Below are 57068 nucleotides of genomic sequence, written 5' to 3'. Positions count from 1 at the left end.
AAGTTAGGTCACCAAAGCATGATTATTGCGGGCACAGGCCTACTGGCAACCGCCTGTCTCACAGGTGCGCTCTGGCCCGAAAAACATACTGCCGTTGTAACCTCACTCTTCGTGCTCGGTGTGGGCTGGTCAGCAACTTTTGTGGCAGCCTCAGCCCTCTTTGCAACCTCTCTACCTGCCGACAGTCGCACCCGGGCAACCGGGGGCCTAGACTCGCTCGCAAACCTAGGAGCGGCCGTTGCCGCCCTGGGCTCAGGGCTCGTTATGGCAGAGACCTCCTTCTCTGCGCTCGCCCTGCTCTCGGCCCTGGCTCTACTCCCGGCCCTAGTAGTAGGACGCAGGGGCGGTTAGACGGTAGAGGGCGAGAGAAGCCCCAGCCCCTCGGGGTCCTTAACAATCACCGCAATCCCATCAGCAGGCAGACGCCGAACCTCTCTCAGCATTGCGGGTAGCTACATCGGTCAAATCATCAACACGGCTAATATCTAGCACTATCTTGTCTCCCACAGCTTCTCTGGGCAAAGAACTAGCTCCGCTCACCGCTCGTGAGGGCCTTGGCCAGTTCCCGGCCAATGGCCAGAGCTTGAATGGTGGTTACAAGACGCTGGAGCGGTTTGAGCACTAGCCCCAGTAATGGGCGTAAGGGCTTGAGGGCCGCCGGTGTTAGGGTATGTGGCGGGCGTAGCCAGCCGCTCGTGACGGTCACGTTGGTTCCTGAACGATCCGAGGTGAGCTGAACCTCAATGACCTGTGTATTGAGGTTGAGGTACGGCGCGTGACTGAGCGTATAGGTGACCGAGTGGTTTGTCTCATTGACAGCCTGCTCTATGGTGAGTTGCCGTTCACCAGGGCCTGTTCTGACTTTACTGCCAAAACGATGCCTCGGTTCTGGTGCTGTTGCCACACCTTGCCAGGAGTGTGGGTCAGGTGTTGGTGCAATAGCTTCGAGTGACGGAGCCCAGCGGGGGAGGTTCTCAGCTGCGGTGACGAAATCCCAGATATCCGCTAGCGGCTGGTTGATGTGCTGACTTTGCTGGGACGTGAGGTGCTTCGGCGCGCTCAATTCGGATGGTTGCGCGCCAACGGGCTCTGTGGTGGAGGAGCTGGTAGCGGGGGGCGTATCTGCCTGGAGCTGAGCTAGTGTAGTGGACACCTGCTGGGTACTACACCCTGCAATTTTTAAGATTTCTTGGATCGTTCCACTTGTTTCAGCCAGCAGTAGGGTAAGTAGGGATTCAGGGGTGGGAGTAGACCGAAGCAGCCTTCGCGCTCGTGGGGTCATGTCATATTTCTCGCTTGATGCTACTGGCAGATACGGCTGGGTTGTGACCCCCACGCTGGCAAGTAGGCTCGTGGTGGCAGACCTACTAGCTGCGGTGACGGCATCTGTAGTAAGCCCTAGTTCTCTGAGCGCTTGCCCGGCCAGCCCCGGGTCGTGAGTTAGAGCTATTAGTAGGTCAGGTAGGTCAATGGTTCCTACACCTCGCTGATTGGCTGCTAGCTGGGCATGATGCAAGAGTGATAGGTAGGAGGCAAAATCGGGCTGAGGTTTTTTCATCTCGTCCTCCTGGGGCGAGGGATAGAAGGGTCAATTTTCTTAGCATATTTTTTGTGTACAGCCTGCCTGCTGACTCCCAGGCAGTCGGCTATGGTTTGCCAACTCATGCCCTGTGCTAGGGCAGCTTCGACCTGTTGCAGTTCGAGGGCGTCGGTCAGGTCTCTCAGGGCTGCAATTGCCCTGAGTCCTCGTGCGGGGTCTGAGGTGTCTGCTGCACGCTGTGCTGCTGAATCCGGATTCATGATGTCAACTTTAGTTGCTTAAAGCTCACTGTGTCAATCACAGTTGACAAACTTTTCTGTCTACCGATCAACCCGCTAGCTTCGCTATAGACCCGGAGGAGGGGTATTTTAGGAGTATGAAACGATTTGCTCGCCTCATCACCAATACTTCAGCCTGCCCGCCCGGAACCCCTGTGGGCCTGTGGCTGACCGAGCCTAGAAGCCTCACCCGGTAGGAGGGGAAGCTATACACAGAGAGGAACTGGGCGTAAACCCGGGGTAAACCCACAGTGCGGAGCAACCATGATGACAGAGACCAACAGCCTTAACATTCCGGGGGTAGGTGCCCCCTTACGTAAGGCTCTTCAGCAGAAGGGCATCACCCGCCTCAACCAGCTCAACGGAGCCAATTACGGTGAAATTCTTGCACTTCACGGCGTAGGGGCCAAAGGCCTTAACCGTCTGCTGGGCGCACTCCGAAAAACAGGTGGCGATATGGAGCAAGCACCAACAGAGGCAGAAATCGCTAGCCAGGCTACATCTGTCACCGTCACACCGGGGCACACCGGGCACACCAGCGCCGACATCAAAACCCGGCCCACCAGCCTTGACCCCCAGGAATTTTGCCAAGCAGTTGAATGGCCCACCCGGCGGGCTGACGGCCTGGCCCTTCTCGATATGTTCAACCAGATTACCGGCGTCAGCCCGGTCATGTGGGGCCCAACCATGGTCGGCTACGGCCAAGTCCACTATGCGTCAACGAGCGGGCGCCACGGAGACTGGTTCAAAATTGGTTTCAGCCCCCGCAAGGCGTCTTTGACACTGTACGGAATACAAGGCGCACCACACTTTCAACATCACCTAGCCTCACTGGGCAAATACAAACTCGGTGCCGGGTGCCTCTATATCACGAACCTCAAATCCACTAACCTGCACACCCTTCGCACACTCATACAGGGTGCCTGGGAAGCGCCGCTCACAGGCGGCCCACAATAGCGCGCCGGGCTGAGGCCATCTAGCGTGAGAGAATAGGGGAGTGAAAACCCTCCCACCAACAGACACCCCTAATCCTATCGATCTCGGCGGCACAGCCCTGGACCGACTCATCATTCAGGACGCTACCGCACACCTCGTCACCGCCAGCCCCCAGGGGCAGGGGGACGTCCTCGTACTCGATGACCCCGCAGGCGCCCTCACCCGCTGGGCCCTTGAGCACACCCAAACCGGGCGCGTGTTCAGCCGCCAGCGCTCATACGCAGATGCCCAGAACATGCTAGCCCTCCGCGCGAGCCTAGGGGAGACCGGCGCTACCCGCCTGCTCATTGCGGGCCTGGACGGCTCCGGTGAAGTTGAGACCGCTACCTTTGGGCTCCACGATTTTCTAGCCCGCCACGAATTCTCAGGGGGGCTAGCTCTGGGGCATCTACCCAAAAGCCACGCAGCCCTTACCGATGTCGCCCACGGATTTGCCGCCTACCAGCAGGCACAGAGGGCTCAGGGGGCGCTGATTCTCGGTGGTAATACGAAGCACATGAATCGTAGCTTCAATACCACCCTAGCCCGCAGTTTCGCTCAGGTAACCGGCCTGCGAGGCCAAGGCAAGCACCGCTGCCTGCTAGCGTCAGATCCCGCACCAGCCCAGCAAGCTCCACGCCTTGCAGGGGAGCTACCGGCTGTCGGTGGCGTGTTCTCGGGCGGCAGACCAGACCGCGGAGGCAATCTTTTGGCCCAGGCAGCTCTTGCCGACCTGGAATCACTGCCGGCAACTGAGCCCCTAACCATGCTTGATTTAGGCTGCGGCAACGGCTCGGTTACCCAGGCCGTTCTACACGGCTTGCCCGCAGGACTTCAGGTGGCACAGGCCTTCGCCACTGACCTTGACCTCGACGCTGCCCGTTCTTCCCATCACCTCTTAGGTAAGGACGCCCGAGTGCAGGTGAGTTGGGACAATGCGGGAGCACGCATCCCCGCAGGCTCAGTTGATGTACTGCTACTCAACCCGCCGTTTCACAGAGGAACCGCAGTTGACCTGTCACTAGTAGGCCCACTCCTTGAGGCCGCCCACCGGCTCCTCGCCCCAGACGGCAGACTCTACTTGGTACACAACTCCCACGCCCGCTACCGCCCACAGGTTGAACAGTGGTGGAGTCAGGTGCGCCAGCTGGTACGCACCCCCGTTTTCACGGTGCTCACCGCCAGCAACCAGCACGAAGAACCAGAGAACCTCCACAGCGAGGAGCAAAAGTGACCATCAAAATTATCGCTATCGGTAAGAAACACGAAAAATGGGTTTCAGAAGGCATCGACCGCTACGAAAAACGCCTGCGTAAGCCCTGGGACACCTCTTGGGTTTACCTGCCTCACTCCTCACTGGCAGAAGAAGCCGCACGTTCCGAAGAATCCCAGCGCGTCCTAGCCAAAATTGAGAAAGATGACTACCTGGTGCTCCTCGATGAAAGAGGAAAAATGCTCTCATCACCCAAACTCGCACAGCTCCTAGACTCCCAGCTGGGATATAGGAGGCTTGTGCTGGTGATAGGCGGTGCCTACGGGGTCGATGATTCTGTACGCGCTCGCGCAAACACCATCTGGAGTCTCTCAGACCTGGTCTTTCCCCACCAGCTGGTTCGCCTCATCATCACCGAACAAATATATCGAGCCAGAGAAATCACAGCAGGCAGACCTTACCACCACCAGTAGGGCTCTAGTTTCACAGCTCTAACATAGGTTGGGTATACAGGCCCCTAACCCTTCCGTCGGGCCAACCATCACTCTGACCTCTCAAGGGGGCTACTTCAGACAGCTGAACCCATAGCACTCAACCTCATCGCCCTAGGTAAGGCCCACACCGTGGCCGCCGCCTGCCCCGTCCGCGCCTTGATGCTACTCTGACTTGCTCTGCTCGTATCTGTGCGGGGTCAGGAAAAAGTCACCCCACCCGCAACGTCATGCTGGGTCATATTGGTGAGATACAACCGCACCTCAACACGCCAATCCTTTACCTCGCTAAGGTAGAAGGTAGGTCACAAGACCACGGCAGGGCACAAGAGCCCCCTCGTTACCGCCTTATCAAGGAGAGATCGACCTATGAAAGCCGCACGCTACTACGACAACAAAGACATCCGCATCGAAAACGTTGAAGAACCCACCGTAGGAGCCGGAGAAGTGCTCATCAAGGTTGCCTGGTGCGGTATCTGCGGAACGGACTTGCACGAATACCTGGACGGGCCCATCTTCTGCCCTACCCATAACACACCGCACCCCATCTCTGGCGAAACAGCTCCCGTCACCATGGGCCACGAATTTTCTGGTGTTGTCGAAGCACTGGGGGAGGGTATCAGCGACCTCAAGGTGGGCGACCATGTGGTCGTTGAGCCCTACATTATCGCAGACGATGTGGATACCTCAGAGGGCAACAAAAACTATCACCTTTCTAAAAACATGAACTTTATCGGTCTGGCAGGCCGCGGTGGAGGCCTCGCTGAAAAAATCGCTGTCAAGCGCCGCTGGGTTCACAAAATTTCAAAAGAGGTGCCCCTTGACGAAGCCGCCCTCATCGAGCCTCTCACCGTTGGCTATCACGCCGTCGAACGCGCAGGCGATATCAAGGAAGGCGACGTAGCCCTCATTGGAGGGGCCGGCCCCATCGGGCTACTGACAGCAGCCGTGCTGAAAGCGAAGGGGGCGACAGTCGTCATGAGTGAGCTTTCCTCGCTACGCCGCCAAAAAGCCCTTGATTCAGGAGTCGCTGACTACGCTCTCTCGCCTGCAGATACTGATATCGTCGAAGAGGTCAACAGGCTCACCGGTGGGCGCGGTGCCGACGTTGCCTTTGAATGTACCTCGGTGCAACCCGTTCTCGACACCCTTTTCGCCGCTATCAAACCCCAGGGCGTCATCGTGATCGTCTCTATCTGGGGCAAACCTGCCCAGCTAGATATGCAAAAGCTAGTTCTTAAAGAGGTCGATGTACGCGGTACCATCGCTTACGTCAACAACCACCCTGACACCATCAAACTCGTTGAATCAGGCAAAATCAATCTCAAACCCTTCATCACCGGCAAAATCGCCCTGGAAAACCTCATCGACGAAGGCTTCGACACCCTCATCAACCGCAACGAAACAGCCGTCAAAATTCTAGTGACCGCCGATCCAGAACGACTGAGCGAGAGCTAATATCCTCACGAGTAGTTCCCCCTAGGGCCGCACCGCCCCTCACGATCCCCCACACCAGTACCACATGGTGCGGGGGATCTGCTATAGGCTTTTGGACCCATGCGTCCCACCGATACTACATGGAGCTTGGCAGAAAGATGTTACCGCCGAAGAACTCACCGCAGCGCGTGATCTTGAGCTACACCTTCCAGCCTTTGACGAATTCTTTATTGCCTACAAGGATCGCTCCTACCTCTTCGCGCAGAGAATAGACCCGCTTACGACTATGTCCAAAAACGGAATCAGCTGGCCCTTTTACGTGCGCGGTGGGCTAATCGCCGGGCGGGCGACCTAGGCCTAACGTCAATCAGACGGTGGCCCAGACTCAGCCAGCTACTCACCCGTAGCGCTGGTTTGACTACAAACTGTCAGAAACCAGCGCGTAGCATTACCTCAAGAGACTGTGAAGACGCTATATTTTTATGTATGGCAAAGAAAAAAGTTACCGTAGTATCCGCGCTTGCGGCGACCGCCCTGCTCGCAGGCTGCGCGCAAACCATCGTTCCTGGTATGAGCATCGAGAAGACTGACGGCTGGGGCGGCCGCGAAGACATCACCATCGAGGTAACTGCTGAACACAACGGCACCGGAGCACCTGCAAAGGTCACCGTCTACCAGGATCAGATGAGCTTTGACGGTAACCAGGCTGAGTTCGAGGGCGAAGCCTTATACAAGCTCAACTACGATAACCTGACAGACCTCTCAGACTCACAAATTCGCGTCTCTGTCTCAGCACAGGATCCGGCAGCTGAGGTTTTCTGTGCCATCAAAGGCACCGGCTACTCCCTTGAAGAGGGCGACCACGTTAACCACGCTAACGAAGCAGACGGCACCGGTAGCGCGACCTGCGTGCTGAACGTCGACTAAGCACCCCCACTACCCACACACGTCACACAGGTGGGCGCCGTGGCGGTGCCCACCTTTTACGCGGAACCTCCGCAAGCCCTACCGAGCAATCAAGAACCTCAATATGCGCAGACGATGAGAATATGAAAAACTAATGGCATGAGCACACCAGGGGCACACGAACTACGTTCTATCGTTCAAGAAGCAGCTGACGAAGCCGTCAATATGGGCTATCGCATCGGCGATAATATTCACACTTTCAGGGAGCGCCGAGCAAAGGCAGGCGGTCTCGAACCCGTCATCGTCCCCTCAGTAGGGTACGGCACCCGCGGCTGGGTACGCCTTCTAGGCCGTGCCCTCTACAAGACTGACCTGTTTGAAGGAGTCTTCGATTCTGTTGAAAAAGGCGACCCCACCGTGGAACCCGTACGCGGCTGGAGATCCTTCACCTCAGTAGCTATCTCCCACGCCCAGGTAGATATTGACATTGACGGAATCCACCACCGCGTCCACGCCGATCGAGGGGGAGTCGTTGACGTCAAGATCAAGGTCGAACTTGAGCCGGGTATACACCGGGTCATCATGACTACCCCAGGCTCCCACCCTGCCGTGACCAGCATTTACATCGTCCCCGAAGACCAAACCCTAGGCGTCGTTAGCGACGTGGACGACACCGTCATGAACACCGCCCTGCCCCGCCCCTTTTTAGCGGCCTGGAACAGCTTTGTGCTCAATGAGCACGCCCGGAACTCTACCCCGGGTATGGCCGTCATGATGGACCGACTCCACCGAGCCCACCCCGAAGCTCCTTTCATGTACCTCTCTACCGGCGCATGGAACGTCACTCCCACCCTCCGCCGCTTTTTGCACCGCAATGGCTACCCCAAGGGTACCTTTCTGCTTACAGACTGGGGCCCCACCCCCGATCGCTGGTTCCGTTCGGGTGCCCAGCATAAGGTGAACTCTCTCAAACGTCTTGCCAACGAATTCCCACACATGCGCTGGATTCTTATCGGTGACGACGGCCAACGCGACCCCGAAATCTACAATGGCTTTGCAGTGCGCTACCCCCACAATGTCGAAGCAATCCTGATTCGCAACCTCACTTTCGGCGAGTCTGTGCTCTCATCTGGCCGTGTTTGGGGCGATAACCGTGCCCGCGACATCGTCAAGGGCGATCTCTGGCTTGAAGGTAATGACGGTACCGCCCTCTACGAGCAGCTCAAAGAACGGGGGCTGGTCTGACCAAGCCTGCTTAAACACCTTAAGGGGCGCCCTTGTCAAGCCTGGCAGGGTGCCCCTCGTCATTGTTCAGCGGCAGCAAAAATATTGTTAAAAAGTTCTCTGGACAGGTTTAAACGCTCAAGAAATGATTTAGGTTGAACCCCTTAAACCGCGTAAACACAGGGAACCTGAGCCCTCCGTCTAGCGCCCAAAAGTTTGCTCTCTCCGAGAAACAGACCTGACTAGCAAAAATCGCCCCCCAGGGAGCCATGTGGATAACAGGAGGGGGAATCCGCACAAACTCGCGGGAGAACTGTGGATAGAGCAGTTCTAGAAAATTTTTAGTAACAAACCACACCATCTTGGGTTAGATGCGGTGAGCAGACACTAGATGTAGTATTAAATCTCGGTTCGAGTACCACCGATTAAATTGCTGGAACTCACCACACTAGGCTCCTAATGGAGCGCCCACGCAAAGATTTCCCGCCTGCGCGGGACACCAAGGAGAGACCCCTATGACCGTTACGGTGTACACCAAGCCCGCATGCGTCCAGTGCAACATGACCTACCGCGCTCTCGATAAACTTGGCGTGGAGTACAGCACCGTTGACATTACCAAGGACCCCGAAGCTCTCGAACTCATCAAGTCAATGGGTTACCTACAGGCACCCGTGGTAATCGCAGGTGAAGATCACTGGTCAGGTTTCCAGCCCGATAAGATTAACTCCCTGGCCGCCATGGCGGCCTAAGAGCACCCACCTGTGCCAGGGGCACGGACTGAGCTCGTGCCATCTAACCCAGGTACTATGCGCTTACATTAGTCACCCCCACCATCACATCGATCCAAGGTTATCACCATGGATAAAACCCCCAGCAAACAAGCAGTCGGTGATCCCACCATCGTCTACTTTTCATCAGTCTCAGAGAACACTCACAAGTTCATTCAAAAGACCGGGTTCAAGAGCCTACGGTTACCGCTAAAAACGAGTGCCACGCCGCCAGAAGTAGAAGGGCCCTACGTGCTCTGCATACCCAGCTACGGTAGACCCGGCGGTGCAGGCTCAATACCGCCGCAGGCGATTAAGTTCCTCAATAACCCGCATAACCGGGCGCTCCTTCGAGGGGTCATCGGTGCGGGAAACACCAACTTTGGCAAACTATTTTGCGTAGCAGCAGACAAGGTCGCCGCCAAATGTCGCGTGCCCGTACTCTACAAATTTGAGCTCATGGGCACCCACGAAGACGTCATCACCGTTCAAAAAGGATTGGAAGAATTTTGGATTCAAAACTCCCTGTACCCGGCCTCAGTGTAGAACCCGGGCATGAGGACCCCAGCACCCCCGAAAAGTACCGTGGCATGGGCTACCACGAACTCAACGCTCTTCTCAATCTTTACGATGAAAACGGCCAGATTCAGTTCGAGGCCGACCGGCAGGCAGCACGCCAGTACTTCTTGCAGCATGTCAACAACAACACCGTCTTCTTCCACGACCTTGAAGAGAAAATTGACTACCTGATTAAGCACCAGTACTACGAGCCGGAGGTTTTTGAGAAGTACCCCTTTGAGTTCGTCAAGTCACTGTCAAAACTGGCCTATTCTAAGAAGTTCCGCTTTCCCACCTTCCTGGGGGCCTTCAAGTTCTACACCTCCTACGCGCTCAAGACCTTTGACGGACAGCGCTACCTAGAGCGCTTTGAGGATCGGGTGGTCATGGTAGCCCTGCTGCTGGCAGAAGGCGACCAGGAGCTGGCGACCAAGATTGTTGACGAGGTCATCTCTGGCCGCTTCCAGCCCGCTACCCCCACCTTCCTTAACGCCGGTAAGAAGCAGCGCGGCGAGCTGGTCTCCTGCTTCCTTCTGCGCATTGAAGACAACATGGAGTCCATTGGCCGTTCCATCAACTCAGCCCTGCAGCTCTCCAAGCGCGGCGGCGGCGTTGCTTTTGCTCTAACTAACCTGCGTGAGTCTGGCGCACCCATCAAGAAAATCGAGAACCAGTCCTCCGGCGTCATCCCCGTGATGAAGCTGCTCGAAGACTCCTTCTCTTATGCCAACCAGCTCGGTGCCCGTCAGGGTGCAGGTGCAGTGTACCTGCACGCCCACCACCCCGATATCTACTCCTTCCTTGACACCAAGCGCGAGAACGCTGACGAGAAGATTCGTATTAAGACTCTGTCACTGGGCGTTGTGATTCCCGATATCACCTTTGAGCTGGCTAAGAAGAACGAGGACATGTACCTCTTCTCGCCCTACGACGTAGAGCGTATTTACGGTGTACCCTTCTCAGACATCAACGTCACTGAGAAGTACTACGAGATGGTTGATGATGCTCGTATTAAGAAGAGCAAGATTAACGCCCGCGAGTTCTTCCAGACCCTGGCAGAAATTCAGTTCGAATCGGGCTACCCCTACGTCATGTTCGAAGACACCGTCAACAAGGCCAACCCCATTGACGGCAAGATTATCATGTCTAACCTCTGCTCCGAGATCCTGCAGGTTTCAGAGCCCTCTGTCTACAAGGCTGACCTGGGCTACGAGACCATCGGTAAGGACATCTCCTGCAACCTGGGCTCCCTGAACATCGCCCTGGCGATGGACGGCGGCGACCTGGGCCAGACCGTCGGCACCGCTATACGCGCCTTGACCGCTGTGTCTGACCAGTCAGATATCACCTCTGTTCCCTCCATCGAGCGCGGTAACTCCATGAGCCACGCCGTTGGCCTGGGGCAGATGAACCTGCACGGCTACCTTGCCCGTGAGCACGTCTACTACGGTTCTGAAGAAGCCTTGGACTTCACCAACATCTACTTCTACACGGTGACCTACCACGCGATTCGTGCCTCCATGGAGATTGCCCGCGAACGCAAGCAGACCTTCGTTGGCTTTGAGAAGTCCAAGTACGCTTCAGGGGAGTACTTCGAGAAGTACATCAACGGCACCTGGGACTTTGAAACCGAGCGGGCCCGCGAGCTCTTCGCCGGCCACTTTGTGCCCACCGCTGAGGACTGGAAGCAGCTGGCGGCCGATGTGGCTGAGCACGGTATGTACAACCAGAATCTGCAGGCTGTTCCGCCCACCGGCTCCATCTCTTACATCAACGGCTCAACCTCATCGATTCACCCGATTGCATCGAAGATTGAGATTCGCAAGGAGGGCAAGCTAGGCCGTGTCTACTACCCGGCTCCCTACATGGATAATGAGAACCTGGACTACTACCAGGATTCTTATGAGATCGGTTACGAGAAGATTATCGATACCTACGCCGTGGCTACTCAGCACGTTGATCAGGGCCTGTCGCTGACCCTCTTCTTCAAGGACACCGCCACTACTCGCGATGTCAATAGGGCTCAGATTTATGCCTGGCGTAAGGGCATCAAGACCATCTACTACTCACGGATTCGTCAGATGGCTCTTGAGGGCACCGAGGTTGAGGGCTGCGTCAGCTGCATGCTCTAAATTGAGCTAAAACGAAGAGCCAGCCGCCCCGGTTGCGGGGTGGCTGGCTTCTAGGCCACTGGTGCACAATACGCCTAAGGGTGAAAGAATAGAACTAAGCCTGAACCAGGCAGAGCAAGAATCCAAACTAAGGAGAACCCATCACCATGAGTGAGAAGGTCGAACTAGTCAACCACGTTGAGGCCATCAACTGGAACCGCATTGAAGACGAAAAAGACTTGGAAGTCTGGGATCGTCTGACCGCTAACTTCTGGCTACCCGAGAAGGTGCCGCTCTCTAACGACGTACAGTCCTGGAAGACCCTGACCCCTGAAGAGCAGCAACTGACCATGCGCGTATTCACCGGACTGACCTTGCTTGACACCATCCAGGGTACTGTCGGAGCCGTGTCTCTGCTACCCGATGCCGTCACTGCCCACGAAGAAGCCGTGTACACCAACATCGCCTTTATGGAATCCGTGCACGCTAAATCTTACTCCTCGATTTTCTCTACCCTGGCTTCCACCAAGCAGATTGATGAGGTCTTCCGCTGGTCTACCGAAAACGAGCACTTGCAGAAGAAGGCCCGCATCGTTATGGACTATTACCGTGGCGATGACCCGCTTAAGAAGAAGGTCGCCTCAACCCTGCTTGAGTCCTTCCTCTTCTACTCGGGTTTCTATCTGCCCATGTACTGGTCATCTCGCGCTAAGTTGACCAACACCGCCGACCTGATTCGTCTCATTATTCGCGATGAGGCAGTGCACGGCTACTATATCGGGTACAAGTTCCAGCGTGCCCTCGAAAAAGAGACTCCTGAGCGCCAGGCTGAGCTCAAGGACTACACCTTTGATTTGCTCTACGAACTCTACGAGAACGAAGTGGCCTATACCCACTCCCTCTATGACGGTGTTGGGCTGAGTGAGGACGTGAAGAAGTTCCTTCACTACAATGCCAACAAGGCACTGATGAATCTGGGCTACGAGGCCATGTTCCCCGCCTCGGTCACCAACGTGTCACCCGCGATTCTCTCGGCCCTCTCACCCAACGCCGACGAGAACCACGACTTCTTCTCCGGCTCCGGCTCCTCCTATGTGATCGGCAAGGCCGTGAACACGGAAGATGAGGACTGGGACTTCTAAAGAACCTAGTCATAGGTAGAAAATGACCCCTTGCTGAACCCCATTGTGGGGAAATGGTGAGGGGTCATTTTCTGAGAAGAAGTCGTAGTGGGTCAGTTCCACCACCTCTTCCACACCGTTTTGTCGGGGTAGGTGCGGCGGACGTCCGCCAGGGCCTTCATACGGGCGCGGCTGGGGCCGTCCCACAGAATCCACTTCACAAATTCGAGGTCGAGCTTCTCGGGGCAGCCCTCGGTCATATCCAGCCGGTTAGTGCCGCGGTAGGTGAACCAGCGGCGTCCTGCCCTCCATAGGCGCACTAGGCGGGGCGCTAAGAGAATATAAATACGGTCAGCCTCAGCCAGTCGCCTCTCAAAATGCACATTGGAATAGCCGCCCTCAATCACCCAGCCCTCATGCTCATCCAGAAACTCGCCCACAAGAGAGCGTTCGTCCGCAAGCTCCCGCTCAGCCCACCCCGGCAACCAGTGAACGGTATCAAGGTGCAGCAACGGAACACCATACCCGGCAGCTAACCGCCGCGCCCAGGTGGACTTACCGGCACCGCTCAAACCCAAAACAAGAATCTTCATAGACCCAGCATAAACACCAGCACCCCGCATTTATTCTGAAAAAGCCGCAACTAGTTGCGGGTAAAACAGAATAAGTGCGGAGTGAAGCCAACCTCCCCCTACACGCAATGATGCCACCGGCGTCCGCGCCCCGGCCAAAGCGAGTACCCTAGATAGAGACGTCACCCAGCAGAAAGAGAGCCATGCCCGCGCCTATCACCAGCTACCAGCAGGCTGAGAAGATTCTGGCTGCGCAGCTGTCCATCGACTTGTGCCTGCCTGAACAGGCCATTGATATCGCCCAGCAGCACGGCTCAACCCATCTTTCAGCCCGTCGTCTTCCCCTCGATGAGATGCACCCGGCCCGCCGTCGCTACCGTGATCACTGGGAGCTTCGCCTCATCAACTATCGGGGGCTCACGGTCATTTGTGCCCAGCACCCGCGCGTCCGTGAGGCCGCAGATAACCTGCTGGCCGGGGATAACGGCAACTGGGTAGGCGACTACTCCGAACTGCGCAAACTCAACGACTATCTGACCCCTTACGCCCTACAGCTCTCCGGTACGTCGCTTTTTTATACCCCAGGCAAGGATTTTTTTGCCGAGGTACCGGTAGGTGCAGGCAAGGACGCCCCCGCGCAGCGGGCCGCGCCCGGCGACTATGATTTCTGCTGGCTACAGCCCCAAGACTTTGCTCCTTTGAAGGGTGACCCCAACTTTGAAAATGCCCTCGGTTTCAAAGAATTGCGCCCCGATGTGCAGGTGTTGGGTGCCTACACCGGTGGGGAGCTGGTAGCCCTGGCTGGTGCCAGTGAAGACTCTGACTGGTGCCGCCAAATTGGCATTGACGTGCTACCGGCGCACCGGGGGCGGGGCCTGGCGTCCTACCTGGTGAGGGAGCTGGCAGTCTCCGTCCTCGCTGAAGGCTACGTGCCTTTCTACGGCACCAGCCCCTCGCATATTATCAGTCAGCAGGTGGCGCTGAAGGCGGGGTTGCGCCCGACCTGGTGGGAGTTCGTATCCACAAGCCTCAATGAGATTTCGGTGGACTGATGTTGCACCTTGACCGTGTTGACCCGGCCGCCTGTGGAACCATGGCCCAGATGATTGATTCAGCCATGGTAACCGTGCGCGCTGTGGGTAGGGGAAAAGCCCCCAGTACCCTGCGTCTTTACCGCCCAAAGCCAACGGTAGCTTTTGGGCGCAGGGACGAGCTCAACCCCAGCTTTGCCCGTGCCCGAGCCGCTGCTATGAATCACGGTTTTGAGCCCCTGGTTCGCACCGTGGGTGGGCACGCTGTCGCCTACCACTCGGGCTGCCTGGTGGTGGATCATTTTCAAAAGGCCTCGGACGCCGTCAGCGGCAACCACGAACGCTACGGTATCTTCGGTGCCATGTTTGCTGAGGCTCTCACCGACCTCGGTATTACTGCCGGTGTAGGGGAGCTGCCCGGGGAGTACTGCCCCGGTGAGTATTCGGTCTGGGGTCAGCTACCCGGTGGTCAGCGCGTCAAACTCATCGGCACTGCCCAGCGGGTGGTGGCCGGAGCCTGGTGGTTTTCTTCTGGCATCGTGGTAACGGGTGCGGATAGCTTGCGCCAGGTGACAGCAGATGTCTACCGGGCCCTTGACCTGCCCCTTGACCCCACGACAGTGGGTGCTGCCGCCGACATCGAGCCCCTCATCACCGTTGATGACATCGAAGATGCCGTCATTGAAGCCTACGAAAGTGAGGGGTTCTAGTGTGCGGACGCTACGCTCTTGAACTAGCCCTTGAACACCCCCAGTACATGGCCGGGGTCAAAGTTACCGACCCCATCACCAACTACAACGTAGCGCCTACGAGTACGGTACCGATTTTGGTTGACCAGCTGTTGTTCCCTGCCGAGCAGATTATCGGGGCGGACGGGCCCGCACTGGCGGGTGCGCCTGCCCACCTTGCCGCTGGGCAGGGGGGCGCCTTGGTCTTTACCCGAGAACTACACTCGGCCCGGTGGGGGTTGCTCCCAGGATGGGCTAAGGACCCAGCCTTTTCATCTCGGGCTTTCAACGCCCGCAGTGAAACTATTTTTGAAAAGCCTACCTTCCGTGAGGCCGCTATCTCGGGGCATTGTGCCGTTCCGGTGAGCGGCTACTACGAGTGGAAAACCGAGACCACAGTAGCGGGCAAGCAGGTCAAGACTCCCTACTTTGTGCACCGCGCAGACGGGCGGCCTATTTACTTTGCTGGCCTGTATGAGTGGTGGAAGATTCCAGCAGAATATGCCGAGCCCGGTGGGCCCTTTCCGGGTAAAGAAGGGGAATGGCTGCTGTCCTGTTCAATTGTGACTATGGATTCTCCCGGTAACGGTGAGTTCGACCCTGGGATTATGGCTGATTTGGGTGGCGATCCCGGCTACTCCACCGATATTGAGCGGCAGCTGGGTCAGCTACATAACCGCCTACCCATACCATTGCACGTGGCTGATGATGCTGAAATCAACGAAACTGATAGCCTGACCGCCTGGCTCAGGTCAGGCCGACCAGCCGGTGCCCCTAAGCCCAGCGCCGAGCAGAAGAGGGTCTACCGTGCCCAGGCGCAGGCGTCCTTGCAACTTATTCGGGGGCGAGCCTTTGCCGAGACCGCAGGCTGGGCCATGCGCGAGGTCAGCAAGGACGTTGGCAAGGTGCGAAACAACGCCCCCTACCTGCTGGAACCAGTCGAAGATCTGTTCAGTAGTCTAAGAAACTAATTTAACGGGGTAGAGCCCTAGTTCCGCTGCTGGTGCGGGTAGGGCTCAACCGTTCCTAGTCTATCGCTTGTCTAGAGAATGTCGTCGTCTTCCTCCGGGAACCAGCGGTTGAAGTCCAGGGTCAGATACAGGGCAAGGGCAGCTGAGTTATTCTCGCTGATGCGCACAGATACCTGCTCGTAGCCGTCCTCAAACATCTGATCAATGCTACGGCGAATCAGCTGCTCTGCCAGGCCTTCGCGGCGGCGGGAGGCTGCTGTGAAGAGTTCGTAGATGGTCGGCAGGCTCTTGGGCTCAGTTACTACGCGGTGCTTGAGGCAGAGTGAGGCGGCAACGATACGGTTGTGCTCGTCAACCACCACGGGGGAGGCCTCGGTGTAGAACTCGCCGTGCTCACCTTTGAGTATGCGTTCCATCTCTGCTGCCGCATCAGCCTGGGAGGCAAAGCGGTCATCGTTGTAGGAGGCGAAGTAGAGCCGGGCCAGGGCCTCCGCGTCGTCAAGCTGCGCGGGGCGGGTGCTTACGGTAATGGGTTTGCGTGATTTCGAAGTCTGAGAAATCAGGGTTATCGAGCCGCTCATCGTAGGCCTCCTTGGGGGTGGGGATGTTTTACACTGTGTTGTATAGAATACTCTGTTGCCTGATATATTCCTACAGTGTTACCAATTATTCACCTGGTCATAACGAATATTGCTTCATAAACAAGGGTACAAACCGGAGGGTCGCGCGGCGCAGGCCGAGACCCTGTACGATGAGGGGCTTTGCATGAAATTTGGTCAAATTTATAAGGACGGTAAGGCGCGTGCGGTCGTGCACAGCGGGGGAGCCTGGTACCTACTTCCCCGGCCGCTTCATAAGTACGTTGGGTCTAGTGATTTGGGGTCGGTGAGCCCAGCGGAGCTGGGTGCCCGACGGATCGAGCTCGCCGAGCACGATTTCGTTCGCCCACTGAATAAGGTACAACGGGTGCTTTGCGTAGGTTTGAACTTTACCGATCACGCTTCCGAGGTTGGTACGAGCTTGCCCCAGTACCCCACGATTTTTACCAAGTTCGGAAATGCCCTGGTGGGCCCGGGGGAGGCCATTGAGCTACCTGTTGAGAGCAGCAAAATCGACTGGGAAGTCGAACTCTGTGCCGTGGTGGGGCGCAGGGGCCGCCGTCTCTCTGAGGGAGAGGTAGACGATTACCTGCTGGGGTATACAGTACTTAACGATGTCTCTGTGCGCGACTGGCAGGGCCGCACTTCTGAGTGGTTTCAGGGCAAGAACTGGGATCGCATGACTCCCTTTGGGCCGGTTATTGTTAGCCCTGATGAACTGGATATAACCGGTGGGCTGACTATGACCTGCACCGTTGATGGAGAGACCCGTCAGCAGGGCTCTACCGCCAACCTGATTTTTGCCCCGGCCCAGGTTGTCTCATACATTTCCACCTTTATGACGCTCGAACCCGGCGACCTTATCGCCCTGGGTACGCCCGCCGGGGTGGGGCTGTCTTTACGGCCGCGCAAGTGGCTGGCAGATGGGCAGGTGGTTGAAACTTCTATTGAGGGGATCGGTAGTTTAACTAATGTGTGCTCACGAGCAAAACCACCGGCAGTAGTTTAAAGGAAAGGAGCCCGCGCCCCTGAAACAGGGGGCGGGCCCGGATAATACCATTACCGATAAGGTCTAAAGCAAGCAATTAGGCTGCGTGCTGGCACGTTGTGCAGGTGCATGCTTCACATGAGCAGTTTGCGCAGGCGTCGTTGCATTCTTCGCACTGGCACTTGTTGTGGTTGCAGGTCTTGCAGGTGCAGTTTTCGCAGGTGCACGCTACACAGAGATCATTGCAGTCCTTGCATTCACAGGTGGTGCACTCGTCGTAGTGACCATTGTGCTCGCGATGGGCGTGGCCATCGTGCAGGTAGTCAACGTGGTCGAGGTGGATAACAGCCTCGTGGCCGCAGTTGGGGCCGTGGGTGTGAGCGTGGGCTTCAGATTCGCGGTGTAGGGTTGCAGTGCTCATAATCATTCCTTTGTATGTTTCTGCACGTCAATAATGACGTGTGTGATGTGGTCATCGGCCAGGGTGTAAAAAGTCTTGCGGCCTTCCTGCCAGCTGGTGACCACATGGGCATCTTTGAGAAGCTTGAGATGGTGACTGGTGAGGGGTTGTGACACCCCAAGGCAGGCATGGATTTCGCTCACAGTGTGGGGGCTCTTCATAAGATGGTGGCAAATAGCCAGTCTTAGAGGGTGCGCCAGCGCTGAGAAGAGATTGACCGATGGTTCAAAGTCTTCTAGCGAGTAACTGTCAACGGGTTCCATAAATAAAACTTTATATAAAAAAGTTCTTATGAGTCAAGGGTTGTGGGAATGTTTCACAGCGCCACAAAACGCCCTGGGTGACTGTTTCTCACTTACGCTCAGTGCACGCAGGGGCAGGGCGCTTGGGGTATTCTGTACCTTGTGTCAAAACGTTCTTTGTGGTCAGCAGATAGCACCAGCGTGGTGATTCACGGCGATAATCTAGCCGTGCTCAAAAACCTGCCCGCAGAGAGCTTCCAGCTCATTTACATTGACCCGCCCTTTAATACGGGTAAGGTGCAGAAACGTCAGAGCATTAAGACGGTGCGTACCGAGGGCGGTAGCCGGGTGGGCTACAAGGGCCACACCTACGAGACCATCAAGGGCGATATCTACGGGTATTCTGACTCCTTTGAGAATTACTGGGAGTTCTTAGAGCCCCGCCTTATGCAGGCCTGGCGGTTGCTCAAGCCTACCGGTACCCTCTACCTGCACCTGGACTACCGCGAGGTCCACTACGCCAAGGTCGTGCTCGATGCTCTCTTTGGCCGCGAGTCCTTCTTGAACGAGATTATTTGGGCTTATGATTATGGGGCTAAGTCCAAGAAGAAGTGGCCTGCTAAGCACGATAACATCCTGGTCTACGTGAAAGACCCTGAGAACTATTACTTCAATTCTGAGGCGGTTGATCGCGAGCCTTATATGGCGCCCGGCCTGGTCACGCCTGAAAAGGCAGAGATTGGCAAGCTACCTACGGACGTCTGGTGGCACACCATCGTCTCGCCCAGTGGTAGGGAAAAAACCGGCTATGCCACCCAGAAGCCCCTGGGTATTCTGCGCCGCATTGTGCAGGCCTCCAGCGCACCCGGTGACTGGGTGCTGGACTTCTTCGGCGGTTCTGGCACTACCGGCCACGCCTGCGCCCAGCTTAACCGCAACTTCCTGATGATTGACCAAAACCTCGAGGCTATCAAGGTCATGCGCAAGCGCCTAAAGGCCGTGGACGGGCTCGAGGTAACTTTCAAGAAGTCCCGCGCGAAGGCTTCTCTGGCAGGAGCCAAGGTCACGCCCAAGACGGCTGCTATCAAGAAGACCAAGAGCAAGTAGACCATGACGTCCGCCTACCCGCCTATTAAGCCCAACCGCACCTGGTTCCTTGCGGCCCTGGGGTTGGTAGTTGCTGAGGTGATATATCTGGCCCTGGTCTACCCGTCGCTGCCGCAACAGTTACCGGTGCATTACAGCCTGTGGGGTCGGGCGGACGGCTGGGTAGACAAGAGCGTCTGGTCGGTTTTCGGGCTGACAGGTATATTGCTTCCTCTTCTTGCCCTGGTTTGGTGGAGTGGAGCAGCTATGGGGCGAATGGCAAGCAAGGACGCTTCAGCCCAGTCCCACGACGCATTTTCACCTCACGCGGGCAAGCAGGGGCAGCGCCAGTTGGCCGCTGCGCAGGCCCTGGGCCTGGATGCCCGGGTGTACTCTGCCCGCCGTCTCTACGCCCAGACGCAGGCCGTGGTTCCCTCCTTTTCCGGCCTGGCCCTTGCCCTGGTGCTAGCCGTCAAAGTTATTAACCTGACCATGACCGGGGCGCTGGGGGAGGCGTCCGTCCTTATTGCCCCTGTGCTGGTGGTGGGCTACTGCCTCTTCCTGACCGCCCGCTCCTACCTCGCTGGTGAAAACTTCGATACCCGCGCCCTAGCAAAGGGCGCAAAGTAGCCTAACCAGCGGTAAAATAAGGTTTGTTCTGCACCCTCGTACCGTGCAGATGTATCGATAGCTCACCCGTTGTAGGGGTGGGCACAAACCTAGGAGACACATTTGTCCGCTCTTTCCATTTCCGTCGCAGGTGCCGCTCAGCAGGTTGAAGCTGGCACCACCGCAGCCGACCTGTTCGCAGAGAACCCCGAGATCGTCGTTGCCCGTATCAACGGCACCCTGGTTGACCTCTCCACCGAACTGACTGACGGCGACGCTGTCGAGTCTGTTTCTGTCCATGAAAAAGACGGCCTGAACGTCCTGCGTCACTCGGCCGCCCACGTCATGGCCCAGGCTGTGCAGAACTACCGCAAGGACGCCAAGCTCGGCATCGGCCCCTACATCACCGACGGTTTCTACTTCGACTTCGATGTTGAAGAGCCCTTCACCCCCGAAGATCTCAAGAAGATTGAGAAGGACATGGTGAAGATTATCAAGAGCGGTCAGACCTTCCGCCGCCGCGTGGTCACCCAGGCTGAGGCTGAGGCCGAGATGGCCGATGAACCCTACAAGCTGGAACTGCTGACCCTCTCCCAGGGCCCAGGCTCCGGTGCGGACGCTGCCGAGGGTGCCTCCGTTGAGGTCGGTGCCGGTGACATCACCATCTACGACAACGTGAACAAGAAGGGGGAGACCGTCTGGAAGGACCTCTGCCGCGGCCCCCACGTGCCCAATACCAAGCTGATTGCTAACGGTTACGCGCTGATGCGTTCCGGTGGTGCCTACTGGCGCGGTTCTGAGAAGAACCCCATGCTGCAGCGTATCTACGGCACCGCCTGGCCTTCTAAGGAAGAGCTGGTTGCCTACAAGGAGCGCATTGCTGAGGCTGAGCGCCGCGACCACCGCCGTCTGGGTGAAGAGCTTGACCTCTTCTCCTTCCCCAAGACCATCGGCCCGGGCCTGCCCGTGATTCACCCCAAGGGCGGCGTCATTCTGCGCGCCATGGAAGACTACGTGCGTGCCCGCCACATCGCTGAGGGCTTCCAGTACGTCAAGACCCCCCACATCTCTAAGGAAGATCTCTTCTACACCTCCGGGCACCTGCCCTACTACTCAGACGGCATGTTCCCCCCGATGGAGGACGAGGGCCAGGCCTACCGCCTTAAGGCCATGAACTGCCCCATGCACAACGAGATTTTCCGCTCTCGTGGCCGCTCCTACCGTGAGCTACCCCTGCGTCTCTTTGAGTTCGGTTCTGTCTACCGCGATGAGAAGTCCGGCGTGCTATCCGGCCTGACCCGTGTGCGCATGATTACCCAGGACGACTCCCACTCCTACGTCACTAAGGAGCAGGCACCTGCTGAGGTTGCCCACCTGCTCAAGTTCATGCTCTCCCTGCTAGAGGACTTTGGCATGACGGACTTCTACCTGGAACTGTCCACCCGCGACACCGAGGGCGATAAGAAGGATAAGTTCATCGGTACGGACGAGCAGTGGGAAGAAGCTACCGCTGTTCTGGAGAAGGTTGCCGCTGAGACCGGTCTGGAACTGGTGGCTGACCCGGGTGGCGCTGCCTTCTACGGCCCCAAGATTTCTATTCAGGCTAAGGACGCAATTGGCCGCACCTGGCAGATGTCCACCGTGCAGTACGACTTCAACCAACCTGCCCGCTTCGGTCTGGAATACCAGGCATCAGACGGCACCCGCCAGGAACCGGTCATGATTCACTCAGCCAAGTTCGGTTCATTTGAGCGTTTCATGGGTGTGCTGATTGAGCACTACGCCGGTGCTTTCCCTGCCTGGCTGGCCCCCGTTCAGGTGATTGGTGTGCCTGTTGCTGAGGCCTTCAATGATTACATGGGTGAGGTTGCTGCCAAGCTCAAGGCCCGCGGCGTGCGCGTTGAGGTGGATTACGGTACCGACCGCTTCCCCAAGAAGATTCGTACCGCCTCTAAGGAGAAGGTACCCTTCATCCTGATTGCCGGTGGCGAGGACGTCGAGAAGGGCGCCGTCAGTTTCCGTTTCCGCGACGGCTCCCAGGAAAACGGCGTGCCCGTGGACGAAGCCGTGGAGCGAATCGTGAAGCATATTGAAGAAAGGGTTAATGAGGATCCTAGAGAAATTTCGGCTGAGTAAGGGGATCTATTGTCCGAATGGGACCTAGCAACGAGCGTGTCGGGAAGCGATCATAAGTAACTCCTTAATATGGTTAGCTTGTCTCAAGTAGAACTTTGCCTAACGTTTGGCCTATTTTTGAGGTAGAAGGTTTATTTAATGTTTGATTGGTTTTTTGCCGCAGAAACATCCAGGGTTATTCTTACCACGCTGATTGGGTCAGCTGCTGCAATATACTCTGCATTTATTGCTTCACGCAATGTCTCAAAAACAATAAGAAACCAAAATAAAGGACTTCCGCCCGAGCTTTTACGTCTAGAAAAAATTCAACAGATTATTGTAAACCATAATTCCGATGAATTTTTGAGAGAAATTGATGTAACAGGTCTTAGGGATGAGTATAAGAAGGCGATACATAGGTCAATTCTGGAGTCTAAAATCGGAAACTTGGGGATCCAGGATCAGTATGCCAGAAAAAAGTTGCTTGAAATACCAGAAAAAACTGCAGATAATTCCACATTCCCTAACCTAAATAATATACATGGAGGTAAAATCGATAGGCTTGCTAAACTTTCTGGAATCTTGCTCATGATTCTGGGAACTCTCGTACTTATCCTATCTGTAATTATATTAACTTTTGTCATTGGTTACCTGGCAATGCAATTCATGGACGGATCGGGTATTGAAGTTAATGAAACTCTGGGTGTGATCTTGACTTCAATAGGTGTCCTTATTATAGGTATTACTATAATATTTATGGGTAGCTCTATAGTCAATCGTCGGGGTGTGCTTGATATTGAGACCGATTTAATTGTGAGGAATGTTTACCAACACTATTCTATGTACTTCACTGGAAGCACTTCAGTGGTGGTGGAAAATGAATCGGAAATTAAAAAGAGAGTAATTTTTGAAAACTCAAAAAAATATAGAAATTGGTCTATATTAAACCCTGATAAATCTTCTTGGGACTACGGCTTCAATTCTGAATCACCTCTTAGTGCTGAGGAGATAAGAATTGCAACTCCTAAGGGTTATACTGTTGTTACTAATAAGTTTTTATTTACTATGTTCCCTTTCATGTTTAAATGTAGAGGGAGGAAAGTTGTGAGGAATAAATCAAATCAAACTCAACGATGTGAATCCCTAAGTACTATCGGCACAGGCACGCCCTGATCCTCTCCTCACGTCCGAGGGGTTCTAAAACCACTCAAGGGTTCTCGACTATTGCAACTACCTGATTCTGTGGGCAAAAGATTCTCAGTGCTAGGTTGGGAGTAACTACCTTCCTAGTAGCAAGGACTTCCATGAACATAGCCGGCCTGGGTGAACGGGTCAGTGCAGCCCACTACTATCGCGGTATCCCTTACGCGCGGGCGCGCAGATTTGCCGTGCCGTGTCCGCTCAGCCTCGACGACCTGCCCACCAGCTTCACCGCCACCGACCCCGCACCCGCTGCGCCCCAGCACGTGCGCCCCGGCAAAAAAGGAATGCGGCAGGCCCCGCTCATGAGCGAAGACTGCCAAAACCTCACCATCGTCACCCCGGCGGACGTCCGTACCGGCGAGCGCCTGCCGGTCATGGTTTACTTCCACGGCGGCTCCTACGTCTACGGTTCCGGGGACGGGCAACGCTACGACCCCTACCTGCTGGTCACCGAGCACCGCCTCATCGTGGTCAAGGTGACGCATCGGCTGGGCTACCTGGGCTTTATGGGTGGGGCGTCCGGGCGTCCTGCTAATCTCGGGCTGCTCGATGCCCGCCAGGCCCTGCGCTGGGTCCGCCGACATATCGCGGGCTTCGGGGGAGACCCCGACCGCGTCACCGCCTTTGGGCAGTCAGCGGGTGGCGACCTGGTTGCCCGCCTCATGATCGCGGACGGTGTGGTGGAGGAAAATCTCTTCCAACAGGCCATCATACAAAGCGCCCCCTTGTACTTGATTCACGGCAAGGACGCCATGACCCGCCATCTGCTGACCCTCACCTCCCAGATTCCCTTGGACGCACCCGCCGAAGTATGGGCTCGGGCGTCCCACCGGCACGTCATGGCTAACCCTTTCCGGTTTGGGCTTGACCGCGCCATGATGCCCTTCGGCTGCCACTACGGGCACTACCCCCTGCCAGCCGAAGAGCATGAGGACGCCGCCTACCGGGCGGTTGCGCCCCATTTCAAAGTTCTGGTGGGGTCCCTGGAACGGGAGTCGGGCTACTTCACTCCGCCGCTAACTGGTAGGGTCGGGCGAGCGCAACGGGCCCTGCTGGAGAAGCAGATTCGTTCATTTTCCCAGCGGCTGTACGCCGACCCGGCGCGGGTCTTTGCCCAGCGACATCAGGACGCCGGTGGACAGGCCCTTGCCTACCGGCTGGCAACGGGCGCGGTGGGGGGCCCATTCGAGTCTGTCCACTGCACTGACCTTGCCCTGCTCTTTGATAACCCTATTTGGGAAGATAGCCGGCTGTGGGCGGGAGCAAGCAGGCAGAACCAGGAGAAGCAGGGCGCGGCTCTTCGGTCTATCTGGGCTGGCTTCGCCCGCACGGGGGAGTATGCCCGGGAGTGTTTTGAGGTAGCTAGGCTTCGGGAGATGTAGAAGGTACGGGGTGTAAATATGGGGGAGACCTACCGCGACAAAGCCCTGACCAACTAAACTGGTACTTGTGAAAGCCACACCCGAAACCCTCAAACTGCGGAGCCTCGTTGAAGAGCACCGAGCTGAAATAGATCAAGTATTTGAACAGTACGGTGCAAGTAACCCACGACTTTTTGGGTCTGTGGCACGTGGAGATGCAGACGAAACGAGCGACATCGATATTATGGTGGATCTGCACGAACCAGACCGTAGAAGGCTCATGCGGTTAGCCGGAATGTCACAGTCACTCCGTGAGATTCTCAACGTCTCAGTTGACGTAGTAACACCTGGCATTCTCAAAACCCAGGTATCTGACTTCGCTCTCAAAGAGGCAGTTGCGCTATGAGCCGTCCGATAGAACTTAGACTGATGGACATCCAAGAGGCCATCGACAGCTGTTTCAGATACCAAAAATATCTCGAGGTTTCCGACACTCAAGAAATGGCCCTAGACGCAATCTTGCGAAACCTGGCTATTATCGGGGAAGCGGTAAACCATCTTCCGAAAGCCTTAAAAGACCAGGCTCCAGAGGTAGAGTGGCGGGCAATCGTAGGGTTAAGAAACTTCCTAGTACATCAATACTTCTCAGTATCTGCTGAAGAAATCCAAGACATTCTCAATGAGGATTTGAAATCTCTTCGCGCTACGGTTGAAAACTTCATCAATATCGGTGGCCGAGTTGAACCAGATGGGGCACGGTTTCTCCGAGAGCTGTCTATGCAAGAAGACATCACCCATGATGATGAAAACCTTAGTTTAGATAAACCGGCCGAGTGAAAACTTCTACCGTGGAGATTACGTCACCCTGGGAAAAGTCCTTGACCTCACCGCTGGGTATGTACCCTAGGGCCCGCCAGAAAGGTTCGGCAATCTCAGCATTAGTTGCCACAATTCCCAAACGTAAGATGCTGATGTTTGGGTGCTGTCGAACCGCACCCAGGTAGGCCTCGTGCAGGGCCCGGCCCACCCCGCGTCCTCGCGCCTGCCCATCAACCAGGGCCAGGGCCACATGGGCGAACTCCGCGGATGGAAACCCCAGCACGGCGATCAAAACCCCAACCAGGCGTCCGCCATCGAAGGCCCCCAGTAACACAGGGGAGTGGGATAAACCGGGTGGAAAGACCGTCAGGTTTTCCAAGGCAGAGTCGGGCTCGGCGGGGCGGCCCGAAATTCGTAGGAAGTAATCGGGGTTCTGGTCATAGAGTGCCTGGACCAAATCAGCCTGGGTGGGCGCGAGCGTCTCAACCTGAATCATGCGGCTCCCTCCACCAGTCGCTCAATAAACCTGACCGCATTATCGCGGGTGCGAGCTATGCGCTCTTCGAGGGACAGGGTCTCGTCCATCTGGCGAATACCTGCCGGCTTTTTCTTGCCCCGTACATAGTTGGTGCAGGCCAGGTTGGAGCATAGGTAGGTGCCGATGGTGTTGCCGCGTCGCCCCGACTCGCCCGGCCGGGCCGCCGTATACAGCGAGATCCCCGACCCAGGGTGCAGAGTCAGGCAGAACTGGCACATCTGAGCGGCCTTACTCTGGGCCTTAGACTTTTGCAGCAGCACGCCCTGCACCTGCCCTTCGTGTTCCACGACCAGGCAACCCTTGAGCGGGCTTTTCGGGTCGAGCCAGGATAGGAAAATCAGGTCGTCCCAATTCTGGTCCTTGAGGCTGGGTAGGTTGAGGCGTTTAGCCTCGCCCTTAGAGCAGTTAATAAAAGACGAGCGGACGGCAGCTTCGGTCAGTTCTTGCATACCTGCAAGTTTACCCCGCGATGGTAGCTACCGCGCTGGAACAAGGTTGCGTAGAATCTCTGCGGCCGGTCCGCCCCTCATGCCCGTATAGGGCTCACCCGCCCAGGCATGAATCCACTCAGTATCACCGCGTAGGGCAGCTGCCCGCCTCAAGGGACCCGTCACCTCATGCACACCCGGGTAAAGAGCGGGGGCTGTATCGTGGTGGCGTTCCACCCAGCTATTTCTGATCGCACGGGCAAAACGACCAGTAAAAGCCCTTGTCATCAGAGTTTCTCGCGCAGGGGCTTGTAACAGGTTTCGATGGGGCTCTGACGTTCCAGCCTCATCTGCCAGTAAGAGCAGGGTGCCTAGCTGAACAGCTACCGCGCCAGACGCGAGTAGGCTTTGCACCTGCTCAGCGGTGCGGACGCCGCCCGCAGCTACCAGGGGCACAGTGCAGATCCTGCGCACCTCCTCGAGTAACCGCGGTAGCGGCAACTCATTCAGCTCATCAGTCACAGAAAAAGTGGACTGGTGCCCGCCTGCGGCAGGGCCCTGCACACAGAGGAAATCAGCGCCAGCTTGTTCAGCGGTAAGGGCGTCCTGCGGGCGGGTAACGGTTACGCCTACCAGGGAACCGGACTCCTGCAGCAACTGCATCAGATCGGCGCTGGGGCAGCCAAAGGTAAAAGTCACCACAGCAATACGGTGGGAGATAACAACCTCCATGAGCTCGGTGAAAACCCGAGACTCGCTCTCACCCGTAGCTTGTGCCTCACCCGGCTCACTTCCCAGGTATTCCGCTACCGGCTGTAGCGCGGAGGTAAACCGCGCTAGTTGCGCCCCGGCGTCCTCGGGTATTTGCTCATCGGTGATGGGCATAAAGAGATTCACCCCAAAGGTGCGGCTGGTCAGCGCCCGGGTCTGCTGGATCTGACGTGTAAGAGCTTCAGCAGAAAGATAGCCGCCGGCTAAGAGGCCAAGTCCACCGGCTTCTGAGACTGCCGCAGCGAGCTCAGGAGTAGAAGGCCCGCCAGCCATGGGTGCGGCAACCAGGGATATATCGAGGTCGGAGAAAGAAAACACGGGGCTCCTCACATCAGCGCTTGCTGCCTGTAAGTCTACCCCTCACCGCTCCGGCATCTCGGGAATATCCCGGCCTCGCCCCCGGTTGAAGCAGATACACAACCCCTCGTGAAAGGCCGAGTTAATATGGCATCGCCCCTCTTTGAACCCTTTACCCTGCGCTCCATGACCACCCGTAACCGTCTTTGGGTTCCGCCCATGTGCCAGTACTCAGTTGGCCAGCAGGACGGCAGGCCCACCGCCTACCACATTTCCCACTACGGGGCCCTGGCCCGGGGTGGAGCCGGTGCCGTCATCGTCGAAATGACCGGCGTTGAACCCGCTGCCCGCATTAGCCCCTACTGCCTGGGCCTGTGGAGCGATGAACACATCGAAGCTTTCAAGCCGGTCGTAGATGCCATTCACGCCGGGGGAGCTAAGGCAGGTATCCAGATTGCTCACGCCGGGCGGAAGGCATCGACCCCTGGTGAGCTGGTTCCGCACGATGGCGGTTCTCTGGGGGAGGACGAGGGTGGTTGGGTCACGCTGGCTCCGTCCGCTCTTGCCTACCCCGGTATGAAAGAACCGCAGGCCCTGACCGAAGGGAAAATTGACGACCTAGTGCTGGCCTTCGCTGCCGCTGCCGCCCGCGCGGTTGCTGCGGGCTTTGACTTCATTGAGATTCACGGGGCCCACGGGTATCTCATCACTCAGTTCCTTTCACCGCTTTCGAATCAGCGAGAAGATTCTTACGGCGGATCCCTGGAAAACCGGGCCCGCTTTGCCCGCAGGGTTGCCCGGGCCATGCGGGAAGTGATGCCCGCAGAGATGCCGCTCATCGTCCGCCTGTCAGCCACAGAGTTCGTGGAGGGAGGCATTACCGTTGAAGAGACCTCGCAGGTGGTGCGCTGGCTGGCTGAGGACGGCGTGGACTTCGCCGATATTTCAACCAGCGGAAACTACCCGGCAAAAATTAACGTCTATGCGGGCTACCAGGTACCCATGGCTGCCCAGGTTAGGCGGGAGAGCGGGCTGCCGGTAGGCGCTGTTGGCATGATTAACTCGCCGCGGCTGGCTGAGTTCATTGTGGGGTCAGGTCAGGCCGATGTGGTGCTGGTGGGCCGGGAAGCCCTACGCAACCACGCCTTTGCGCTGGATTGGGCTGACCAGCTTGCGGTCGATATAGACTATGTGCCCGCCCAGTACCGCCGAGCCTGGGGCACCCGCCGCTAGGGGGTAACCGTATGGTTGACGCGGTTGACGGTGGCTTTTAGGATTAACAATTATAGAGCCAATCAGGGAGGTTCTTATGTCCCGCACCATCGACCGCAAAGGTGCTCATGCCCAAGCGGTTATCGACCAGCTCGTTGCTGAGTTCACCCGAGAATTAGAAAGTCTACCCGCTGATTTTTTGGCGTCCATTGACGACTTAGAAGACGTTAAAAGCCGCATGAGGTCGCTAGTAGCCCGCGCCAGTGTTAAGGGCTACGGCGACCTCATCGGTCCAGTCTACGATCTTGATAGCACCATGAAACTGCTCAAAGTTACTAGCCGGGCAGCCATTAGTAAGAAGGTCAAGCACCACAAGTTGCTGAGACTGACCATCGAAAATAGTGAGTCAATTTTCCCTGTATTTCAGTTTGAGGGCAGAGCTGTACGGGGAGATATACAACAGGTGCTGCGAGCCTTTGGTGACTCAGACTCATTCGCTGTTGCCCAGTGGTTCAATACACCGCTCGATGGGGTAACCCCTTTAGATTTACTTGACCAAGGTCGCCTCGATACAGTTTTGACCGAAGCCCGTTCTCTTGCAGCAGGGTGGCAGACAGTATGACTCGGCAAAAAATAGCCCAGCACGGGCCTATGCCGGGGGCGAATCTCTCACTGACTCCCTCTGTAGAGTACGAAAAAGGCAGCGAATTTTTCCGCGCCCACAGTCAGCAGTATGGCCCCTGGTATTTCTCTTCATCGATGCAGGGTCGTTTTGACCTGCCCGACCCCCGGGGAACCTGCTATCTCGCAACCAACCCGGGTGCTGCCGTCCGCGAGGTTCTAGGTGACAGACTCAGCCAGTCCGGGCGCCTGCCCCAAAGCCTCGCCGAGGGAAGAGTGATTTCGCGGTTGCCTCTGCCGTGTTCTGTGCGTTCTGCGCATATTTCCCACGATGATGCCTTTATCCTGGGCATTACCGGAGAACTCACAACCATGCCTAGCTACGATATCCCGCAGGCCTGGGCGCAGGCCTTTTATAAGGCAGGGTTCGAGGCAATTACCTACCGGCCTCGATTTTCGCCGGGAGAGTCTTTATCTTTAGCTCTCTTTGGTGATGCCGGTGCCGCCCAATTGCCAAGTACATTTGAGAGTGCCCTGGCTGACGCCGCAACCAGTCTCGGCCTGGAGCTTTACGCGACGCAGTCCCGAGACCTTTATACTTTTGCTACCTTCACCGAGAGCGATTAGCGATGCAGATTCCCCACTACACCACCGACGATTTCGAGCTGCCCGGGGTGCCGGACGCCTTCCAGCGGCTGTGGACCCCGCACCGCCGTGCCTATGTAAAAACCGGTCAGCAGGATTACACGGAAAATACGTGTCCATTTTGTTTCGCGGTAGATCGCACGGATGAAGAGTCCCTAATCGTGCACCGTGGGGAGCAGGCCTACGTCATTCTCAACCTCTACCCCTATAACCCCGGGCACCTGCTGGTTTGCCCCTATCGGCACATTCCTAACTATGACGATGCAAGCCCCGAAGAAACCGCTGAAATCACAGCCCTGACCCAGAAAGCCATGGGAATCCTGCGGGAGGTGAGCCGCGCAGCCGGTTTCAACATCGGCATGAACCAGGGCAAAGTCGGCGGGGCAGGGGTTGCCGCCCATCTACACCAGCACATCGTGCCCCGCTGGAGCGGCGACACCAACTTCCTGCCCATCGTGGCAGGCACCAAGACGGTCACACAGACCCTGGACGAGATCCGAGACCTGCTCAGTGCTGCCTGGGATAGTCGAGGGCAGTAGGAAAGCCAACCGCCCGCCCCTAGAACAGGGATTCCTGCACGGACGCCGGGGGAGTGAGTTCCCCGTGTTGGCGGCAGGCTCTGTTGGAGAGTTCTGCGGTGTTGATGAGGAAGGTCTGGTCGGGGTCGCCGAAGTGGGCTGTCAGGAATTTGCCGGTTCCGCCGGAGATATAGAAGCCGTGAGCCCCCTCGGTGAGGGTGGGGTAGGCCGTAAGGGGCTCGGGGTTCTCCGCCCGTAAGGACGCGTAGGCCCGGCTCATTGCCAGGGAAGGCACCCAGCGGTCCGCAGTGATATCAAAACCCTCAACAGTGTCTTGAGCATCTTCGAGAGCCCAAGTGGCGTTTTCCACCGCCATGTAGTGCTCAGATTTGAGGCGCTCGGTGCTGGCCGGGTCGATCCAGGCCTTGTATTTGGTGGAGGCCCGTTTGAACTGGGTGATGTTGGCCTCGTGCGAGACCAGGTCTTCCAGCTGACGTACGATGATGCCGGTGTCTGCTCGGGCTACGAAGGTGGCTGCGGCAACAGCCTGGTCGTCCAGACGGCGGGGGTTGGAGTGCAGGGACGCGGTGCCGACCTTAGATGTGCCATCGGGAAAAGTGGCGATGTAGAGGTAGTGTTCAAGGTTGACATAGGTCAGAGCTGCCTCGTTCATGCGGGAGCCCAGGTGTATGCGATGAATGGGTGCGAACTCGTCGCGGGCCAAGCAGGAGTCGCACTGCTTGCCCCTGGTGATGACGTTGCGTGCGGGGCAGGGTGCCTGGTGAAAACCAATGGTGTCGACAGCTGCCCGCGAGTAACCGCTGCAGTAGATGCCGGCACCGAGCGCGCCGGCCGGTAAGGTGGTGAGGCCGAGGAAGCTCCCCGGGGTTATGGCAATTGTTTCAATCTCACTGCTAGGTTGACCATCAAGCAGAGGCTCAACTTTAAGGTAGGGGGAGCGGTCACACCAGGTGATGTCGCGCCAAATGAATTCGGGGTAGGTCACGAGCTGGTTCATGAAAGTAGTCATACAGATTCGAAGCATACACAAACCCGGTAAGATAGTCACCATGTCACGACCTGTTGTTCGCCTTGTTGGCCAAGGCATTCGTTATGCGACCAAGTTGCGTGGGGGCGGTTCCGCTTTTCCGGGCTTGGTGATGGAGAAGCTTCACCCTAATTTTGTGGCGGAGGAGCTGGCAAAGCTACCCCGCGGTGTTGTTGTGGTGTCCGGTACCAACGGTAAGACGACCACAACCAAGATGGTGGTGCAGTTACTGGAAGCCCAGGGGCTGAAGGTCTTTACCAACCGCACCGGGTCGAACTTTGTGCGCGGTGTAGCTGCCGCCCTTCTGGGCGAGATGAACCTAGCGGGCAAGCTGGATGCAGACATCGCTGTGCTTGAGCTGGACGAGGCTCACGCCGTGCACTTTGTACGCAAGGTCAAGCCCAACTACGCGCTCCTGCTCAACGTTTTGCGTGATCAGCTAGATCGTTTCGGTGAGATTGACACAACCCGCCGTATGCTGGCAACGGTTGCTGGCGCGACGACCGGTTCCGTCGTGCTCAACCGCGAAGATCCCCGCATTCGTTCCCTGGCCGCTAACGTACAACCCGAAACTGAGGTGAGCTACTACGGTCTATCTGGCGAGTTGCGCGCACTCTTCCCCTCTGACGATGACCTGCGCACCAGCCCCGAAAGGCACGATGCCTTGCAGGGCGCCGAGGCTGCGGCTCCTGAACTGCCAGCTGCATCCGTGACGCTTATGAGCTTCAAGGGCACCGAAGCCACTTTCGCTCTTGATGGGCGTGAGGTTCAGGGAACCATCAACCTTTACGGTGTCTACAACATCTTTAACGCTGCTGCGGCAATGGCCCTGACCCGCGAAGTCATGGGAGAGGCCCTCAATGAGACTAAACTTCTGGCTGAGCTTGAGCATATTGCCCCGGCATTTGGCCGCGGTGAAACTCTTACCGTTAACGGCCAAACCCTGCAACTGCTCCTGGTCAAAAACCCCAGCGGTTTCCGCCTATCGCTGGCCTCTGCCGACGCCCGTGACTACGCCACCATGATCACCATCAACGATGCTTACGCCGATGGTCGTGATGTCTCCTGGCTCTGGGATGTTGACTTCCACTCGCTGGCTCAGGGAGGTGTCACCATGGTATCGGGTGTGCGTGCCTACGACATGGCCCTGCGCCTGGTTCACGACGACGTTCAGGTTGAAGCCATCAACGAGGACCTTGAAGAGGCTCTGGCTACCTTCATCGAGAAGTCAGCTGACCGGCCCCTTCGCATCTTCTGTACCTATACCGCCATGCTGGCAATACGTAAGGAACTGGCAAAGATCACCGATGTGGAGGCCATCTAATGACCGATTTTGAGAAGGCACCGGTTGAGGCAGGCCAGCAGGGTAGCGCCCACACCGACAACAAGACCCTAAAGATTGTTCAGCTCTACCCGCGCGATATGAACATATACGGAGACTGGGGTAATACCCTCTCCCTTTCACGGCGCGCACAGGCCCACGGTTTCACCACCGACATCGTTGACTACAACCCCGGTGATGAGTTCCCGCTCGACGGCGATATTTTTATAGGCGGCGGAGGCCAGGATTCCGGCCAATCCGTCATTCAGGACGACCTACTAGCTCACGCAGAAACCCTGCGCACTTTGGCTGAGAGCGGCACCCCCATGCTGGTCATCTGCGGTCTTTACCAGCTCTTTGGTAAAGAGTTCAAGACTGTAACTGGGCAGACTCTCAACGGCGTGTGCGTCTTTGATGCAGTTACCCGAGGCGGCGAAACCCGGCTGATCGGGAATATTGTCGAAGAGTCAGACGAGTTTGGCACCATCATAGGCTTCGAAAACCACTCTGGCCTGACCTACCTCTCGGGTAGTACTAAGCCTATGGCAACCGTCACCAAGGGAGAGGGCAACAATACCGAAGATTCCAGCGAAGGAGCCCGCGTCCACAACGTCATTGGCACCTACCTGCACGGTTCATTGCTCCCTAAAAACCCGGCTATCTCTGACTTTCTCATCAAACAGGCCGCCCTCAAGAAGTACGGTGAGTTTACACCGGCTGTTATTGACGACTCCCTGGTTGAAAAAGCCCGTGCCACAGCGGCCTCCCGTCCACGCTAGAATAGTAGGCGGTACATCGCGCCTACCCGGAGCGGGCGCATCATACAAGCAAGGAGAATCATGTCAGGTCACTCCAAATGGGCCACAACCAAGCACAAGAAGGCCGCCATTGATGCCAAGCGCGCCAAGGCCTTCGCCAAATACATCAAGGCGATTGAGGTTGCCGCTCGTATGGGAGGCCCCGACCCGGCAGGTAACCCCGCCCTTGACCTAGCTGTTTCCAAGGCTAAGAAGAACTCCGTCCCCAACGACAACGTTGAGCGTGCTATCAAACGCGGAGCCGGTCTCACCGGTGAAGCCGTTGACTACACCGAAATCATGTACGAGGCTCGCGGGCCTCAGGGCACCGCTCTCTACATCGAGTGTCTGACCGATAACCGCAACCGCGCTGCCGCTGAAGTTCGCACCGCCGTGACCCGAAACGGCGGTACCATGGCAGACTCCGGTTCCGTTGCCTTCCTCTTCGAACGCAAGGGCATTGCCGAGGTTGCTAAGGCTGAGGGCCTCACCGAGGACGACGTGCTGATGGCAGTTCTGGACGCCGGCGCCGAAGAAGTCATTGATGAGGGCGACATCTTTACCGTGGTCTCAGAGGCTACTGATTTGCCCGCCATCCGTCAGGCTCTAGAGGAGGCAGAGCTGGAGTACAACAATGACGACCCGGTATTCCGCCCCACCATGCAGGTAGACCTAGATGCCGAGGGTGCCAAGAAGTTCCTCAAGCTAGCTGATGCCATCGAAGAGCTTGATGACGTGCAGAACATCTACTCCAACGCAGAGATCAGCGAAGCTGTTATGGCTGAGCTTGAAGCAGAATAATCACCGCACAAAGATGATGAAAGGGGCGGTATGTCTGCGACTTACCGAACCACCGCAGCAGCCGCATCAAACCGGGTGAGCCAGCGCCCGGCGTCCGCACACTCACGGGTGCCCGGTGCCGCCCGCATCTTGGGGGTGGACCCGGGCCTGACCCGTTGCGGCTTTGGGCTCATAGATATGACGGCCAACCGCAAGGCTCACTTTGTGAAGGTGGGCGTGGCCGGCACAGCCGCATTGGAGAGCCTTGATGCCCGCATCCTGAAAATTTTTCGGGCAGCTGAAGAGTGGCTCGATACCTACCAGCCCGATGCCCTAGCTATTGAGCGTGTTTTTGCCCAGGAGCAGGTTAACACGGTGGTTGGCACGGCCCACGCTTCGGGAGTGGTAATTGCTGCGGCAGCAGCCAGGGGAGTGCCGGTGCACTTTCACACTCCCTCTGAGGTGAAAGCAGCTGTGACGGGATCGGGTCGGGCAGATAAAGCCTCGGTGGGGCGTATGGTTACCCGCATTTTGGGGCTAGATACCATGCCCAAGCCTGCGGATGCGGCGGACGCCCTGGCCCTAGCAATCTGCCACGGCTGGCGAGGTGGCGGCATTGGCTCCGGCATTAACATGGCAGCTACCACGCAGACCCACCAGGGTTCCAATTCTGTAGCAGCCCGCCGGCCAGCCAGCCTCACCGCAGCGCAACGAGCCTGGCTGGAGGCAGAGGCTAAAGCCAACCGATAGGGGGTAGGCTCTGTGAGTCACCTTCCGCTTGAGTTAGAACATCTGTTCGATTAGACTGGGTTCCATGATTAGCTCTCTCACCGGTACCGTCAGCCACCTTGGGCTGGAATCCGCGGTTCTTGATGTTAACGGCTTTGGTATGCACGTTCACCTCAACCCGCGCACTGCCTCTAAGCTACGGCTGGGGGAGTCTGCCACCGTGCTGACCACTATGATTGTGCGTGAAGACTCCATGACCCTCTACGGTTTCTCTGAGCCCGCTGAGCGCGAAGTCTTCGACCTCATGCTGTCTGTCTCAGGCGTTGGCCCGCGTATCGCTTTAGCTGTTTTAGGTATCCACACCCCGGCCGAGGTCGAGCGGGCGGTTGCAACCGGAGACGACAAGGCCTTCACCAAGGTTCCCGGCATCGGCCCTAAGGGGGCTCGCCGCATCGTCCTTGAACTGGCCGGCAAACTCATACTTGCAGAGAACGAAACAGACCAACTACCCATCGACCAAGGCGTCAGCTGGAAGCCTCAGGTGCTTGACGCCCTGACATCGCTGGGCTGGACTGAAAAAGACGCTACCGCAGCCATTGATTCTTTCGTGGGGAACAACCCGGCTGCCGAAGCGATGGGAGTTGCCGAAGCCCTCCGGTCTGTGCTGGCCTCGCTGGGCAACCAGAATACCGTGGCCCGCTAAGGTTGTTAGCGGATTCTATAGTCTGTACCGGTTGACGAGAGCATACGAAGAAACAGAGAATCATGAGCCAATTCCCTCACGCTGATGGGCAAATGCCAGGGCAACGTCTGGTCTCCATGGACGAAGAACCCGAAGAAAAGATGATTGAGGCCGCCCTGCGCCCCAAGGCGCTGGACGACTTTGTTGGCCAGCAACGTGTGCGACAGCAACTCTCGCTCGTGCTCGAAGCCTCAAAAATGCGCGGTCGTTCGGCTGACCATGTGCTACTGTCAGGGCCTCCCGGGCTGGGCAAAACTACCCTGGCCATGATTATCGCAGCAGAGATGGATGCCCCCCTGCGCATCACCTCAGGCCCAGCCATCCAACACTCTGGTGATTTGGCTGCCATTCTCTCTTCCCTCACCCCCGGCGAGGTGCTCTTCCTTGACGAAATCCACCGTATGAGCCGCCCAGCAGAAGAAATGCTCTACATGGCCATGGAAGACTTCCGCGTTGATATCGTGGTAGGCAAGGGGGCCGGTGCTACCTCTATCCCCTTAGAACTGCCGCCTTTCACCCTGGTCGGTGCCACCACTCGCGCGGGGTTGCTCCCCGGCCCCTTGCGTGACCGGTTCGGATTCACCGGCCATCTGGAGTTCTATTCCGTTACCGAGCTAGAGTCAGTCATCCGCCGGTCTGCTGGTCTCATGGAACTCAGCATTTCGCCCGAGGGCTTTACCGAAATCGCCGGCCGCTCCCGAGGTACCCCCCGTATTGCCAACCGTTTGCTCCGCCGCGTACGAGACTGGGCCCTCGTCCACGGCATTGATCGTATCGATGCAGCATCAGCCTCAACCGCCCTCAACATGTATGAGGTAGATGAGCGTGGCCTTGATCGACTCGACCGCGCCGTACTCGATGCTCTCATCAACAAGTTTGGGGGCGGCCCCGTCGGTCTCTCAACCCTAGCTATTGCGGTGGGCGAAGAAACTGAAACAGTTGAAACCGTCGCCGAACCCTACCTGGTTCGTGAGGGCCTGGTGGGCAGGACTCCGCGGGGCAGGGTTGCACTCCCTGCCGCATGGGAGCATCTAGGCCTTGAAGCACCAGAACTGCCCTAGAAATATAGGTATTCGTGCGCTTCCTGCCGTAGATTGCTCTGAACAGGCCCGCTTGTTTGCCTATACGCTACTCATACAGCAAACCGTAGGCTCAATGGCATAGAATGGGGGTTTGACCCCCACCCTATAATCAATTGAAATTGAGGCTTACTCGTGCAAACTGGCTCACCCGTATTCATGCTCGTACTCCTAGCAGCCATGATGCTTCTGCTTATTGTGCTACCAGCACGCCGCGCCAAGAAGGCTCAGCAGCAGCTCAAAGAACGCCAAGACACCATGGGCCCCGGCACCAAGGTTATGACCAACTTTGGCCTCTACGGTTCCGTGGTAACCATCGATAAAGAAGCTAACACCGCAGAACTCGAAATTGCACCGGGCACCGTGGTCAAGGTTCATCTCATGACCGTGACCAGCATTGAAGAAGAACCTGTCGCCTCAGCCGAGCAGGAGCGCCCCGTCATCAACGGCGAGGTAGCCCATGGCCCTGAATCTCCGGTACCTAACGCCCAGGAATCCGCACCCTACAATCGCGACTCCAACAACTAAACCCACTAACCTCAGGTGCGTTACCTCTGATCGGGTGGCGCGCCTTTTCACGTTTCACCCGTCTACTGATTCAAAGGGAAACCGATGGCTCAACCTGCCCGCGCCGCCAAAGCCAGAGGGGCACTTGCCTCTATGGTGCTGGTGTTGCTCGTCCTCGCCGGGGGTATCTTCGGCACAACATTTTCTGGGGGCACCTGGCTCCCCAAACTAGCCCTTGACCTTTCGGGCGGAACCCAGCTCATTTTGGCGCCCCAGGTCAACGATGCCGAAGGCGGCGCCATTAGCACCGAGCAACTGGACCAGGCTGTCGAGATTATTCGCCAGCGCGTGGACGGCTCCGGTGTGGCTGAAGCGGAGGTAACCACCCAGTCAGGGCAGAACGTCGTGGTCTCCGTGCCTGGCACCCTGAGCGCCGAAACGCGTAACCTGATTCAAACTTCAGCGCAGATGAACTTTCGTGCGGTGATTACCGCAGATGCGCCTCAGGCAGTGACCGATGATGCCGCAGCCGCTGAGGAGGACTTGCCCCAGCCCACCGCTGAGCCTACCAACGGCTCTGACCAAAACTGGCTTACCCCCGAGCTCTGGCGCCAGTACGAGGCACTGGATTGCACCAACCCTGCCAACGTAGATACCAGCAGCCAGAACCCGGACCAGGCCATTGTAGCCTGTGCAACCGACGGTACCGAGAAGTTCGTCCTGGGGCCCATCGAAATCAACGGTACAGATATAGACACAGCCTCCTACTCACAGGCAGCTAGCTCTACGGGCATGCCAACCGGGCAGTGGGGCGTTAACATTGTGTTCAACCAGGCGGCAACCGAAACCTTCAAGGACGTGACCACGCGCCTGAACCAGATTCGTGGAACCAACCCTTCTGACCCCCGGGCCCGCTTTGCAATTATGCTAGACGGTCAGGTGCTCTCGTCACCCGTGACCCAGGCTGTCATCACCAACGGCCAGCCGCAGATTACCGGCAACTTCACCGAGGAGCAGGCCAGCAACCTGGCAGAGCAACTCAAATATGGTGCCCTGCCCATCAGCTTCACCATCCAGTCCGAGCAACAGATTTCTGCAACACTGGGTGCTGACCAGCTCAAGATGGGTCTCATCGCGGGGCTCATTGGTTTGCTTCTCGTCTTTATCTATTCCCTTTTTCAGTACCGCCTGGTTGGTCTGGTCAATATCATTTCCATTCTGGTCGCTGGTCTGCTCTCCTACGGCATCATTGTGCTCTTGGGCCATCTCATGAACTATCGCCTGTCACTGGCCGGTGTAGCAGGCCTCATCGTATCTATCGGTTTGATGGCTGACTCCTTCATTGTTTACTTCGAACGCATCCGCGATGAAATCCGTGCCGGGCGCACCATTCCGGCTGCCATCGACCACGGTTGGCTGCGCGCTAAGCGCACCATCCTGGCCTCCAAGGCTGTCAACCTGCTGGCTGCGGTGGTTCTCTACTTCGCCTCGGTCGGCAACGTGCGAGGGTTCGCTTTTACCCTGGGGTTGACCGCGATTTCTGACCTCATTATCACTTTTCTCTTCATCCACCCGCTCATGGTGCTCCTCGGTCAGAAGCCTTACTTCTACAACGGTGGCCGCTTCTCAGGCATGGACCCCGTCTCGCTAGGCGCCACCCCGCTTTACCGGGGCGCAGGCCGCGTCCGCAAACCGGAAGATACAGAGACAGGCTTGTCACTTGCCGAGCGTAAGCGCCGCGAGCGTCTAGCCAGTGAGTCCCAGCAGAACGAGGGCACAACCACCCCGCCGACTGCCTCTGCCGCAGTCGGGTCCGCTCATGCCCAGGAGGCTAACCATGGCGAATAAGCTTGCACAGTTTGGTAACGAGTTGCACTCGGGGCAGCGGTCATTCGGGTTTGTGCCCAACCGCCGCCGCTGGCTGACGTGTGCGCTCGTACTGGTTATTCTGGCGGCCCTGGTGCCCGTGGTGCGCGGAGGCTTTAACCTGGGCATTGAGTTCCGGGGTGGCTCAGAATTCACCGTCTCACAGGTTGCCAATCCAGATATAGCAGTAGGGCAAGAGGCCGTAGAACAGGCGGCACCTGAAGCCACCGACGTCCGCGTGACCAATATTGCTGCCGGTACCGTACGGGCCCAGATGGGGGAGCTCACCGATGACCAGACGCTAGCTGTTGGCCAGGCCCTCCAGAAGGCCTACGGGGTGGGCGCTGACCAGGTGACCTCATCTTTTGTGGGGCCAACCTGGGGTGCCGGGGTGACCCAGCAGGCTCTCATTGGACTGGCCTGGTTTATTCTGCTGGTCATGGTTGGTATGGCACTCTACTTCCGTACCTGGAAGATGTCTGTCTCTGCTATTGCCGGTCTTGTTTTTACGATTGTGACCACGGTGGGTCTCTACGCCCTAGTTGGTTTTGAGATTACACCGAGTGCGATTATCGGGTTCCTGACGGTTCTGAGCTACTCGCTCTACGACACCGTGGTGGTCTTCGATAAGATTCGTGAGAACACCGACAAACTCACGGAACGTACCGACTCTACGTTCGCTGAGCAGGTTAATCTGGCAGTAAATCAAACCCTGGTTCGCTCAATTAATACCTCAATTGTGGGTATTCTGCCCGTTGGGTCAATTCTGTTCATAGGTGCCCTGCTCCTGGGCGCGGGTACCCTCAAAGATCTCTCGCTAGCGCTCTTTGTGGGCATCATTATCGGTACCCTGGGCACTCTCTTTGTTGCGGCACCTGCCTACGCGGCGCTTCGCCTGAGAGAGAAGAACGTTCGTGAGCATACTGCCCGGGTTGAGGACTACCGAGCCGGTCGCCTTGCCCCCGCAACTCATCAGCAGGACGCCGGTGAACCTGCGGGCGCGCCGGTTGCAGTCACCGTCAATCAGCTTCACTTCGATTAAGTGTTGCTTTAGTCGGTAAGAGCCCTGGCATAGAGAGCTCTGGGGCGCGCTCCTAGCCCGAAGAAAGGCTAGTCAGGGCATCCCTCGGTTCCTGTACAGTGAGAGGCCTATTCAAAAGTCGTACCAGCCACGCTCTTACCAATCCAAAAGGAGCCCGCCTGAACCCAGCCAGCAAACCCATACCAGGCCCTCGAGCTGAGCAATACCCCCGCCCCACTACGACCGGCAGCCAATCGATCACACACATCGAACACACACGATGTCAGGGCCTGGGCCTGGGTGCGGGCTGGTGGTCTGCCCGTCTTGGTTTGCCCAGGTGCTCTGGTTGGTGGTGGGGGCGATGAGCAACCTGGTGACTCACTCCTGTGCCGAAGGCCTTCTCTTGCCGAATGTCCCACTTCATGCCGAAAGTCCCGGCTAGAGAGGCACATTCGGCAAGAAGTGGGGCATTCGAGGCGGGGCACAGGGCACCTGGGGTGCAAGAGGGTCGAGAGTAAGTAGTGGAGCCAGGAGCTACCTTTGTCGCTCACGAGACGATCGGTGCTCCTGCCCTTGCGGCGGGTTCCGTTCCCTGAGTGTGCTTGCCTCTTCGCTTGGTTTAGATGGGTGGCACCGGTTTCTTTTATTGCCTGGGAGCGGTGCCTGTTGCTCGTCCAGGTGTTCTATCGGAGTTGGCTGCTTCGCCGTGAGCCTGCATCACCTATGTGTTTGAATAAGCTTCAGCAACTGCCAACGGGAGCGGAACACCTCCGCTCCTGTTTTTGTTACAGAATGTGTGGAAATATTCTAAGATAGTCCCACGTATGTAAAAACTTGTTTTTGAGGGGAGCGGGTTATGAGCCGATCACATGAAAGCACCCAGCAGCCGCATAAACCGGCAGAAAAGAGACCCCTCAGAGGATCACACCGGGTCATGTCGGCTTCAGGCCGTGTGCCCACACGACTGGTATTTGGCCGTGAGAGGCAAGAAGGCCCCGCACCCCGCTTCTCACCGGTTCTAGCCCCTGTGATTCGTACAGTAAAAAAATACCACCCCGAAGAAGACCTTGAAGTTCTCCAGCGGGCCTTTCAAGTAGCTAACTACTATCACCGGGGGCAGAAGCGTAAGAGCGGTGACCCCTACATCACTCACCCTGTAGCAGTAACCACTATTTTGGCGGAGATTGGCGCAACCGGCCCGGTTCTGGTGGCTGGTCTGCTCCACGACACGGTAGAAGACACCGAGTACACCCAGGAGCAGCTAATCGCTGACTTCGGTGAAGAAGTCGGCTTGCTTGTTGATGGCGTGACCAAACTTGACAAGGTTGAATACGGCCCTAACGCCCCTATCGAGACCATCCGCAAGCTGGTACTGTCTATGAGCAAGGACATCCGTGTGCTGCTCATCAAGCTGGCTGATCGTCTACATAACGCGCGTACCTGGCGGTTCGTCTCGGGTGCTTCAGCAGCCAAGAAAGCCGAAGAGACCCTGCAGATTTACGCTCCACTAGCCCATCGTCTGGGACTAAACACGATTAAATGGGAACTTGAAGATCTTTCCTTCGCGGCAATGAGCCCAGACATCTACGCAGAAATTGTGCGTATGGTGGGGGAGCGCACGCCCAAACTTGATCAATACCTGAGCGAAGCGCGCATTACTATTCAAGACAGGCTGGCCCAGGTGGGGATCGAGGCGACTGTAACAGGCCGCCCCAAGCACTATTACTCAATTCATCAGAAGATGAAGACCAAAGGCAAGAGCTTCGATGAGATTAACGATATTCTTGCCGTCCGCATCATGGTTGAGACCGAAAACCAGTGCTACACGGCGCTGGGCCACGTGATGAGCCTCTGGACAGCTATGCCCGGCCGCTTCAAGGATTACATCAAACAACCTAAACACAACCACTATCAGTCACTGCACATGACCGTGCACGGCCCCGGCGGCCTGCCCCTTGAAATTCAAATCCGCACCTATGCCATGCACGAAGAAGCAGAGTACGGTGTGGCCGCTCACTGGCGTTACAAGGCAGCCTCGCGCGGTGAGAAGCCTGATACCTCGGTGAGCGTCAAGGAGCCAAGTACCCAGACCGCAGCTTTCAGCATTGGGATTCTACAGTCAATTTCAGAAATATCGAACTCAAACCCAGAGTCAGCTCAGTTCTACGAGCAGCTGGCCGAGACCCTCGAGACAGATGAGATTGTGGTGTTCACTCCGCAGGGTAAACCTATCACTCTGCCTACCGGCTCAACCCCGGTGGACTTTGCCTACGCCATTCATACCGAGGTCGGTGACCGAACCGTAGGGGCCCTGGTTAACGGCAAGCTGGTGCCCCTGCACACCGAGTTAGAGACAGCATCTACGGTTGAAATCCGCACCACCAACGACGAGAACCACCGCCCCAGCGAAGACTGGCTCAAGTTCGTCCGTACCTCCAAGGCCCGCACCAAGATTCGTCAGCACTACGCAAAGGGTCGCCGCCTAGAGGCTGTGAACCGCGGTAAAGAGCGGCTGACCAAGGCTATGCGTCAACACGAGCTCCCGCTGACCAAAATGATGACGCCGGAGCTCATGCTACAAGTTGCCCAGGAGCTGCACAAGCACGATGTAGCCTCCCTCTACCATGCGGTCGGCGAGAGCGAAGTAGAGACTAAGGCAGTCGTTGATGCCCTCGTCGCTCTCTACTACGGAGAGAAGGAGGTTGATTCTACCGTCGAACTCGGTAGCTTTGACTCATCGCTGGTCAGTGAACGACGTGAGGTAGGCGACGACAACGGTGTGGTTGTGCCCGGTGCTGAGGGTATTCTGACTAAAATCGCCCGGTGCTGTACCCCTGTGCCGCCAGATGAGATTGTTGGCATAGTCACCCGCTTACAGGGCATTTCGGTTCATCGCACCGACTGCCCCAATGTACTGAACCAGGCTGATGACCCCCGCCAAACAGCCGTAGAATGGGCAACCAACAGTAAGTCCACCTACCGGGTGTCAATTCAGGTTGAGGGTATTGACCGCAAGTCCCTCCTCTCAGACACGATCCGTGTCATCTCTGAGGCGGGCTGTAACATCGTTGACGCTAAGGTGCACACCAGCGACGATAGATTTGCGGTCAACCGTTACACCATCGAGCTTTCTGACCGCTTCATGCTGGAGCACCTACTCAACCAGATTCGCAACGTCAACGGTATATACAATGCCTATCGCCTCACCGGTTCCCGCCCCCTGTTAGAGAAAAACTAGCCAGCCTATTCCGGTAAGAACATTGACCGCCTAACAGATTGGGCCTTACCCCCTACGGGCACCTCGCTCACTTAACGTGAGCTCAGCCTCCTGCGCCAGGTACATAGCGCGGTCATGTATGTGACTCGGAAGGTTGTTCGTGTGGGTAGCGTAAGCCCTAAATATCTCAGGGGTGACGCTGTTGGCGGTCCCCAGCAGTATGCTTCGAACGGCCTGGATTGCTTCAACGTCCTCATAGTAAAGAAGCAAATCAAGAGCGGTACGGAGAGGGGTCGTTACGGTAATAGGCCCAAGCGCAGCGCTGTCAAAGGGGTAGAAGCTCGACTGGTGAGTGGCAAAACGAGCCCGATAGGCCCGGGGCAGGTTGGTCCGATTGGTTTTGTCGTAGTCAACATCAAGCCTGTGATCTGGAGGATCGCTGATATACCCCAGCACCCAGGCAGCTGTTTTACGTGAGAATCTGATGCGGTAAAGGTAGTCAGGCGGTGTGAGCTCCGCGAGGCAGAAGGCCCGAAGCAGAGGGCTATCTGGTACTTTCTCCTCCCGATACACCCCCATCATCATGGGCACCAAGGCCTGATCCCGTATGTAAGAACGCCAAGCCTGCCCGGTCAAGCCAACCTTGTGTGCCGTGAAAAGGGAGTCCTGAAGGCGAACCGGTAGGTGGGCGGATGCGTCCTGATGACTTTGCTCGGGTTCTGGCGGCCGCCCCAGTAGCTCTGAGCTATCACCTGCATTCAGGCCGCTACCGGGGTGAAGATCAACGGCAGAAGCTTCAAGCGCGCCGGTGCCTCCGGCAGAGTGAGGGGCGGATCGGCCAACGGGATCTGGAGGTGCCAACGGGAGCGGTAGGTCTGAGAGAACGGAGAGTGGGTTGTGAGTAGTCATGGCTCTGTTGTACCAAAAAACCATCCTGCTACGGTGCAGAGCTCACTCAACCTGTGGATAAGTCAGGGTTATCCACAGCAAACCCCCGTTAACCGGCAAATTAACGGGGGTTTACTGTCATAGAACCGTCATAAAGACTTAGGCGCCCAATTCAGCAGATGAAGCCTTGAGAGTCTCCAACCACTGCTTACGAGCCTCAAGTGCCTCGGTGGCCTTCTTGATTTTCTGGGCGTTACCGGTCGCTTCAGCCTGAGCCAGATCAGCTTCTAGACCCGCGATTGTCTCTTCGAGCTGGGTCAGCATGGAGTTGGCTCGGGCCTGCTTTTCAGGGTCTGTCTTTTGCCACTTGGCGTTCTCAGCGCGGTGGATCTCGTCCTGAACCTTACGTAGCTCTTGCTCAACACGACGCACAGAGTTGCGAGGCACCCGTCCGATTTCTTCCCAACGATCCAGAACGCTCTCCAGAGCCTTCTTAGCGGAGGTGATATCGGTGACGGGCAGAATGCCGCGCGCCTCTTCAAGCAGGGTTTCTTTTGCGGCTAGGTTGGCCTCGAACTCCTTATCGAGCTGGGCGTTGACGGCGGTGCGGGCATCGAAGAAGACGTCCTGGGCAGCACGAAAGCGGGCCCACAGAGCATCATCTTCTTTGCGGGTGCCGCGGGGGGCCTTCTTCCAACGGTCCATCAGATCACGGTACTTGGCGGCGGTAGCAGCCCAGTCTGTTGAGTTCTGCAGAGCTTCGGCCTCCGCAATTAGGGCCTCCTTGACTCGCTTTGCTTTAGCGTTGGTCTCATCAAGCTGTGAGAAGTGGGCTCGACGGCGGCGGTCGAAGCTGGTGCGGGCGGCACGGAAGCGCTTCCACAGCTCGTCTTCAACGCTCTTAGCAAGGTGGTGCTCCTTCTGAGTGCGCTTCCACTCTTCGAACAGCTGGTTCATGCGGGCATGGGAGTTCTTCCAGTGAATCTCTGAATCGCTCTGCGCGACAATCTTCTCAGCCTCAGCAACGATAGCCTCGCGGGCTGCCAGGGCGGCTTCGCGGGCCTCAGCGCTCTCTACTTTCTCGGCTTCTTCTCGTTCGTTGATTTTGCCAACTAGCGCAACGAGGCGTTCTTGCAGTGATGCATAGTCACCTACCATATTGCGTACCGCCACCTGCTGCCCCAGGTGAGCTGCCGCCTTCTGTAGGTCAGCCGCCTTGGCCTTGTGGGCAACACGTTCTTCAAGCAAGGCTACCTGAGTTTCAACGTTTTCAAACTTACGGGCAAAGTAAGCGAGGGCCTCATCGGCGCTGGCACCGGGCACCTGGCCTACTGCGTATTCTTCACCGTCAACAATCACAAAGACGTGGCCGTCTTCATCTACGCGCCCAAACTTACGGGCCTTATCGAGATCTACGTTAATGGTGGTGTCGTCGGATTGTGTGGTCACCGCTATAACTCTTTTCGCATCGGGTGGGCCTGAGCGGCCCCTTAGGGAATGAAAAGCGCACCAGCTGGGCGAGGTCAATAGGGCCGGTTGCCGCTAGCGAGCGGGCAATAATCTATCGGGCACAGGTGGTGCACTCACTAGCATAGCGCGAAAAGTGCTTTTGGGGTGCCAATTACCAGCGCACCTGGGTAAGGGTCTAGAATTGAGAGGGCTGTGCTTAGGCACTATGCTTTGTGCGCGTGGGCATGGGAGCACCACATAAAATCGACATTCAAAGGGGAGCATATGGCTCGCAAACAATCTCTATCTGGTTTTCCGGAGTACCTGCCTGAGGAGCGTCTGGTTGAGAATTTTGTTCTTGATACCCTGCGCCGCACCTTTGAGTTGCACGGTTTTTCGTCAATTGAAACCCGCTCGGTAGAGACCATTGAGCAGCTACTCCGCAAAGGCGAGATTGATAAAGAGGTTTACGCTGTTTCGCGACTGATGGATGATACCAATGAGGGCCGTGGCGGTTCGAAAGAAAAACTGGCTCTGCATTTTGATCTCACCGTGCCCTTTGCCCGCTATGTGGTAGAGAACGCAGGCTATCTTTCTTTTCCCTTTATGCGCTACCAGGTTCAGAAAGTCTGGCGCGGGGAGCGCCCCCAGGAGGGTCGAGCCCGAGAGTTCACCCAGGCTGACGTGGACGTGGTCGGCGACGGCTCCCTGCCCTTCCGCTACGATGTGGAGCTGGCTCTTGTCATGGTTGATGCGCTCTCCCAGCTGCCCATCCCTGATTTCAAACTGCGCGTCAATAACCGCAAGCTCTCTGAGGGGTTCTACCTGGGTCTGGGCCTGAGTGACACTGCGGGGGTTCTGCGCAACATCGACAAGCTTGAGAAGATTGGGGCAGACGCTGTCGCCCAGCTTCTGAAAGATGAAGTTGGCGCTACCGATGAGCAGGCTGCTGCTGCCCTAGCCCTGGCATCTATCCGCGCTGAAGATGTTTCTTTTGCCGACCAGGTGCGTGCCCTGGGCGTCACCCACGAACTGCTCGATGAAGGCTTAAACGAACTGACCGAGGTCATCGGTGAAGCTGCCAAGCGGGCCCCCGGCAAGGTTGTTGCAGACCTTTCTATTGCTCGCGGTCTCGACTACTACACCGGCACCGTGTATGAAACCGTGCTGGTGGGGCACGAGCAGCTGGGTTCTATCTGCTCCGGTGGCCGCTACGAGTCGTTGGCCTCCAACGGTAAGAAAACCTACCCCGGTGTGGGCCTCTCCATAGGTGTGACTCGTCTGGTGGCCCGCATCCTTTCCCAGAGGTTTGCCGAGGCAACCCGCAAGGTGCCCACCGCCGTCCTGATTGCCCTGACCAACGACGAGGCCTGGTCCGGCGCCCAGGACGTTGCCGACGCCCTGCGCGCCCGCGGTATTGCCTGCGAGGTATCAGCAACCGCCACCAAGTTTGGCAAGCAGATTAAGTACGCCGAAAAACGGGGAATCCCCTTTGTCTGGTTCACCTCGGCGGGTGAGGGAGGCAAGATGGCCCATGAAGTCAAAGACATCCGCTCCGGCGAACAGGTGGCCGCTAATCCTGCCAACTGGGAGCCACCGGCAGAAGATTTGCACGTGCGTGTGCTACCTACTGGCGTTAACTAGCCTGACTTGCGGGTGGTCGCACCGGCGCTCTGCCCTCTAATTCACAGAGTCCCTCCCGCGATACTGCCCCCGGCGCAGGGTAAAATCGGGAACAGATTGACTGACGGTGCCTAGCGGGCACCGTGCCCCATCGAAAGGAAACCAGTGCTACGCACTCATACCCTTGGTGAACTCACCGCCAAAAACATCGGAGAAACTGTCACCCTCGCAGGCTGGGTAGCCCGGCGCCGCGACCACGGTGGCGTTGCTTTCGTTGACCTACGTGACCGCGAAGGCGTCACCCAGGTTGTTTTCCATAACGAAGCTGATTTTGAGCACCTGCGCAATGAGTACGTATTGCAGGTTGTTGGTGAGGTCACTCGCCGCCCCGAGGGCAACGAAAACCCCAATCTAACCACCGGTGAGGTTGAGGTTATGGTCAAGGAAACCACGGTGCTGAATACCTCAGTGCCCCTACCCTTCCAAATTGATGAGCATGTTGAAGTCGGTGAAGAAGCCCGCCTCAAATACCGCTACCTGGATTTGCGCCGCCCAGAACCGGCCCGCCTGATGCGCCTGCGCTCCGAGGCTAACCGGGCTGCCCGCGAGGTGCTGCACAGCCAGAGCTTTACAGAAGTTGAAACTCCTACTCTCACCCGCTCTACCCCCGAAGGTGCTCGGGACTTCCTGGTTCCCGCACGCCTGGCACCTGGCTCCTGGTACGCTCTGCCCCAATCCCCCCAGCTCTTCAAGCAGTTGCTACAGGTGGGCGGCATTGAGAAATACTACCAGCTTGCTCGTTGCTACCGCGACGAGGACTTCCGTGCCGACCGTCAGCCCGAGTTCACCCAGCTCGACATCGAGGCCTCTTTCGTTGATCAGGAAGACATCATCGACCTTGGAGAGCGGATCGTTGAGGCCGTGTGGGCTCTAATTGATGTTAAGGTTCCCCGCCCCATTGAACGCATTACATACAGGGAGGCCATGGAGAAGTACGGTTCGGACAAACCCGACCTGCGCTTCGATCTGGAGCTCACCGAGCTGACCGACTACTTTAAAGACACCACCTTCCGCGTATTCAAGGCTCCCTATGTGGGTGCTGTTGTGATGCCCGGCGGTGCATCCCAGGCCCGCCGCACCCTGGATGCCTGGCAAGAATGGGCCAAGCAACGAGGCGCTAAGGGTCTAGCCTACGTGCTGATTCAGGAGGACGGTGAGCTGACCGGCCCCGTTGCTAAGAACATCACCGACGCTGAACGCGAGGGCCTGGCGGCAGCTACTGGCGCCAAGCCCGGCGACTGCATCTTCTTTGCAGCCGGTGAAGCCAAGGCCTCCCGCGCCCTGCTGGGTGCAGCCCGCGTTGAGATTGGTCACCGCACCGGTCTGATTAAGGACGGCGACTGGTCCTTCGTCTGGGTTGTGGACGCCCCCATGTTTGAGTCTGCCGCTGACGCGACCGCCTCCGGCGACGTCGCCCTGGGCCACTCCGCTTGGACGGCCGTGCACCACGCCTTCACCTCGCCCAAGCCTGACTTCCTGGATTCCTTCGACAAGAACCCCGGCGAGGCCCTGGCCTACGCCTACGATATTGTCTGCAACGGTAACGAAATTGGTGGCGGTTCAATTCGTATCCACCAGCGCGACGTACAGGAACGAGTCTTCAAGGTCATGGGTATTACCGAAGAAGAGGCCCAGGAGAAGTTCGGCTTCTTACTGGAGGCTTTCAGCTTCGGTGCGCCCCCTATGGGCGGTATCGCCTTCGGCTGGGACCGTGTTCTGCAGCTGATCGGCGGCACCGACTCCATCCGTGACGTCATTGCCTTCCCCAAGACCGGTGGTGGCTACGATCCGCTGACTGCGGCCCCTGCCCCCATCACTGCCCAGCAGCGTAAGGAAGCCGGTGTGGACTTCAAGCCCAAGAAGGACGGCGAGAAGTAAGCATCCCTTCCCGGTAGGTACCATCTAAACCAGAAATACCCACGAACTAGGTGGGTATTTCTGGTTTTTCTGGTCTTTTCTAGGGCAGTTGATAGGCTAGAACCGTCAGCCCCCTACATATATAGGAGCACCCATGCGCGCAGTTCTTCAACGGGTTACCTCAGCAACCGTTACCGTAGAGGGCCAAACGGTAGGGGCAATTGACCGGCCCGGCCTGCTGGTCCTGGTCGGCATAACCCACGAGGACGGCCCCGCTCAAGTGACTAAACTGGCTGAGAAAACAGCCAACCTGCGCCTGCTGGAGGGGGAACGGTCTGTGGTGGACGCCGCTGCCCCCGTGCTGGCCGTCAGCCAATTTACCCTCTATGGAGATGCGAAGAAGGGGCGGCGTCCGTCCTGGTCTGCGGCAGCTCCCGGACCGGTGAGCGAACCACTCTTTAACGACTATGTGCAGGCCCTGCGAGATGCGGGCGTCAGAGTCGAAACTGGCCGGTTCGGCGCATACATGCAGGTCAGTCTGGTCAATGATGGCCCGGTGACTCTGATTCTTGACACCGACGCCCTCTAGCCCCACTACCTACCGACACCTGAGAGGTCGCCATGGAACCCTCACTTTTCTTCTTTGATGACAGCCAGCCTGAGCAGGAATCTCATCACATCAAGCGCACCCGGGAACGTGCCCCTCTTGCAGTACGTATGCGGCCGCGGTCTTTGGACGAGGTGGTGGGGCAGAAACACCTGCTGGGTCTGGGATCACCGCTACGTGTGTTAGCAGGTGAGGGCGGTGGCCCTGCCGGGCCGAGTTCGGTGATTCTCTGGGGCCCTCCTGGAACAGGCAAAACCACCCTTGCGAACGTGATTGCTCAGGGTACGGGGCGGAAGTTCGTGGAGCTTTCAGCCATCACAGCCGGGGTCAAGGACGTTCGTGCGGTCATGGAACAGGCCCTTGAAGATCGCGACTTTCGCGGACTGACCACGGTGCTGTTTCTTGATGAGATTCACCGGTTTACCAAGGCCCAGCAGGATGCCCTTTTGCCGGGGGTCGAGAACCGGTGGGTGGTTTTGGTGGCAGCAACAACCGAGAATCCCTCCTTTTCCGTAATCTCTCCGTTACTGTCACGCTCGATTCTGCTCACACTCCAGGGGCTGACCGATGCCGATATTGAAGAACTACTTGACAGGGCGGTTACTGATTCACGAGGTCTGGCCGGTCAGGTAAAACTAGAAGCCGACGCTCAGGAGCACCTGGTGAAGCTAGCTGCGGGAGATGCCCGCAAGGCTCTCACGTCTTTGGAGGCGGCTGCAGCTGTGGCTTTTGGAGAGGCCACAGGTGCCGGTACCGTCTTTTCCGCTGAGCACCCGGTGACCGTCACACAGGAACACGCCCAGCAGGCGCTGACCCAGTCGGTGGTTCGCTACGACAAGAAGGGCGATCAACACTATGACGTTATCAGTGCCTTTATCAAGTCAATTCGTGGTTCTGATGTCGATGCGGCCTTGCATTACCTGGCGCGCATGATCGAAGCGGGGGAGGATCCACGGTTTATTGCCCGCCGCCTAGTTGTACATGCTAGTGAGGATATCGGTATGGCCGACCCCACCGCTCTGACAGCTGCGGTAAATGCTGCGCAGGCAGTGCAGCTGGTGGGCCTACCGGAGGCCCGGCTTAATCTGGCGCAGGCGACGGTGCACCTCGCCACGGCACCAAAATCTAATGCCGTGTACAAGGCTATTGATGGAGCCCTGGCGGACGTCCGTGCAGGTTTGGCAGGGCCGGTTCCCCTACATCTGCGTGATGCTCACTACCCAGGTGCGAGTGGCTTGGGGCACGGCAAGGGCTATGTTTACCCTCACCATGAAAAGAACGGGGTGGCCCAGCAGGTATACGCACCTGAGGGACTGGTGGGTAAGACCTACTTTCAACCCACAGCCTTCGGTGGGGAGCGGGAATTAGGGGAGCGCCTTGCCCGCATAAAGTCCCTGCTACATACCAGGACGCACTAGAGCAGCAGATTCCTGATGTGCACAAACCCACATCAAGCCGCCATATTCGCTACAGACTTCACGTGCTCGGGGCTGTACACTATTAACTTGGCTGGCAGACTACCCAAAACGCAGTGACCCGCCTGTGCCCGTGCGTTCTGACCTGGGGCAGGGAAAGGGCAATCGATCACCGGGTAGCTCGTAGTACCAAGAGTGCGGCTGCTCTATACTCTCCACCACCCAAATCCGTGGGTGGCACATACGGAGGCCAGACCACCAGAAGAATGGCACCCCTCACCGCGCGTGAGAGGAAAGCTCAGCACACCACCGTTTATGCGTTACGAGCCGTGCCAACCGCTAAAGAAAAGGAATACGAACTGTGGCAAACCACAACCGTACCCGCCGTACCGTGCGTCAGTCACGTGCCCTCGGCATCGCGCTGACCCCCAAGGCTGAAAAGTACCTCGAGCGCCGTCCCTACGGCCCCGGCCAGCACGGCCGTAGCCGCAAGAAGGCAGACTCAAACTACGCTGTTCAGCTGCGTGAAAAGCAGCGTCTGCGCGCACAGTACAACATCCGTGAAGCACAGATGCGCCGCGCCTACCTCGAAGCTAAGCGCATCGAAGGCCAGACCGGTAAGAACCTGGTCGAGATTCTCGAAACCCGCCTGGACGCCCTCGTCTTGCGCTCAGGTTTCGCTCGCACCATCGCGCAGGCTCGTCAGCTCGTCGTTCACCGCCACATCATGGTAGACGGCATCCGCGTTGACCGCCCCTCCTTCCGCGTCAAGCCCGGCCAGCTCATCCACGTTCACCCCAAGAGCGAGAAGATGGCGCCCTTCCAGGTTGCAGCCACCGGTGCGCACCAGGACGTCCTGCCCGACACCCCCGCTTACCTGAATGTAGAGATTGAGAAGCTCCACGCTAAGCTTGAGCGCGCGCCCAAGCGTGAAGAAATTCCCGTCACTTGCGAAGAGCAGCTCGTGGTTGAATACTACTCACGCCTGGCCTAATCACGCCGAGCATTAGCCAGCCCGCACCCACCCTGTTCCGGGGAGAAGGTGCGGGCTGGCCCCTTTAAGGCTCTCCTCAGTCGGTGTCATTTTTGCTGTGCCACCGCAAGAAGATGGGGGCACAGACTACCGGTGCGGCTGGGTTAGGTAAACGCAGTGACAGGCTCAGATGTGATAGGTTCGACCGGGCAAAATGTGCAAAAAATTCCGTGCATCCCCATACGTCAAGTAAGATTGTTACCAAATCGTGTTCTTAAGGGTAGACGATGCCTACCAGAAAGCAGGTGCCCCATGAGTGGAGCAGACATCGCAGGTCTTATTGCCGCAGGGGTCTTTGCCGTACTCGTTGCCCTGTTGGCTCTACCCATCATCAAGCTGGGCAGGGTCTTTGACGAACTCACGACCACCATCAAATCGCTGAACGACGAGACGGCCCCGCTTATCGGCGAAGTCACCAAGACAGTGACCTCTACCAATGCGCAGATTGAGAAGGTTGACAGCATTACCTCCAACGTCTCAGATGCCTCAGCTAATGTGTCAGCTCTCTCGTCACTGGTCACCTCGACCGTTGGGCAACCCCTCATTAAAGTCGCAGCTTTCTCGCACGGCATTCGCAAGGCTGTCAGGGGTGACGCGGCTGGGCCTTCACCCGTTCCACCGCGTAGCCAGGCTGAGGCCAGCGCCGCTGAGGAGTTCTAAATGGGTCTGCTCAAAAACGTTCTACTCATCACCGGTGGAGCAGCAGCAGGCTTCCTGGCCACCCGCACCAGGGTGGCGAAACCCGCTCGCACCGATGTGGAAGTTAAAACCAAAACCACCCTTGAACGGTTCACCAGCGAAGGCGGTACCATGGCTCGATTCTTCGATTCCACCTACGGGGCTCCCTTCAAGAATGCGGCCCTTAAGGCATTGGGGTTTGCAGCCACCGTCAAGGCTGGTATGGACGAAAAAGAAGCCGAACTTAAGAACCGCTTTGATGCCCAGACACAGGACGTCCGCCCCGGCTCCTTAGACACCTGGCAGCAACTACCACCCGATAACTCGCCCACCGGCGTCATGGATTCCGATGCCCTGCCCTCAGCAGTTAGCCGTGAGGGCCGCGAAGCGGAGGTTCGCAAGCGTCTGGCCCGCGATGCAGAGCTCGGCAAAGACTTCTTCGCCTAAAACTTTTAGCCTCTAGCAGGCCCCCAGATTTAAACCCAAACCAAAGGAAGATACTCCTCGATGCTTTCACAGGAAATCTCACAGCGCTGGATTAGCTTTTTCGAAAAGCGCGGGCACACCGTGGTACCTTCGGCTTCTCTTGTCTCTCATGAGCCCGGTGCTATGTTCACTATCGCTGGCATGGTGCCCTTTATTCCTTACTTCCTAGGCCGTGAAACTCCCCCCTTTTCTCGCGCCGTGAGCGTACAGAAATGTATCCGTACCCTGGATATTGACGAGGTCGGTAAGACCGCCCGCCACGGCACCTTCTTTCAGATGGCCGGTAACTTCTCTTTTGGTGATTACTTCAAGAAGGAGGTCATTCCCTGGGCCTACGAGCTGCTGACCTCGTCCCTTGAGGAAGGCGGCTACGGCCTTGACCCCGACCGTCTTTGGGTTACTGTGTATGAGGGCGACGACGAGGCCTACAACATCTGGGTTAATGACGTAAAGTTCCCCGCCGAGCGGATCCAGAAGATGGGCATGTCAGAAAACTACTGGTCCACCGGCCAACCCGGCCCCGCAGGCCCCGATTCCGAGATTTTCTACGACCGCGGCCCCGAATATGGTAAAGAGGGCGGCCCCGCGGCTGATGATGATCGCTACATTGAAATCTGGAACCTGGTCTTTATGCAGTACCAGCGTGGTGAGGGCACTGGCAAAGATTCCTTCGAGATTCTGGGTGATCTTCCCACAAAGAATATTGACACCGGCCTGGGCGTAGAGCGCCTGGCCATGCTCCTGCAGAACGTTGAGAACTTCTATGAAACCGACCAGGTGCGCCCTGTGCTTGATGCGGCCTCGCAGCTCTCAGGAAAGAAGTACCACGGGTCTGAGAACGCCTCAGATGAGGGATACGAGGACGATGTGCGTATGCGCGTGGTTGCCGACCACGTCCGCTCCTCACTCATGCTGATTGCCGACGGGGTTACTCCCTCCAATGAAGGCCGGGGCTATATTCTTCGACGCCTTATGCGCCGCGCCATTCGCGCTATGCGCCTCTTGGGCGTCACTGAACCCTGCCTGCCCGTGCTCTTCCCGGCCTCGCGTGACGCTATGGCAGGTGCCTACCCTGTGGTCGCCGAAGACTTTGAGCGTATCTCCCGTATTGCCTACGCCGAAGAGAAGGCCTTCCTCAAGACCATTGAGTCCGGTACCTCCCGCCTTGAGGAGGCAGTTGCCTCTGCCAAGGCAGCCGGTAAGGGTGAGGTTTCTGGCGCAGATGCCTTTGCCCTACACGATACCTACGGCTTCCCCATTGACCTGACCCTAGAAATGGCAGAAGAAGCCGGTGTAAAGGTTGATGAGGCCCAGTTCCGCGCCCTCATGGAAGAGCAGCGCCACCGTGCCCAGGCCGACGCCAAGGCCAAGAAGGGCGGAATGGCTGACCTCTCTGTCTTTCGAGAGATGGCTGATGAGCGCGGCTCTATCTTCACCGGTTATGATGAGCTGCGCACCGAAACCACCCTGCGCGCCGTTCTCATTGACGGTGTGAGCGTTCCGGTAGCGTCTGCTGGTCAGAAGGTCGAAGTTGTACTTGACAAGACCCCTTTCTACGCCGAGGCAGGTGGCCAGGCCGCTGACACCGGAGTGATTTCTGGTAACGGCTTCACCATCGATGTGTCAGACGTACAGCAACCCGTTAAAGGTCTTTCTGTACACCGTGCTGTGGTGCGTGAGGGTGAGGCAGTAGCTGGCGCTCCTGTGATTGCCCAGGTGGACGTTCAGCGCCGCCGCGACGGCGAAAAGGCTCACTCTGGTACCCACATCATCCATGCTGCCCTCCACCAAGTACTCGGCAATGAGGCAACCCAGCGCGGCTCTTTCAACAAGGAGGGCTACCTACGCTTCGACTTCGCCTGGAGCGAGGGTCTCTCAAACTCGGCAAAGCAGGAGGTCGAAGAAGTTGCTAACACCGCAATTCGCGACAACTTCGAGACCATCACCCGCACCATGCCCCTGGACGAGGCTAAGAAGCTGGGTGCCATGAGCCTCTTCGGCGAGAAGTATGGCGATACCGTGCGCGTGGTCGAAATGGGCGGCGAGTTCTCCCGCGAGCTCTGCGGCGGCACTCACGTTAGTTCAACCGCCCAGATTGGTTCGCTGACCCTGCTCACCGAGCAGTCTGTCGGCTCCGGCAACCGCCGCGTTGAAGCGCTGGTGGGCTTAGACTCCTTCAACCACCTGGCAGCTGAGCGCACCCTGGTCAACCAGCTGACCGGTCTGATGAAGGTTCAGTCCTCGGCTGAACTGCCCGAGAAGATTAACCAGACCCTGACCAAGCTCAAGGAAGCTGAGAAAGAACTGGCCAAGCTCCGCAAGGAAAAGCTACAGGCGGAGGCCGGTAAGCTGACCGAGTCAGCCCAGACGGTTGGTTCCGTACGCACTCTGCTACACAACGCTGGCGAGCTGGACGCCAATGCCGTGCGTGAACTGGCCCTTGACCTGCGTGGCCGCCTGGGCGAAGAGGCCGCTACCGTGGCTGTAGCCGGTGTAAACAACGGCCGCCCTGTCATTCTGGTAGCTACCAACCAGGCAGCTCGCGATGCGGGTGTGAAGGCGGGCGCTCTCGTCCGCATCGCCGCAGGTGTACTGGGCGGTGGCGGTGGCGGTAAAGACGACGTCGCCCAGGGCGGCGGGCAGGATCCCACCGCAATTGACGCAGCTTTTACCGCAATTCGCTCCGCGATTTCCGAGCTGGGAGCCTAGCACCGTGACCTTCACCAGAGGCCGCCGCATGGGAGTCGACGTGGGGAATGCTCGCGTCGGCCTAGCCCTGTGCGACCCCGACGGCATACTCGCAACCCCGCTCAAAACCCTACGTCGCGATATGAAAAAGAACTCAGATCGGCGTGTGCTCCGTAAACTTATCGAGGTTAACGACGTGACCGAGGTGTTTGTGGGGCTCCCTCGAACCATGGGTGGGGGAGAGAGCCCTTCAACCGTGATGGCTCGTGACTACGCCGAGGCCCTGGTTCAAGAACTTGCCGATGATGGTACCCCCTTGCCCGTGTGGTTGGTGGACGAGCGACTCACCACGGTGAGCGCTCACCGCTCCCTACATGAGGCAGGGGTATCGAGCAGAGACTTTAAAACTATGGTCGATCAGGTTGCTGCGGTCAATATCCTGCAGCATGCGGTCGATACCCTCAAAGCGGGGCAGCATCTAGCTGGTTACCTGGTTGAAGATACCAAGAACACCGCCAACCCTGCCCAGCCGACCTTCAACGACGAAACGGAGAACCCGCATGTCTGAGAACACGAGTTCTAGCCGCCGCCCTCGCCGCACCAGAAACCAGCAGACAGATCTTAGCGGTATTCTTGGGCCAGCGGACGGTGGCTCTGGGAGTGGATTCTTTACCGAAGTTGAGTACGAACACGGCACCAGAGCTGATCCGAGAGAGCAACGAAAGCGCCGCTCACGTAACTT

General features: G+C 57.4%; 58 protein-coding genes (2 of these 58 running past the window's edge). 46 read left to right on the top strand and 12 right to left on the bottom strand.

The window, feature by feature from the left end:
- Positions 1-351 carry the 3' portion of an MFS transporter gene (locus tag L6966_RS02300; RefSeq protein WP_083091360.1) on the top strand. The gene continues 867 nt to the left of window position 1, outside the view, so 351 of the gene's 1218 nt are visible here — the last part of the coding sequence; the start codon falls outside the window, past its left edge; its stop codon occupies positions 349-351.
- Between the two features lie 175 nt (positions 352-526).
- Here L6966_RS02300 and L6966_RS02295 read toward each other — a convergent pair whose 3' ends face one another.
- On the bottom strand, positions 527-1558 hold the full coding sequence (locus L6966_RS02295) for an SRPBCC family protein (RefSeq protein WP_237223976.1): 1032 nt from the start codon (positions 1556-1558) through the stop codon (positions 527-529).
- Positions 1555-1800 carry a hypothetical protein gene (locus L6966_RS02290; RefSeq protein WP_083091147.1) on the bottom strand — a complete coding sequence of 82 codons (246 nt, stop codon included), beginning with the start codon at positions 1798-1800 and terminating at the stop codon, positions 1555-1557. Before L6966_RS02290 ends, L6966_RS02295 begins: the two co-directional genes overlap by 4 nt.
- Positions 1801-2082: 282 nt before the next feature.
- Between L6966_RS02290 and L6966_RS02285 the strand changes: the two genes are divergently transcribed.
- From L6966_RS02285 to nrdF, 10 genes are all read left to right on the top strand, one after another.
- Positions 2083-2775 (top strand): DUF1801 domain-containing protein, encoded by a 693-nt coding sequence (locus tag L6966_RS02285; RefSeq protein ID WP_237223974.1) that lies wholly within the window; start codon positions 2083-2085, stop codon positions 2773-2775.
- Between the two features lie 40 nt (positions 2776-2815).
- A complete protein-coding gene (locus L6966_RS02280; RefSeq protein ID WP_237232807.1) occupies positions 2816-4027 on the top strand; it encodes a class I SAM-dependent methyltransferase in 1212 nt (403 codons plus the stop codon).
- Positions 4024-4479 carry a 23S rRNA (pseudouridine(1915)-N(3))-methyltransferase RlmH gene (locus L6966_RS02275; protein WP_180377810.1) on the top strand — a complete coding sequence of 152 codons (456 nt, stop codon included), beginning with the start codon at positions 4024-4026 and terminating at the stop codon, positions 4477-4479. Before L6966_RS02280 ends, L6966_RS02275 begins: the two co-directional genes overlap by 4 nt.
- Before the next feature lie 387 nt (positions 4480-4866).
- Positions 4867-5955 carry a 2,3-butanediol dehydrogenase gene (locus L6966_RS02270; RefSeq protein ID WP_237232806.1) on the top strand — a complete coding sequence of 363 codons (1089 nt, stop codon included), beginning with the start codon at positions 4867-4869 and terminating at the stop codon, positions 5953-5955.
- A 465-nt stretch (positions 5956-6420) separates the two neighbouring features.
- Positions 6421-6861: a hypothetical protein gene (locus L6966_RS02265; RefSeq protein ID WP_237232805.1), complete on the top strand. Its 441-nt coding sequence runs from the start codon at positions 6421-6423 to the stop codon at positions 6859-6861.
- A gap of 138 nt (positions 6862-6999) precedes the next feature.
- Positions 7000-8085 (top strand): App1 family protein, encoded by a 1086-nt coding sequence (locus L6966_RS02260; RefSeq protein ID WP_237232804.1) that lies wholly within the window; start codon positions 7000-7002, stop codon positions 8083-8085.
- Between the two features lie 494 nt (positions 8086-8579).
- Complete coding sequence (gene nrdH, locus L6966_RS02255; RefSeq protein ID WP_083091140.1) at positions 8580-8813, top strand: glutaredoxin-like protein NrdH; 234 nt, start codon at positions 8580-8582, stop codon at positions 8811-8813.
- 108 nt (positions 8814-8921) lie between these two features.
- Positions 8922-9377: a class Ib ribonucleoside-diphosphate reductase assembly flavoprotein NrdI gene (gene nrdI / locus L6966_RS02250; protein ID WP_237232803.1), complete on the top strand. Its 456-nt coding sequence runs from the start codon at positions 8922-8924 to the stop codon at positions 9375-9377.
- Positions 9341-11521 carry a class 1b ribonucleoside-diphosphate reductase subunit alpha gene (gene nrdE / locus L6966_RS02245; protein WP_419721873.1) on the top strand — a complete coding sequence of 727 codons (2181 nt, stop codon included), beginning with the start codon at positions 9341-9343 and terminating at the stop codon, positions 11519-11521. Before nrdI ends, nrdE begins: the two co-directional genes overlap by 37 nt.
- 146 nt (positions 11522-11667) lie before the next feature.
- The gene (gene nrdF / locus L6966_RS02240) at positions 11668-12642 is read left to right on the top strand and encodes a class 1b ribonucleoside-diphosphate reductase subunit beta (RefSeq protein ID WP_237232802.1); all 975 of its coding nucleotides are present in this window, start codon (positions 11668-11670) and stop codon (positions 12640-12642) included.
- A gap of 92 nt (positions 12643-12734) precedes the next feature.
- Here nrdF and L6966_RS02235 read toward each other — a convergent pair whose 3' ends face one another.
- The gene (locus tag L6966_RS02235) at positions 12735-13214 is read right to left on the bottom strand and encodes a P-loop NTPase family protein (RefSeq protein ID WP_237232801.1); all 480 of its coding nucleotides are present in this window, start codon (positions 13212-13214) and stop codon (positions 12735-12737) included.
- 182 nt (positions 13215-13396) lie between these two features.
- On the opposite strand from L6966_RS02235, the gene L6966_RS02230 reads away from it, so the two are divergent.
- Genes L6966_RS02230 through L6966_RS02220 form a run of 3 tightly spaced genes read left to right on the top strand, consistent with a single transcriptional unit; the run spans position 13397 to position 15923 of the window.
- The gene (locus tag L6966_RS02230) at positions 13397-14245 is read left to right on the top strand and encodes a GNAT family N-acetyltransferase (RefSeq protein ID WP_237232800.1); all 849 of its coding nucleotides are present in this window, start codon (positions 13397-13399) and stop codon (positions 14243-14245) included.
- Positions 14245-14934, top strand: a complete 690-nt coding sequence (locus L6966_RS02225) for a lipoate--protein ligase family protein (protein ID WP_237232799.1) — start codon at positions 14245-14247, stop codon at positions 14932-14934. Before L6966_RS02230 ends, L6966_RS02225 begins: the two co-directional genes overlap by 1 nt.
- Entirely contained in the window at positions 14934-15923 is a 990-nt protein-coding gene (locus tag L6966_RS02220; RefSeq protein ID WP_237232798.1) for an SOS response-associated peptidase, read from the top strand. Before L6966_RS02225 ends, L6966_RS02220 begins: the two co-directional genes overlap by 1 nt.
- Before the next feature lie 71 nt (positions 15924-15994).
- Here the strand turns inward: L6966_RS02220 and L6966_RS02215 are convergent, their stop codons facing one another.
- Complete coding sequence (locus L6966_RS02215) at positions 15995-16504, bottom strand: GNAT family N-acetyltransferase (RefSeq protein WP_237223949.1); 510 nt, start codon at positions 16502-16504, stop codon at positions 15995-15997.
- Between the two features lie 184 nt (positions 16505-16688).
- Here L6966_RS02215 and L6966_RS02210 point away from each other — a divergent pair, with 184 nt between their 5' ends.
- Complete coding sequence (locus L6966_RS02210; protein WP_237232797.1) at positions 16689-17531, top strand: fumarylacetoacetate hydrolase family protein; 843 nt, start codon at positions 16689-16691, stop codon at positions 17529-17531.
- A 76-nt stretch (positions 17532-17607) separates the two neighbouring features.
- On the opposite strand, the gene L6966_RS02205 is transcribed toward L6966_RS02210, so the two are convergent.
- Entirely contained in the window at positions 17608-17931 is a 324-nt protein-coding gene (locus L6966_RS02205; protein WP_272878581.1) for a hypothetical protein, read from the bottom strand.
- A gap of 2 nt (positions 17932-17933) precedes the next feature.
- The gene (locus L6966_RS02200; protein WP_237235477.1) at positions 17934-18233 is read right to left on the bottom strand and encodes an ArsR/SmtB family transcription factor; all 300 of its coding nucleotides are present in this window, start codon (positions 18231-18233) and stop codon (positions 17934-17936) included.
- A 141-nt stretch (positions 18234-18374) separates the two neighbouring features.
- On the opposite strand from L6966_RS02200, the gene L6966_RS02195 reads away from it, so the two are divergent.
- From L6966_RS02195 to L6966_RS02165, 7 genes are all read left to right on the top strand, one after another.
- Positions 18375-19319, top strand: a complete 945-nt coding sequence (locus L6966_RS02195; protein ID WP_237232796.1) for a DNA-methyltransferase — start codon at positions 18375-18377, stop codon at positions 19317-19319.
- Positions 19320-19322: 3 nt separating this feature from the next.
- A complete protein-coding gene (locus L6966_RS02190) occupies positions 19323-19928 on the top strand; it encodes a DUF1648 domain-containing protein (RefSeq protein WP_237232795.1) in 606 nt (201 codons plus the stop codon).
- 102 nt (positions 19929-20030) lie between these two features.
- A complete protein-coding gene (gene thrS, locus L6966_RS02185) occupies positions 20031-22043 on the top strand; it encodes a threonine--tRNA ligase (RefSeq protein WP_237232794.1) in 2013 nt (670 codons plus the stop codon).
- A gap of 138 nt (positions 22044-22181) precedes the next feature.
- Positions 22182-23195 (top strand): hypothetical protein, encoded by a 1014-nt coding sequence (locus tag L6966_RS02180; protein ID WP_237232793.1) that lies wholly within the window; start codon positions 22182-22184, stop codon positions 23193-23195.
- A 131-nt stretch (positions 23196-23326) separates the two neighbouring features.
- Positions 23327-24607, top strand: coding sequence for a carboxylesterase family protein (locus tag L6966_RS02175; protein ID WP_237232792.1), 1281 nt, complete (start codon positions 23327-23329; stop codon positions 24605-24607).
- A gap of 67 nt (positions 24608-24674) precedes the next feature.
- Positions 24675-24992: a nucleotidyltransferase family protein gene (locus L6966_RS02170; RefSeq protein ID WP_083091117.1), complete on the top strand. Its 318-nt coding sequence runs from the start codon at positions 24675-24677 to the stop codon at positions 24990-24992.
- Complete coding sequence (locus L6966_RS02165) at positions 24989-25423, top strand: HepT-like ribonuclease domain-containing protein (RefSeq protein WP_083091116.1); 435 nt, start codon at positions 24989-24991, stop codon at positions 25421-25423. The genes L6966_RS02170 and L6966_RS02165 overlap by 4 nt, the downstream gene beginning before the upstream one ends.
- On the opposite strand, the gene L6966_RS02160 is transcribed toward L6966_RS02165, so the two are convergent.
- The 3 genes from L6966_RS02160 to L6966_RS02150 are packed head-to-tail and all read right to left on the bottom strand — an operon-like array spanning position 25398 to position 27460.
- A complete protein-coding gene (locus L6966_RS02160; protein ID WP_237223938.1) occupies positions 25398-25901 on the bottom strand; it encodes a GNAT family N-acetyltransferase in 504 nt (167 codons plus the stop codon). The genes L6966_RS02165 and L6966_RS02160 overlap by 26 nt on opposite strands.
- Complete coding sequence (locus L6966_RS02155; RefSeq protein ID WP_237223937.1) at positions 25898-26392, bottom strand: FBP domain-containing protein; 495 nt, start codon at positions 26390-26392, stop codon at positions 25898-25900. Before L6966_RS02155 ends, L6966_RS02160 begins: the two co-directional genes overlap by 4 nt.
- A 27-nt stretch (positions 26393-26419) precedes the next feature.
- Positions 26420-27460: an NAD(P)H-dependent flavin oxidoreductase gene (locus tag L6966_RS02150; protein ID WP_237223936.1), complete on the bottom strand. Its 1041-nt coding sequence runs from the start codon at positions 27458-27460 to the stop codon at positions 26420-26422.
- A gap of 126 nt (positions 27461-27586) precedes the next feature.
- Between L6966_RS02150 and L6966_RS02145 the strand changes: the two genes are divergently transcribed.
- The 4 genes from L6966_RS02145 (at position 27587) to L6966_RS02130 (ending at position 30456) form a co-directional block, all read left to right on the top strand.
- Positions 27587-28672 carry an oxidoreductase gene (locus tag L6966_RS02145; protein ID WP_237223935.1) on the top strand — a complete coding sequence of 362 codons (1086 nt, stop codon included), beginning with the start codon at positions 27587-27589 and terminating at the stop codon, positions 28670-28672.
- A 76-nt stretch (positions 28673-28748) separates the two neighbouring features.
- The gene (locus tag L6966_RS02140) at positions 28749-29273 is read left to right on the top strand and encodes an MbcA/ParS/Xre antitoxin family protein (RefSeq protein ID WP_237223934.1); all 525 of its coding nucleotides are present in this window, start codon (positions 28749-28751) and stop codon (positions 29271-29273) included.
- A complete protein-coding gene (locus tag L6966_RS02135; protein WP_237223933.1) occupies positions 29270-29899 on the top strand; it encodes an RES family NAD+ phosphorylase in 630 nt (209 codons plus the stop codon). Before L6966_RS02140 ends, L6966_RS02135 begins: the two co-directional genes overlap by 4 nt.
- Positions 29900-29901: 2 nt before the next feature.
- Complete coding sequence (locus L6966_RS02130; protein ID WP_237223932.1) at positions 29902-30456, top strand: HIT family protein; 555 nt, start codon at positions 29902-29904, stop codon at positions 30454-30456.
- Between the two features lie 19 nt (positions 30457-30475).
- Here the strand turns inward: L6966_RS02130 and L6966_RS02125 are convergent, their stop codons facing one another.
- On the bottom strand, positions 30476-31465 hold the full coding sequence (locus tag L6966_RS02125; protein WP_237223931.1) for a hypothetical protein: 990 nt from the start codon (positions 31463-31465) through the stop codon (positions 30476-30478).
- A 31-nt stretch (positions 31466-31496) separates the two neighbouring features.
- Here L6966_RS02125 and L6966_RS02120 point away from each other — a divergent pair, with 31 nt between their 5' ends.
- The 10 genes from L6966_RS02120 (at position 31497) to L6966_RS02075 (ending at position 43563) form a co-directional block, all read left to right on the top strand.
- Positions 31497-32807, top strand: a complete 1311-nt coding sequence (locus L6966_RS02120) for a Mur ligase family protein (protein WP_237224056.1) — start codon at positions 31497-31499, stop codon at positions 32805-32807.
- Positions 32807-33583, top strand: coding sequence for a type 1 glutamine amidotransferase (locus tag L6966_RS02115; RefSeq protein WP_272878779.1), 777 nt, complete (start codon positions 32807-32809; stop codon positions 33581-33583). The genes L6966_RS02120 and L6966_RS02115 overlap by 1 nt, the downstream gene beginning before the upstream one ends.
- Before the next feature lie 60 nt (positions 33584-33643).
- The gene (locus L6966_RS02110; RefSeq protein ID WP_083091106.1) at positions 33644-34402 is read left to right on the top strand and encodes a YebC/PmpR family DNA-binding transcriptional regulator; all 759 of its coding nucleotides are present in this window, start codon (positions 33644-33646) and stop codon (positions 34400-34402) included.
- Between the two features lie 30 nt (positions 34403-34432).
- The gene (gene ruvC / locus L6966_RS02105) at positions 34433-35131 is read left to right on the top strand and encodes a crossover junction endodeoxyribonuclease RuvC (protein ID WP_272878578.1); all 699 of its coding nucleotides are present in this window, start codon (positions 34433-34435) and stop codon (positions 35129-35131) included.
- A gap of 64 nt (positions 35132-35195) precedes the next feature.
- Positions 35196-35813, top strand: coding sequence for a Holliday junction branch migration protein RuvA (ruvA, locus tag L6966_RS02100; RefSeq protein WP_237223930.1), 618 nt, complete (start codon positions 35196-35198; stop codon positions 35811-35813).
- A gap of 92 nt (positions 35814-35905) precedes the next feature.
- Positions 35906-36913, top strand: coding sequence for a Holliday junction branch migration DNA helicase RuvB (ruvB, locus tag L6966_RS02095; protein ID WP_143539088.1), 1008 nt, complete (start codon positions 35906-35908; stop codon positions 36911-36913).
- Positions 36914-37066: 153 nt separating this feature from the next.
- The gene (locus L6966_RS02090; RefSeq protein WP_083091102.1) at positions 37067-37459 is read left to right on the top strand and encodes a preprotein translocase subunit YajC; all 393 of its coding nucleotides are present in this window, start codon (positions 37067-37069) and stop codon (positions 37457-37459) included.
- Positions 37460-37543: 84 nt separating this feature from the next.
- Positions 37544-39286 carry a protein translocase subunit SecD gene (secD, locus tag L6966_RS02085; RefSeq protein ID WP_083091101.1) on the top strand — a complete coding sequence of 581 codons (1743 nt, stop codon included), beginning with the start codon at positions 37544-37546 and terminating at the stop codon, positions 39284-39286.
- Complete coding sequence (gene secF, locus L6966_RS02080; RefSeq protein ID WP_083091100.1) at positions 39276-40346, top strand: protein translocase subunit SecF; 1071 nt, start codon at positions 39276-39278, stop codon at positions 40344-40346. The genes secD and secF overlap by 11 nt, the downstream gene beginning before the upstream one ends.
- A gap of 835 nt (positions 40347-41181) precedes the next feature.
- Positions 41182-43563 (top strand): RelA/SpoT family protein, encoded by a 2382-nt coding sequence (locus L6966_RS02075; RefSeq protein ID WP_083091099.1) that lies wholly within the window; start codon positions 41182-41184, stop codon positions 43561-43563.
- A gap of 45 nt (positions 43564-43608) precedes the next feature.
- Here L6966_RS02075 and L6966_RS02070 read toward each other — a convergent pair whose 3' ends face one another.
- Together L6966_RS02070 and L6966_RS02065 are read right to left on the bottom strand one after the other, a co-directional pair.
- Entirely contained in the window at positions 43609-44451 is an 843-nt protein-coding gene (locus L6966_RS02070) for a type IV toxin-antitoxin system AbiEi family antitoxin (protein WP_180377808.1), read from the bottom strand.
- 138 nt (positions 44452-44589) lie between these two features.
- Positions 44590-45879, bottom strand: a complete 1290-nt coding sequence (locus L6966_RS02065) for a DUF349 domain-containing protein (protein WP_083091097.1) — start codon at positions 45877-45879, stop codon at positions 44590-44592.
- 285 nt (positions 45880-46164) lie between these two features.
- Between L6966_RS02065 and hisS the strand changes: the two genes are divergently transcribed.
- The 10 genes from hisS to mltG form a co-directional block, all read left to right on the top strand.
- Positions 46165-47523: a histidine--tRNA ligase gene (gene hisS, locus L6966_RS02060; protein WP_237232791.1), complete on the top strand. Its 1359-nt coding sequence runs from the start codon at positions 46165-46167 to the stop codon at positions 47521-47523.
- A gap of 144 nt (positions 47524-47667) precedes the next feature.
- Complete coding sequence (aspS, locus tag L6966_RS02055; protein ID WP_083091095.1) at positions 47668-49440, top strand: aspartate--tRNA ligase; 1773 nt, start codon at positions 47668-47670, stop codon at positions 49438-49440.
- A 133-nt stretch (positions 49441-49573) separates the two neighbouring features.
- The gene (gene dtd, locus L6966_RS02050; RefSeq protein ID WP_083091094.1) at positions 49574-50008 is read left to right on the top strand and encodes a D-aminoacyl-tRNA deacylase; all 435 of its coding nucleotides are present in this window, start codon (positions 49574-49576) and stop codon (positions 50006-50008) included.
- 32 nt (positions 50009-50040) lie between these two features.
- Positions 50041-51444 carry a replication-associated recombination protein A gene (locus L6966_RS02045; protein ID WP_083091093.1) on the top strand — a complete coding sequence of 468 codons (1404 nt, stop codon included), beginning with the start codon at positions 50041-50043 and terminating at the stop codon, positions 51442-51444.
- Positions 51445-51802: 358 nt separating this feature from the next.
- Complete coding sequence (rpsD, locus tag L6966_RS02040; protein ID WP_083091092.1) at positions 51803-52435, top strand: 30S ribosomal protein S4; 633 nt, start codon at positions 51803-51805, stop codon at positions 52433-52435.
- A 291-nt stretch (positions 52436-52726) separates the two neighbouring features.
- Positions 52727-53134 carry a DUF948 domain-containing protein gene (locus tag L6966_RS02035; protein ID WP_083091091.1) on the top strand — a complete coding sequence of 136 codons (408 nt, stop codon included), beginning with the start codon at positions 52727-52729 and terminating at the stop codon, positions 53132-53134.
- On the top strand, positions 53135-53599 hold the full coding sequence (locus L6966_RS02030; protein ID WP_083091090.1) for a hypothetical protein: 465 nt from the start codon (positions 53135-53137) through the stop codon (positions 53597-53599).
- Positions 53600-53659: 60 nt separating this feature from the next.
- Positions 53660-56347 (top strand): alanine--tRNA ligase, encoded by a 2688-nt coding sequence (gene alaS / locus L6966_RS02025; protein ID WP_237232790.1) that lies wholly within the window; start codon positions 53660-53662, stop codon positions 56345-56347.
- A gap of 28 nt (positions 56348-56375) precedes the next feature.
- Complete coding sequence (gene ruvX / locus L6966_RS02020; protein WP_083091345.1) at positions 56376-56894, top strand: Holliday junction resolvase RuvX; 519 nt, start codon at positions 56376-56378, stop codon at positions 56892-56894.
- Positions 56887-57068 carry the 5' portion of an endolytic transglycosylase MltG gene (mltG, locus tag L6966_RS02015; protein WP_083091088.1) on the top strand. Its footprint extends 1036 nt past the window's final position, so 182 of the gene's 1218 nt are visible here — the first part of the coding sequence; its start codon is at positions 56887-56889; its stop codon lies beyond the right edge, outside the window. Before ruvX ends, mltG begins: the two co-directional genes overlap by 8 nt.

It is taken from the genome of Rothia nasisuis, assembly GCF_928381405.1.
Lineage (GTDB): Bacteria > Actinomycetota > Actinomycetes > Actinomycetales > Micrococcaceae > Rothia > Rothia nasisuis.
This window is presented reverse-complemented; position numbering and strand designations above follow the sequence as displayed.

Coding starts and splice junctions, on each gene's coding strand:
- L6966_RS02295 (WP_237223976.1), bottom strand. CDS start 1,558: ATGAAAAAACCTCAGCCCGATTTTGCCTCCTACCTATCACTCTTGCAT.
- L6966_RS02290 (WP_083091147.1), bottom strand. CDS start 1,800: ATGAATCCGGATTCAGCAGCACAGCGTGCAGCAGACACCTCAGACCCC.
- L6966_RS02285 (WP_237223974.1), top strand. CDS start 2,083: ATGATGACAGAGACCAACAGCCTTAACATTCCGGGGGTAGGTGCCCCC.
- L6966_RS02270 (WP_237232806.1), top strand. CDS start 4,867: ATGAAAGCCGCACGCTACTACGACAACAAAGACATCCGCATCGAAAAC.
- L6966_RS02265 (WP_237232805.1), top strand. CDS start 6,421: ATGGCAAAGAAAAAAGTTACCGTAGTATCCGCGCTTGCGGCGACCGCC.
- L6966_RS02260 (WP_237232804.1), top strand. CDS start 7,000: ATGAGCACACCAGGGGCACACGAACTACGTTCTATCGTTCAAGAAGCA.
- nrdH (WP_083091140.1), top strand. CDS start 8,580: ATGACCGTTACGGTGTACACCAAGCCCGCATGCGTCCAGTGCAACATG.
- nrdI (WP_237232803.1), top strand. CDS start 8,922: ATGGATAAAACCCCCAGCAAACAAGCAGTCGGTGATCCCACCATCGTC.
- nrdF (WP_237232802.1), top strand. CDS start 11,668: ATGAGTGAGAAGGTCGAACTAGTCAACCACGTTGAGGCCATCAACTGG.
- L6966_RS02235 (WP_237232801.1), bottom strand. CDS start 13,214: ATGAAGATTCTTGTTTTGGGTTTGAGCGGTGCCGGTAAGTCCACCTGG.
- L6966_RS02230 (WP_237232800.1), top strand. CDS start 13,397: ATGCCCGCGCCTATCACCAGCTACCAGCAGGCTGAGAAGATTCTGGCT.
- L6966_RS02225 (WP_237232799.1), top strand. CDS start 14,245: ATGTTGCACCTTGACCGTGTTGACCCGGCCGCCTGTGGAACCATGGCC.
- L6966_RS02215 (WP_237223949.1), bottom strand. CDS start 16,504: ATGAGCGGCTCGATAACCCTGATTTCTCAGACTTCGAAATCACGCAAA.
- L6966_RS02210 (WP_237232797.1), top strand. CDS start 16,689: ATGAAATTTGGTCAAATTTATAAGGACGGTAAGGCGCGTGCGGTCGTG.
- L6966_RS02205 (WP_272878581.1), bottom strand. CDS start 17,931: ATGAGCACTGCAACCCTACACCGCGAATCTGAAGCCCACGCTCACACC.
- L6966_RS02200 (WP_237235477.1), bottom strand. CDS start 18,233: ATGGAACCCGTTGACAGTTACTCGCTAGAAGACTTTGAACCATCGGTC.
- L6966_RS02190 (WP_237232795.1), top strand. CDS start 19,323: ATGACGTCCGCCTACCCGCCTATTAAGCCCAACCGCACCTGGTTCCTT.
- L6966_RS02180 (WP_237232793.1), top strand. CDS start 22,182: ATGTTTGATTGGTTTTTTGCCGCAGAAACATCCAGGGTTATTCTTACC.
- L6966_RS02175 (WP_237232792.1), top strand. CDS start 23,327: ATGAACATAGCCGGCCTGGGTGAACGGGTCAGTGCAGCCCACTACTAT.
- L6966_RS02165 (WP_083091116.1), top strand. CDS start 24,989: ATGAGCCGTCCGATAGAACTTAGACTGATGGACATCCAAGAGGCCATC.
- L6966_RS02160 (WP_237223938.1), bottom strand. CDS start 25,901: ATGATTCAGGTTGAGACGCTCGCGCCCACCCAGGCTGATTTGGTCCAG.
- L6966_RS02155 (WP_237223937.1), bottom strand. CDS start 26,392: ATGCAAGAACTGACCGAAGCTGCCGTCCGCTCGTCTTTTATTAACTGC.
- L6966_RS02145 (WP_237223935.1), top strand. CDS start 27,587: ATGGCATCGCCCCTCTTTGAACCCTTTACCCTGCGCTCCATGACCACC.
- L6966_RS02140 (WP_237223934.1), top strand. CDS start 28,749: ATGTCCCGCACCATCGACCGCAAAGGTGCTCATGCCCAAGCGGTTATC.
- L6966_RS02135 (WP_237223933.1), top strand. CDS start 29,270: ATGACTCGGCAAAAAATAGCCCAGCACGGGCCTATGCCGGGGGCGAAT.
- L6966_RS02130 (WP_237223932.1), top strand. CDS start 29,902: ATGCAGATTCCCCACTACACCACCGACGATTTCGAGCTGCCCGGGGTG.
- L6966_RS02125 (WP_237223931.1), bottom strand. CDS start 31,465: ATGACTACTTTCATGAACCAGCTCGTGACCTACCCCGAATTCATTTGG.
- L6966_RS02115 (WP_272878779.1), top strand. CDS start 32,807: ATGACCGATTTTGAGAAGGCACCGGTTGAGGCAGGCCAGCAGGGTAGC.
- L6966_RS02110 (WP_083091106.1), top strand. CDS start 33,644: ATGTCAGGTCACTCCAAATGGGCCACAACCAAGCACAAGAAGGCCGCC.
- ruvC (WP_272878578.1), top strand. CDS start 34,433: ATGTCTGCGACTTACCGAACCACCGCAGCAGCCGCATCAAACCGGGTG.
- ruvA (WP_237223930.1), top strand. CDS start 35,196: ATGATTAGCTCTCTCACCGGTACCGTCAGCCACCTTGGGCTGGAATCC.
- ruvB (WP_143539088.1), top strand. CDS start 35,906: ATGCCAGGGCAACGTCTGGTCTCCATGGACGAAGAACCCGAAGAAAAG.
- secD (WP_083091101.1), top strand. CDS start 37,544: ATGGCTCAACCTGCCCGCGCCGCCAAAGCCAGAGGGGCACTTGCCTCT.
- secF (WP_083091100.1), top strand. CDS start 39,276: ATGGCGAATAAGCTTGCACAGTTTGGTAACGAGTTGCACTCGGGGCAG.
- L6966_RS02075 (WP_083091099.1), top strand. CDS start 41,182: ATGAGCCGATCACATGAAAGCACCCAGCAGCCGCATAAACCGGCAGAA.
- L6966_RS02070 (WP_180377808.1), bottom strand. CDS start 44,451: ATGACTACTCACAACCCACTCTCCGTTCTCTCAGACCTACCGCTCCCG.
- hisS (WP_237232791.1), top strand. CDS start 46,165: ATGGCTCGCAAACAATCTCTATCTGGTTTTCCGGAGTACCTGCCTGAG.
- dtd (WP_083091094.1), top strand. CDS start 49,574: ATGCGCGCAGTTCTTCAACGGGTTACCTCAGCAACCGTTACCGTAGAG.
- L6966_RS02045 (WP_083091093.1), top strand. CDS start 50,041: ATGGAACCCTCACTTTTCTTCTTTGATGACAGCCAGCCTGAGCAGGAA.
- L6966_RS02035 (WP_083091091.1), top strand. CDS start 52,727: ATGAGTGGAGCAGACATCGCAGGTCTTATTGCCGCAGGGGTCTTTGCC.
- L6966_RS02030 (WP_083091090.1), top strand. CDS start 53,135: ATGGGTCTGCTCAAAAACGTTCTACTCATCACCGGTGGAGCAGCAGCA.
- alaS (WP_237232790.1), top strand. CDS start 53,660: ATGCTTTCACAGGAAATCTCACAGCGCTGGATTAGCTTTTTCGAAAAG.
- ruvX (WP_083091345.1), top strand. CDS start 56,376: ATGGGAGTCGACGTGGGGAATGCTCGCGTCGGCCTAGCCCTGTGCGAC.